This window comes from Gordonia hydrophobica NBRC 16057, assembly GCF_001592365.1.
Taxonomy (GTDB): domain Bacteria; phylum Actinomycetota; class Actinomycetes; order Mycobacteriales; family Mycobacteriaceae; genus Gordonia; species Gordonia hydrophobica.
Map to the genome: position 1 here is coordinate 57,672 of NZ_BCWU01000005.1, position 57,671 is coordinate 115,342.

51 protein-coding genes, 1 tRNA gene and 1 pseudogene (2 of these 53 cut by a window edge) are annotated in these 57,671 nt (G+C 68.1%); 29 read left to right on the forward strand and 24 right to left on the reverse strand.

What is annotated here, in order from left to right:
• The 3 genes from GH2_RS09950 to GH2_RS09960 all read left to right on the forward strand — a co-directional run.
• Positions 1-655: the 3' portion of a DUF3027 domain-containing protein gene (locus GH2_RS09950; protein ID WP_066166790.1), read on the forward strand. 161 nt of this gene lie to the left of the window's left edge; the window shows 655 of its 816 coding nt (coding positions 162-816); its start codon lies beyond the left edge, outside the window; the stop codon is at positions 653-655.
• Positions 636-3,365 (forward strand): sacsin N-terminal ATP-binding-like domain-containing protein, encoded by a 2,730-nt coding sequence (locus GH2_RS09955; RefSeq protein ID WP_066166793.1) that lies wholly within the window; start codon positions 636-638, stop codon positions 3,363-3,365. The genes GH2_RS09950 and GH2_RS09955 overlap by 20 nt, the downstream gene beginning before the upstream one ends.
• A 63-nt stretch (positions 3,366-3,428) precedes the next feature.
• A complete protein-coding gene (locus tag GH2_RS09960; RefSeq protein ID WP_066166795.1) occupies positions 3,429-4,064 on the forward strand; it encodes a phosphatase PAP2 family protein in 636 nt (211 codons plus the stop codon).
• Here the strand turns inward: GH2_RS09960 and GH2_RS09965 are convergent.
• Complete coding sequence (locus tag GH2_RS09965; protein WP_066166798.1) at positions 4,040-4,294, reverse strand: DUF2530 domain-containing protein; 255 nt, start codon at positions 4,292-4,294, stop codon at positions 4,040-4,042. The genes GH2_RS09960 and GH2_RS09965 overlap by 25 nt on opposite strands.
• Before the next feature lie 99 nt (positions 4,295-4,393).
• Here GH2_RS09965 and GH2_RS09970 point away from each other — a divergent pair, with 99 nt between their 5' ends.
• Positions 4,394-5,908, forward strand: coding sequence for an NCS2 family permease (locus tag GH2_RS09970; RefSeq protein WP_066167332.1), 1,515 nt, complete (start codon positions 4,394-4,396; stop codon positions 5,906-5,908).
• A gap of 178 nt (positions 5,909-6,086) precedes the next feature.
• Here GH2_RS09970 and GH2_RS09975 read toward each other — a convergent pair whose 3' ends face one another.
• Positions 6,087-7,328, reverse strand: coding sequence for a GNAT family N-acetyltransferase (locus GH2_RS09975; RefSeq protein WP_244885354.1), 1,242 nt, complete (start codon positions 7,326-7,328; stop codon positions 6,087-6,089).
• Positions 7,329-7,402: 74 nt separating this feature from the next.
• Here GH2_RS09975 and GH2_RS09980 point away from each other — a divergent pair, with 74 nt between their 5' ends.
• Positions 7,403-8,269 (forward strand): TrmH family RNA methyltransferase, encoded by an 867-nt coding sequence (locus tag GH2_RS09980; protein WP_066166801.1) that lies wholly within the window; start codon positions 7,403-7,405, stop codon positions 8,267-8,269.
• A gap of 1 nt (position 8,270) precedes the next feature.
• Here GH2_RS09980 and GH2_RS09985 read toward each other — a convergent pair whose 3' ends face one another.
• The 4 genes from GH2_RS09985 to yczE form a co-directional block, all read right to left on the reverse strand.
• Positions 8,271-9,155: a DUF6928 family protein gene (locus tag GH2_RS09985; protein WP_066166803.1), complete on the reverse strand. Its 885-nt coding sequence runs from the start codon at positions 9,153-9,155 to the stop codon at positions 8,271-8,273.
• A gap of 17 nt (positions 9,156-9,172) precedes the next feature.
• The gene (gene sepH / locus GH2_RS09990; protein WP_066166806.1) at positions 9,173-10,171 is read right to left on the reverse strand and encodes a septation protein SepH; all 999 of its coding nucleotides are present in this window, start codon (positions 10,169-10,171) and stop codon (positions 9,173-9,175) included.
• Between the two features lie 195 nt (positions 10,172-10,366).
• Entirely contained in the window at positions 10,367-11,500 is a 1,134-nt protein-coding gene (gene serC, locus GH2_RS09995) for a phosphoserine transaminase (protein WP_066166809.1), read from the reverse strand.
• 21 nt (positions 11,501-11,521) lie between these two features.
• Positions 11,522-12,157, reverse strand: coding sequence for a membrane protein YczE (gene yczE, locus GH2_RS21595; RefSeq protein WP_066166811.1), 636 nt, complete (start codon positions 12,155-12,157; stop codon positions 11,522-11,524).
• Positions 12,158-12,217: 60 nt separating this feature from the next.
• Between yczE and yczR the strand changes: the two genes are divergently transcribed.
• The 3 genes from yczR to GH2_RS10015 all read left to right on the forward strand — a co-directional run bounded on the left by yczR (position 12,218) and on the right by GH2_RS10015 (position 15,748).
• Positions 12,218-13,681, forward strand: a complete 1,464-nt coding sequence (gene yczR / locus GH2_RS10005; protein WP_066166813.1) for a MocR-like transcription factor YczR — start codon at positions 12,218-12,220, stop codon at positions 13,679-13,681.
• Positions 13,682-13,749: 68 nt separating this feature from the next.
• On the forward strand, positions 13,750-14,463 hold the full coding sequence (pdxH, locus tag GH2_RS10010; protein WP_066166816.1) for a pyridoxamine 5'-phosphate oxidase: 714 nt from the start codon (positions 13,750-13,752) through the stop codon (positions 14,461-14,463).
• A 7-nt stretch (positions 14,464-14,470) separates the two neighbouring features.
• Positions 14,471-15,748 (forward strand): MFS transporter, encoded by a 1,278-nt coding sequence (locus tag GH2_RS10015; protein WP_066166819.1) that lies wholly within the window; start codon positions 14,471-14,473, stop codon positions 15,746-15,748.
• A gap of 62 nt (positions 15,749-15,810) precedes the next feature.
• On the opposite strand, the gene GH2_RS10020 is transcribed toward GH2_RS10015, so the two are convergent.
• The 4 genes from GH2_RS10020 to GH2_RS10035 form a co-directional block, all read right to left on the reverse strand.
• On the reverse strand, positions 15,811-16,845 hold the full coding sequence (locus tag GH2_RS10020) for a YihY/virulence factor BrkB family protein (RefSeq protein WP_066166822.1): 1,035 nt from the start codon (positions 16,843-16,845) through the stop codon (positions 15,811-15,813).
• A 106-nt stretch (positions 16,846-16,951) separates the two neighbouring features.
• Positions 16,952-17,989, reverse strand: coding sequence for an oxygenase MpaB family protein (locus GH2_RS10025; RefSeq protein WP_066166825.1), 1,038 nt, complete (start codon positions 17,987-17,989; stop codon positions 16,952-16,954).
• 109 nt (positions 17,990-18,098) lie between these two features.
• The gene (locus GH2_RS10030; RefSeq protein ID WP_066166829.1) at positions 18,099-18,968 is read right to left on the reverse strand and encodes a 5-oxoprolinase subunit C family protein; all 870 of its coding nucleotides are present in this window, start codon (positions 18,966-18,968) and stop codon (positions 18,099-18,101) included.
• A complete protein-coding gene (locus GH2_RS10035; RefSeq protein ID WP_066166832.1) occupies positions 18,965-19,669 on the reverse strand; it encodes a 5-oxoprolinase subunit B family protein in 705 nt (234 codons plus the stop codon). The genes GH2_RS10030 and GH2_RS10035 overlap by 4 nt, the downstream gene beginning before the upstream one ends.
• A gap of 145 nt (positions 19,670-19,814) precedes the next feature.
• On the opposite strand from GH2_RS10035, the gene GH2_RS10040 reads away from it, so the two are divergent.
• The 4 genes from GH2_RS10040 to GH2_RS10055 all read left to right on the forward strand — a co-directional run bounded on the left by GH2_RS10040 (position 19,815) and on the right by GH2_RS10055 (position 23,407).
• The gene (locus tag GH2_RS10040; protein ID WP_084247421.1) at positions 19,815-21,125 is read left to right on the forward strand and encodes a citrate synthase; all 1,311 of its coding nucleotides are present in this window, start codon (positions 19,815-19,817) and stop codon (positions 21,123-21,125) included.
• A 1-nt stretch (position 21,126) separates the two neighbouring features.
• On the forward strand, positions 21,127-21,483 hold the full coding sequence (locus tag GH2_RS10045; protein WP_066166835.1) for an FKBP-type peptidyl-prolyl cis-trans isomerase: 357 nt from the start codon (positions 21,127-21,129) through the stop codon (positions 21,481-21,483).
• Positions 21,484-21,577: 94 nt separating this feature from the next.
• On the forward strand, positions 21,578-22,561 hold the full coding sequence (locus GH2_RS10050; protein WP_066167339.1) for an acrylyl-CoA reductase family protein: 984 nt from the start codon (positions 21,578-21,580) through the stop codon (positions 22,559-22,561).
• A gap of 114 nt (positions 22,562-22,675) precedes the next feature.
• Positions 22,676-23,407: an enoyl-CoA hydratase gene (locus GH2_RS10055; protein ID WP_066166840.1), complete on the forward strand. Its 732-nt coding sequence runs from the start codon at positions 22,676-22,678 to the stop codon at positions 23,405-23,407.
• 31 nt (positions 23,408-23,438) lie between these two features.
• Here the strand turns inward: GH2_RS10055 and GH2_RS10060 are convergent, their stop codons facing one another.
• Positions 23,439-24,755: a D-arabinono-1,4-lactone oxidase gene (locus tag GH2_RS10060; RefSeq protein ID WP_066166842.1), complete on the reverse strand. Its 1,317-nt coding sequence runs from the start codon at positions 24,753-24,755 to the stop codon at positions 23,439-23,441.
• Complete coding sequence (locus tag GH2_RS10065) at positions 24,752-25,996, reverse strand: alanine racemase (protein ID WP_066166845.1); 1,245 nt, start codon at positions 25,994-25,996, stop codon at positions 24,752-24,754. The genes GH2_RS10060 and GH2_RS10065 overlap by 4 nt, the downstream gene beginning before the upstream one ends.
• Positions 25,997-26,137: 141 nt before the next feature.
• Between GH2_RS10065 and GH2_RS10070 the strand changes: the two genes are divergently transcribed.
• The 3 genes from GH2_RS10070 (at position 26,138) to GH2_RS10080 (ending at position 30,061) form a co-directional block, all read left to right on the forward strand.
• Positions 26,138-27,235, forward strand: coding sequence for an MBL fold metallo-hydrolase (locus GH2_RS10070; protein WP_244885355.1), 1,098 nt, complete (start codon positions 26,138-26,140; stop codon positions 27,233-27,235).
• Positions 27,232-29,748 carry an HAD-IC family P-type ATPase gene (locus GH2_RS10075; protein ID WP_066167341.1) on the forward strand — a complete coding sequence of 839 codons (2,517 nt, stop codon included), beginning with the start codon at positions 27,232-27,234 and terminating at the stop codon, positions 29,746-29,748. The genes GH2_RS10070 and GH2_RS10075 overlap by 4 nt, the downstream gene beginning before the upstream one ends.
• A 100-nt stretch (positions 29,749-29,848) precedes the next feature.
• Complete coding sequence (locus GH2_RS10080) at positions 29,849-30,061, forward strand: antitoxin (RefSeq protein WP_066166848.1); 213 nt, start codon at positions 29,849-29,851, stop codon at positions 30,059-30,061.
• A gap of 27 nt (positions 30,062-30,088) precedes the next feature.
• Here the strand turns inward: GH2_RS10080 and GH2_RS10085 are convergent, their stop codons facing one another.
• A complete protein-coding gene (locus GH2_RS10085; protein ID WP_084247422.1) occupies positions 30,089-30,724 on the reverse strand; it encodes a DNA-3-methyladenine glycosylase in 636 nt (211 codons plus the stop codon).
• Between GH2_RS10085 and GH2_RS10090 the strand changes: the two genes are divergently transcribed.
• Entirely contained in the window at positions 30,702-31,139 is a 438-nt protein-coding gene (locus GH2_RS10090) for a type II toxin-antitoxin system Rv0910 family toxin (protein ID WP_066166851.1), read from the forward strand. The genes GH2_RS10085 and GH2_RS10090 overlap by 23 nt on opposite strands.
• Here the strand turns inward: GH2_RS10090 and GH2_RS10095 are convergent.
• The 4 genes from GH2_RS10095 to GH2_RS10110 form a co-directional block, all read right to left on the reverse strand.
• Positions 31,120-34,410 carry a hypothetical protein gene (locus tag GH2_RS10095; protein ID WP_066166854.1) on the reverse strand — a complete coding sequence of 1,097 codons (3,291 nt, stop codon included), beginning with the start codon at positions 34,408-34,410 and terminating at the stop codon, positions 31,120-31,122. The genes GH2_RS10090 and GH2_RS10095 overlap by 20 nt on opposite strands.
• Complete coding sequence (locus GH2_RS10100) at positions 34,403-35,755, reverse strand: SWIM zinc finger family protein (protein ID WP_066166859.1); 1,353 nt, start codon at positions 35,753-35,755, stop codon at positions 34,403-34,405. Before GH2_RS10100 ends, GH2_RS10095 begins: the two co-directional genes overlap by 8 nt.
• A 51-nt stretch (positions 35,756-35,806) precedes the next feature.
• On the reverse strand, positions 35,807-36,406 hold the full coding sequence (locus GH2_RS10105) for a sunset domain-containing protein (protein WP_174545337.1): 600 nt from the start codon (positions 36,404-36,406) through the stop codon (positions 35,807-35,809).
• Between the two features lie 132 nt (positions 36,407-36,538).
• Positions 36,539-36,611 (reverse strand) — tRNA-Arg (locus GH2_RS10110).
• 290 nt (positions 36,612-36,901) lie between these two features.
• On the opposite strand from GH2_RS10110, the gene GH2_RS21600 reads away from it, so the two are divergent.
• From GH2_RS21600 to GH2_RS21605, 5 genes and pseudogenes are all read left to right on the forward strand, one after another.
• Positions 36,902-37,072 carry a hypothetical protein gene (locus GH2_RS21600; RefSeq protein WP_157086057.1) on the forward strand — a complete coding sequence of 57 codons (171 nt, stop codon included), beginning with the start codon at positions 36,902-36,904 and terminating at the stop codon, positions 37,070-37,072.
• A 230-nt stretch (positions 37,073-37,302) separates the two neighbouring features.
• On the forward strand, positions 37,303-37,917 hold the full coding sequence (locus GH2_RS10115) for a hypothetical protein (RefSeq protein ID WP_066166862.1): 615 nt from the start codon (positions 37,303-37,305) through the stop codon (positions 37,915-37,917).
• A complete protein-coding gene (locus tag GH2_RS10120) occupies positions 37,914-38,948 on the forward strand; it encodes a helix-turn-helix domain-containing protein (protein WP_066166865.1) in 1,035 nt (344 codons plus the stop codon). The genes GH2_RS10115 and GH2_RS10120 overlap by 4 nt, the downstream gene beginning before the upstream one ends.
• Positions 38,949-39,139: 191 nt before the next feature.
• A pseudogene (locus GH2_RS22280) lies at positions 39,140-39,304 on the forward strand (hypothetical protein); the annotation flags it as partial.
• A gap of 58 nt (positions 39,305-39,362) precedes the next feature.
• Positions 39,363-39,743 (forward strand): DUF6037 family protein, encoded by a 381-nt coding sequence (locus tag GH2_RS21605; protein ID WP_157086058.1) that lies wholly within the window; start codon positions 39,363-39,365, stop codon positions 39,741-39,743.
• A 725-nt stretch (positions 39,744-40,468) separates the two neighbouring features.
• Here GH2_RS21605 and GH2_RS10125 read toward each other — a convergent pair.
• Positions 40,469-40,996 carry a hypothetical protein gene (locus GH2_RS10125; protein ID WP_066166869.1) on the reverse strand — a complete coding sequence of 176 codons (528 nt, stop codon included), beginning with the start codon at positions 40,994-40,996 and terminating at the stop codon, positions 40,469-40,471.
• Positions 40,993-41,628, reverse strand: a complete 636-nt coding sequence (locus GH2_RS10130; RefSeq protein WP_157086059.1) for a hypothetical protein — start codon at positions 41,626-41,628, stop codon at positions 40,993-40,995. The genes GH2_RS10125 and GH2_RS10130 overlap by 4 nt, the downstream gene beginning before the upstream one ends.
• 173 nt (positions 41,629-41,801) lie before the next feature.
• On the opposite strand from GH2_RS10130, the gene GH2_RS10135 reads away from it, so the two are divergent.
• Positions 41,802-42,626 carry an SDR family oxidoreductase gene (locus tag GH2_RS10135; RefSeq protein WP_066166876.1) on the forward strand — a complete coding sequence of 275 codons (825 nt, stop codon included), beginning with the start codon at positions 41,802-41,804 and terminating at the stop codon, positions 42,624-42,626.
• Between the two features lie 64 nt (positions 42,627-42,690).
• Here GH2_RS10135 and GH2_RS10140 read toward each other — a convergent pair whose 3' ends face one another.
• Positions 42,691-43,440 (reverse strand): 3'(2'),5'-bisphosphate nucleotidase CysQ, encoded by a 750-nt coding sequence (locus GH2_RS10140; protein WP_066166879.1) that lies wholly within the window; start codon positions 43,438-43,440, stop codon positions 42,691-42,693.
• A gap of 110 nt (positions 43,441-43,550) precedes the next feature.
• Here GH2_RS10140 and GH2_RS10145 point away from each other — a divergent pair, with 110 nt between their 5' ends.
• On the forward strand, positions 43,551-44,435 hold the full coding sequence (locus tag GH2_RS10145; protein ID WP_066166882.1) for an Fpg/Nei family DNA glycosylase: 885 nt from the start codon (positions 43,551-43,553) through the stop codon (positions 44,433-44,435).
• A 4-nt stretch (positions 44,436-44,439) separates the two neighbouring features.
• Here the strand turns inward: GH2_RS10145 and GH2_RS10150 are convergent, their stop codons facing one another.
• On the reverse strand, positions 44,440-45,648 hold the full coding sequence (locus GH2_RS10150) for a glycoside hydrolase family 183 protein (protein ID WP_066166885.1): 1,209 nt from the start codon (positions 45,646-45,648) through the stop codon (positions 44,440-44,442).
• An 84-nt stretch (positions 45,649-45,732) separates the two neighbouring features.
• Entirely contained in the window at positions 45,733-46,788 is a 1,056-nt protein-coding gene (locus GH2_RS10155) for a glycoside hydrolase family 183 protein (RefSeq protein WP_239588758.1), read from the reverse strand.
• 116 nt (positions 46,789-46,904) lie between these two features.
• Here GH2_RS10155 and GH2_RS10160 point away from each other — a divergent pair, with 116 nt between their 5' ends.
• Together GH2_RS10160 and pgi are read left to right on the forward strand one after the other, a co-directional pair.
• Complete coding sequence (locus GH2_RS10160; protein ID WP_066166888.1) at positions 46,905-47,645, forward strand: SDR family oxidoreductase; 741 nt, start codon at positions 46,905-46,907, stop codon at positions 47,643-47,645.
• A 56-nt stretch (positions 47,646-47,701) separates the two neighbouring features.
• Positions 47,702-49,396, forward strand: coding sequence for a glucose-6-phosphate isomerase (gene pgi / locus GH2_RS10165; protein ID WP_157086060.1), 1,695 nt, complete (start codon positions 47,702-47,704; stop codon positions 49,394-49,396).
• A 4-nt stretch (positions 49,397-49,400) separates the two neighbouring features.
• Here pgi and GH2_RS10170 read toward each other — a convergent pair whose 3' ends face one another.
• On the reverse strand, positions 49,401-49,700 hold the full coding sequence (locus tag GH2_RS10170) for a chorismate mutase (protein ID WP_066167352.1): 300 nt from the start codon (positions 49,698-49,700) through the stop codon (positions 49,401-49,403).
• A 203-nt stretch (positions 49,701-49,903) separates the two neighbouring features.
• On the opposite strand from GH2_RS10170, the gene GH2_RS10175 reads away from it, so the two are divergent.
• The gene (locus GH2_RS10175) at positions 49,904-51,733 is read left to right on the forward strand and encodes a hypothetical protein (RefSeq protein ID WP_066166891.1); all 1,830 of its coding nucleotides are present in this window, start codon (positions 49,904-49,906) and stop codon (positions 51,731-51,733) included.
• A 105-nt stretch (positions 51,734-51,838) separates the two neighbouring features.
• The gene (locus GH2_RS10180) at positions 51,839-54,352 is read left to right on the forward strand and encodes a UvrD-helicase domain-containing protein (RefSeq protein WP_066166894.1); all 2,514 of its coding nucleotides are present in this window, start codon (positions 51,839-51,841) and stop codon (positions 54,350-54,352) included.
• 90 nt (positions 54,353-54,442) lie between these two features.
• Here GH2_RS10180 and GH2_RS10185 read toward each other — a convergent pair whose 3' ends face one another.
• A complete protein-coding gene (locus GH2_RS10185) occupies positions 54,443-55,468 on the reverse strand; it encodes a M23 family metallopeptidase (protein WP_066167355.1) in 1,026 nt (341 codons plus the stop codon).
• Positions 55,469-55,769: 301 nt separating this feature from the next.
• Between GH2_RS10185 and sucC the strand changes: the two genes are divergently transcribed.
• Entirely contained in the window at positions 55,770-56,933 is a 1,164-nt protein-coding gene (sucC, locus tag GH2_RS10190; RefSeq protein ID WP_066166897.1) for an ADP-forming succinate--CoA ligase subunit beta, read from the forward strand.
• A 16-nt stretch (positions 56,934-56,949) separates the two neighbouring features.
• Positions 56,950-57,671: the 5' portion of a succinate--CoA ligase subunit alpha gene (sucD, locus tag GH2_RS10195; RefSeq protein WP_066166898.1), read on the forward strand. 181 nt of this gene lie beyond the right edge of the window; the window shows 722 of its 903 coding nt (coding positions 1-722); the start codon lies at positions 56,950-56,952; its stop codon lies beyond the right edge, outside the window.

The window sequence follows — 57,671 nt, forward strand, 5'->3', positions numbered from 1 at the left end:
GGTCCCGGGGTACCGGGGCTGGCAGTGGTGCGTCGTGGTCGCGGGGGCGCCGGACGCGACGGGACTGACCGTCAGCGAGGCCGTTCTGCTGCCCGGCGACGACGCCCTGCTGGCGCCCGAGTGGGTGCCGTGGGTCGACCGCGTCGCCCCCGGCGACCTCGGTCCCGGCGACATGTTGGCCGCCCCGGAAGACGATCCGCGCCTGGTTCCCGGGCAGATCGACACCCTCGACGTCGATCCCGTCGACCGCGACCAGGTGGGACAGGTGGCCGGTGAGATCGGTCTCGGGCGCAAGCGTCTCCTCTCCTTCGACGGCCGCGCCGACGCGGCACAACGCTGGTACGACGGCGAGTTCGGTCCGGCCTCGGCCATGGCGCGCAGCGCGCGACACTCGTGCGGCACCTGCGGCTTCTATCTGCCGATCGTCGGCGCGCTGCACGGCGCGTTCGGCGTCTGTGCCAACGAGTTGGCCGCGGACGGTCGTGCCGTCTCCGCCGACTACGGGTGCGGTGCGCACTCCGATGTCCGTCCGGTCACCGGCGGCGGAAGCCCGGCGTACGACGCGTACGACGACGGCGCCATCGAGGTCGTGACGACCGCGAAGTCCGCAGGCGCCGCCGAGTCGTCGGCCGCCGATGCCGCAACGCAGGCCTGACCCGGCGGATCGGTTCGGGACCGCAGAACTGCGCGAGGCCACCCTCAGCGGGTGGGCCGCGTCCCCGACACGTCTCGCCGAGGATGCCGCAGCAGAAGCCGAGCTCCTCGAGATCGGTTACCGCGACCGCCTGTTCACCGAACTGTGCGCGAATGCCGCCGACGCGGCGAACGCCGCGGGCAGCGCAGGCACCGTCGCGATCCATGCCGACGGCGCCACCGTTCGCGTCGCCAACACCGGCGCGCCGCTGACGGCGGACGGTGTGCGATCGCTCACCGCGCTGCGGGTGTCGCCCAAACGCGCCGACGTGGACCACGGCACCGTCGGCCGGTTCGGGATGGGCTTTCGAGCGACGTCGGCCGCCGCACGGGTGGTGATCGCCTCGCGCAGCGGGTCCATCGAGTTCGACGCCGCACGGTCGCGAGACGCGGTGGCCGAACGACTGCCGGGCGTCGATGCGTCGGCGGTTCCGTCGCAGCGTCTGGCCTGGCCGTCCGCGGCGGTCCCGCCGCCGGGCTTCGACACCGAGGTGAGCCTCGACCTGGATGCCGAGCGGGCCGACGCGCTGGTCGCCGACGCGGCAGCACAAGCGCCCGACCTCCTCCTGGAACTGGAGTCGCTGGAGCGCATCGATGTCGACGGCCGCGTGTTCGCCCGTCACAGCGACGGCGATCAGGTGATCGTGACGCTCGACGGCGTCGAACACCGCCGGTGGTTGCAGGCGCGGTCGCCGGACACTCGCTGGCTGGTCCCGGTGCAGGATCATCGCGTGCGTCCGCTGGACCGCGATGCACTGCGCAGCCCGACCGCCACCGGCATCGAGACCACGCTGCCCGCTCGATTGATCGCGCACCTGCCGTTGACTCCCGACCGCCGCGACCTCCACCCGTCCGCCGATGTCGCCGCGGCCGCCGCCGGTTACGCCGACTTGGTGGCGCTGGTGCCCGACGAGCAGAAGCACCTCGTGATCCCGCCGCCGGCGTTCACCGCCGGACGGGTCGACGCCGTGCTGCGGGAGGCGATCCGCGAACGTCTCGCCGACGCGAGATGGGTGCGGTCGGCCGCAGGGGCGTGGCGCGCGCCCACCCGCGCCTGGGTGTTCAGCGGGCTCACCGATCGGCTCGCCGCAGCCTTGGGCGACATCCTGGAACCACTGGCGCATCCCGATGTCAGCGACCGCGGCACCGCCGTGCTGCTGGTCGGACTCGGTGCTCGCGAGCTCGGTCTGGCCGACGTCGCTGAACTGCTCGCCGGCGTCGACAAGCCGCCGACCTGGTGGGCGGAGCTCTACGCGGCCCTGGCCGACGTCGTCGTCGACGGCCGCGACGCGGAGGAGCTCGGCGCGCTGCCGGTGCCCCGCGGCGACGGCCGCATGCACGTCGGCGCGCGCGGGCTGTTCATGATCGACGGGCTCGACGCCGTCGCCGATCCGCCGTCTCCGACGTGGGTCCCGACGCTGGCCCCGAGCGCCTACGACCCGTTGCTCGAACGGCTCGGTCTCAGACGCATCTCGCCGAGCGAGGTGCTGGACCATCCGGGGCTGCTCGGTGAACTCGACGTCGCGGACGACCACCGCGAACTCGCCGACACGGTGCTGCGACTTCTCGCCCTGCCGGATGCGGGACCGGCACCCGGTGCGCTCGGCGTCCTGGAACTGCGCGGTGCCGACGGCGACGACTGGCCCGCCGACGAACTGCTGCTGCCCGACAGTCCGCTCGCCGCCGTTCTCGTCGACGACTCGCCCTTCGGGACCGTCGCGGACCAGGTGGTCGACCGGTACGGCCGCGATGCGCTCCGCCTGCTCGGGGTCGGCTGGGGATTCTCCGTCGTGCACGATCCCGAGCCGGTCGCCCCCGACCACGACCTGCCCGACGAGGACCTCTGGTGGGACGAGCACGAGGTGCCGCCGGATCAGCTGTCGGCCGTCCGCGATCTCGACCTCGTCGACCCGGACGCCTGGCCGAACGCCCTGGAACTCCTGGCGGCGGACGACGCCACCGCGCCGCTCCTGGCTCACGGATACACCCGGTGGTGGCTGCGACGCTTCGCCGAGATCGACGGGAGTCCGCTCCGCAGGCTGCGCGCGGTGGACGATGAGGCTCTGCGCGGACTCTTCGATCCGGTCGAGGTGCCTGACGCCGCGGTGGGACTGCTGGCCGGGCACGAGCCCGACGACGCCGACGACGTCCACGCGTGGCTGACCACGCTGGCCGACGAGGAGCGCGACATCGCCGCCGGTGTCGCCGCACGGGCTCATGCGGCGCTGATCGCGGTGGTCGCCACCGGCCGGGTCGTGGTCGCCGACGTGCCGCAGCCGGAGCGGGTGCGGACGATCTCCGGCGGTGTGACGACCGATCCGATCGTCGTCGACGCGCCGTGGTGGACGACGGTGGTGCCCGCCGACCGGGCGGTGCTGCCGGGGCTGCCGCCGACTCCGCGCGCCGCGGCGCAGTTGGCCGAGTTGCTCGACGCGACGACGGCGTCCGACCGCTACGACGCCCTGCCCGACCCCGACGGCCGGCCCGCGGACCCGGACGCGGCCGAATCCGTCGCACTGCTCGCCGCCGCGGGCCTGGAGGCGCCCCGCGAGCTCCGTCTGCACGACGACCTGCACGTGACACTGACCGACGGCGCCTCCTCGACGCGGCATCGGGTGCCGTGGTGGATCACCGACGACGGCACCGTGCACCTGAGCCGAGACCGCCGCTGACGGTACGGTGTGGTCAGGCGGCGAACGCGCCGCGCGGCAGGACATTCGGGCGGAAGGGCGGCAGTGCGGCAGTTCCACATCGACGACCAGATCACCGAGTGGGTCGTCGACTCACGGCACGAGCCGCTGACGTCGATGATGCACATGGTGACCGTGTTCGGCGACACACTGACGCTGACGCTCGTCTGCATCGGCGTGTTCGTGATCGCGTGGCTGGCGAATCGCATCGACCTCGCGGCGATGATCGTCGTCGGCAGTCTCAGCGGATATGTGCTGATGCGGATACTGAAACTGGTGTTCTCCCGGGACCGACCGCCGATCGACGACCGACTGATCGACGTCGGCGGGTCGTCGTTCCCGTCGGGGCACGCCATGTTGGGCACCATCGTCTTCGGCTTGACCGCGGTCGTCGTCTTCCGGGTGTATCCGCGGGTCCGGGAGCGCGCAGCGGCGCTGTTGTGGCTCCCGATTCTGGTGCTCCTGATCGGCGTCAGTCGGGTCTACCTCGGCGTGCACTGGGCGTCAGATGTGCTGTTCGGGTGGGTCTTCGGCGTCGTCTGGCTGGGCGTGTGCCTGTTCGGCCACACGCAGATCGTTCGCCGCCCCGCGCTGCTGCGGATGGGGACGAAGCATGTGACCACGCCGGGCCGACCAAGCGCCGCGCAGCGCGGCGATCAGGGGACGTCGAGCCCCTCCTGAGCGCCGCGCGAGCCGCGTCGGACGGCCGCCTTCTGCACCAGGACGATGGTGGTGCCGAGAACCCCGACGCCCAGTCCGACCAGACAGATGGTGAGGGCGCGGTCGGAGCCGACGCCGGCGATCCAGACCACGAGCGTGGCGACGGCCCAGATCAGCATTCCGACGACGATGACGGGCTCGGGCGCCCGAAGTTTCGAGGGAAGCTCGGGGATCTGGGGCGCGTCAGGCATGCGTACAGGGTAGCTTTCGCTAGGGTGACGCATCGCAGTCGGCGGTGGCGCGCAACAATTGTTCTCGACTTCTGACGTGCGACAGTGAAGGACCTGCCGATGACCGACCCGGTCGACAACGATCCGCAGCAGGCGAACCGCCCCGCCGAGGCCGACGGCCGAGCCGGCGCGACGGGAACCACGACTCTGCTCGACAAATACTTCAAGCTCAAAGAGCGGGGCACCAGCGTGGCGCGCGAGGTGCGCGGCGGGCTGGTCACGTTCTTCACGATGGCGTACATCGTCGTCCTGACGCCGATCATCATCGGCGGCGTGCCCGGCGAGCCGATGAACGCCGACAAGTTCGGCGATGTGCTGCCGATGCTGCAGGTCTCCGCGGTGGTTGCGCTCGTCGCGGGCGTGATGTCGATCGTCTTCGGCATGGTCGCCAACTATCCGTTCGGCATCGCCGCAGGCCTGGGCATCAGCAGCCTCCTCGCGGTGACGATCGCCCCGCAGATGTCGTGGCCGCAGGCGATGGGTCTGGTCATCGTCAACGGCATCATCATCGTGCTGCTCGGTCTCACCGGTGTGCGCACGGCCGTGTTCAACGCGGTGCCGCCCGAGCTCAAGTCCGCGATCGCCGCGGGCATCGGCGCGTTCATCGCGTTCATCGGATTGATCAACGCCGGGTTCGTCACCAAGCCCGGGGCCGCGGGCGCCCCGCCGGTGCAACTCGGCGACGACGGCTCCATCGCGACCGTCCCCACCCTGATCTTCGTGATCGGCGTCCTGCTGATGGGCGTTCTCGTGGTGAAGAAGGTGCCGGGCGGACTGCTGCTCGGGATCGTCGTCATGACGATCGTGTCGATCATCGTCGAGAGCATCATGCATCTCGGGAAGGCGTCCGACGGCAACGGCGGCTGGGCCATGAACATCCCGAAACTGCCTGACGGCGTCGGCGGCCTGCCCGACCTGAGCCTGGTCGGCAAGGTCGACGTGTTCGGTGCGTTCACCGCTGACGGTGTCGGCGTGCTCATCGCCTGCATCTTCGTCTTCACCCTGCTGCTGTCGAACTTCTTCGACGCGATGGGCACCATGACCGGCCTCGGCAAGGAGGGCGGTCTGACCGACTCCGAGGGCAACCTGCCGGGCATCGGGCGGGCGCTGGTCGTCGAAGGTACGGGCGCCATCGTGGGCGGCGGCGCGTCGGCGTCGTCGAACACGGTGCTCGTCGAGTCGTCCGCAGGCATCGCCGAAGGCGCACGGACCGGTCTGGCGAACGTCGTCACCGGCGTCCTGTTCCTGGTCGCCATGTTCTTCACCCCGCTGTACAGCGTGGTGCCGATGGAGGCCGTCTCGCCCGCACTGGTGATCGTGGGTGCGCTGATGATGGGGCAGGTCCGCGACATCGACTTCAGCAAGTTCGAGTTCGCGCTTCCCGCGTTCCTCACCATCGTCGCGATGCCGTTCACGTACTCGATCGCGAACGGCATCGGGGTCGGCTTCATCAGTTGGGCCGTGATGGCACTGGCGCGCGGCGACCGCAAGAGCATGCACCCGCTGCTGTTCATCGTCGCCGCACTGTTCCTGCTCTACTTCGCGAGAGGCCCGATCTCGAACCTCGTGGGGTGAGATGCTGCTGGGTGCTAGCGCACCTCACGAGGTCTCGATTCGCCGCGTGCTCGCTACGCTCGCAGGCGGCACTCGACCAGCGTAAGGGGGTGACGGTCCTCGGTCGGCGTAAGGGGGAGGCGGCCTTCGGTCGGCGTAAAGGGGAAGCGGCACTCGACCAGCGTAAAGGGGCGCTCGGCTAGAAGAAGGTCCCCGAGAACGGGGCTTCCGTGACTGCGAACATCGCGCTCAACTGAGTGATCGCCTCGTCGGCGCCGTCGATGCGACCGGCGGCGGCCATCTGAGAGACGGTGATGCCGCCGAGGTAGAGGCTGGACAGCGTGGCCACGTCGAGCGCGAGATCGGCATCGTCGTCGGTGCGCGCGACGGTGGCGGAACCGTCGTCGCCAGTGGTGAGGCGGTAGCGGCCTGCGCGGTCGCCGAAATCATCGGAGACGTCCAGGACCAGGTCGCCGGCGGCGCCATACGTCCGGAGTTGCAGCGCCTCGACGACGTCGAGAATCGACACCCACAGTTCGTCGGAACGACCGTGCACTTCGACGGCGCGCGCGTTGCGCAGCTTGAGCGGCAACGGGTCGTCGACGGGGATCGACGCCTTCACCGCTGACACCAGGTCGAGGCCGGTGAGGACCCGCCACAGATCGGTGTGCGCCTGCGGGGTCACGGCGACGAAATCGCCCACGAGAGCGGTCTTGTCGCGAGCGTCGATCCGGTAGGCGGCGTAACCGTCGGCGTGCAGCAGGTAGTGCAGGCCGCTGGTCTGGGAGTTCCGACGGAAGCTGCGGTCGGCCATGATCGACGGCCACCAGGTGTCGGGGCGAGTGATGGCGCCGGTGCGGCTCCGCGCCCAGCGGGCGTGGATGGCGGGCACGTACTTGGTGATCTGATCCTGGTTGGCGTACCGGACCCGGGAGTCGGCGGGCGCCGGGGTCCGGAACTCAGCGGCCGACGGCGTCACCTGGATCTCGTGCGCGAAGGCGGCGGGGCCGAAGCCGAAACGCTCGTAGATGCCGCCCTCGGATGCGGTGAGCGTGGCGAGCGGGAGCTCGTGTTCGCGCCAGGTGCGGTACTGCTCGGTGAGCATGCGGCGGAGGAGGCCGCGCCTGCGATGCGTCGCCGAGACCGACACCCACGACAGTCCCGCGGTGGTGGCGATGCCACCGCCGGGAACGGTGACGGGGACCGGGAAGTAGAGGGAGACGGCGACGATCGGCCGACCCTCGGACGCGGTGTCGCGAATGACGACGGTGTCGCCTTCGCCCGCGCGATTACGGAATTCGATCATCTCGTCGCCGGGCAGCGGCTTCGGCAGCGCGAAGGCGCGGGCGTCGATGGCGAGGATCTCGGGCCAGTCGGTGCCGCGTGGTCGCTCGAGGGCGAGCGGGTCGGTGGATTCGGGCTCACTGATCGGAGTGCTCACCCGTTCAGTGTGCCAAAACGCATCGGGCGCGATGCAGTGCCTACCGACCGACGACGATGTGACACCGTGAACAGGTGAACCCCACCGACGCAGACCAGGACCTCGACGTCGCCGTGTCCGTCGTCGACATCACCGACCCCGCGGATCCGCGCGTCGCTGATTTCCGCGACCTGAGCAGCGTGGATCGTCGGCCCGACGTCGCGGTCCGGGCCGACGGCGGCGTCGGCAGAGGCTTGGTGATCGCCGAAGGAGTCTTCGTGACGCAACGAATGATCGCCTCGCGGTTCACCCCGCACGCGTTCTTCGGGGTGAACCGGCGGATGCACGAGTTGGCGGTCGACCTGGCGAATCCGTCGCTGGCGGGTGTCCCGTTCTATCGCGCCAGTGCCGAGGTGATGGCGGAGACGATCGGCTTCCATCTCAACCGCGGTGTGCTGGCCGCCGCGCACCGGCCCGCCGAGTCGACGATCGCTGAGGTGCTCGACGGTGCCCGGACGGTGGTGGTGTTGGAGGGGGTCAACGATCACGAGAACATCGGCAGCATCTTCCGCAACGCCGCGGGGCTCGGGGTGGACGCGGTCATCTTCGGCGCGGGGTGTGCCGACCCGCTCTACCGTCGCTGTGTGCGCGTCTCGATGGGGCACGCGTTGCTCGTGCCGTTCGCGAAGTCGGCGGATTGGCCCGGCGATCTGGATCTGCTTCGCGCGCATGGTTTCACGACGGTCGCGATGACGCCGGGGGCGGGGAGCGTGCAGCTCGCGGAGGCCGTCGGGGCCGCGAAGGTGGCGTTTCTGGTGGGCGCCGAGGGGCCCGGGTTGACCGAGGCCACGATGCAGCGCTGCGATGTCCGCGCGCGGATCCCGATGACGCGAGGCACGGATTCGCTCAATGTGGCGACCGCCGCCGCGGTCGCATTCTACGAGCGCATCTCGCGCGGCTGAGTCACAGACGTCCGCGGAAGCCGAAGTACCGGGAGATCGGACCGGGCGTGCGGGCGTGCTTCTCGTCGGCGTCGAGAGCGGTCGCAGGGACAGCGACCTTCTCGATGGGCTCGGTCACGAACGTCTCGGTGCGATCCTCCGGCGCTGCGCCTGGGCTCTCGCCGGCGGCCTCGACACCGGGATCTGCAGTCCCGGGATCGGCGTCGCCGGGATGTGCGGCGGCATTCGCGCTCAGCGCCACCGACGACTCGATGTACTGGTCGCGGCCGTCGTCGGGACCCACGCGGTAGACGGTCACCGGGATCGACGCGGGGTCGAGCATCGGCTCGGCGTCGCGGAAGCCGAAACCGAGCCACGCGTGATGAGCGGCGTCGGCGAGCAGACCGGGATGGAACGGGAGGGCCAGCGGATCGTCGGTCTCGGCCTGCGGGTGCTCGCCCGCCCAGAACGGTCCCTCGAACGGATGGGGGAGCCCGGCGTCGACCTTGATCGACGACGACGTCCCGGCGAACGCGCGTTGGATGTCGCCGTGTTCCCAGCGGGCGAAGCAACCGAGGTCGGTGTCCTGGTCGATCGATACCAGAGCCCAGGTGTGGCCGACGCCGAGGTCGGCGAGATACGACGTCAGCTCACTCGGCTCAGCGGTCCGCAGGCTGGCGCCCGCGAGCACGGCGACCGACCCGAAATGGGCCGCGAACACCCGGTTGTCGACACCGTTCACGGCGGCGGCGAGGTCGGACGTGCCGATCGGGGTGATCTCGGTTTCCGCGAAGGCCTTGTCCATGAAATCGGTGGTCTGCGCCGGATCGATGTAGACGCCTGAGCGCAACTCCGCTGCCGGGTCATCGCAGTCGATGAACCACAGGACAGAAATGTTCGGCAGCACCGAGCCTCCAAGTCGTTTCATTCGTTCGGGTGACTTCGGACGCCGAGCAGCACATCCTCCCACGCCGGGACGGTCGGCGTCGCACGCTTTCCGCGGTGCCGCGGCGTGGTCTGTTCGCGAGTCTCGGGCTCGGTGGGCGCGACGGCGGAGTCGTCGTCGTAGCGGAGGTCGAGCACCTCGCTCAACCCCTGCCTGCGACGCTGCTGCCCCGTCAGATCGTCGGCGTTGACGGTCACGTACTCGTGTCCGTCCTCACCGACCTCGCGGGTCGGTGGCTCGGGGACCGGCTCGGGCGTCGGTGCGACGACCGATGGTCGGCGATAGGTGCGGGCCAGGTCCGGTTCGGTGAGTTCGACGGCGAGGTCGTCCATTGGATCGGTGGTGCCACCGTGTGATCCCGGGGAGAACCTCCAGTGCGCGTAGACGTCGGAGTCGGCGTCGGGCGACACCTGGACCACCCATTGGCCGGACTCGGCACGCCAGGCGTCCCACTGAGCGTTCTGGGGCGTCCCGCCGCGCAGGACCAGACACTCGGCGACGAGTTCGCCGAGGGTTCCGGCTGAGGGACCGTCGATCCCCATCGGATGCGATGCCCGGGCCAGTTCGGCGGCTCGGCTGCGCTCCAGAATGACCGGATGCGCGAATCGGTTGATCTTGTCCTCGGGAACACCGGTGGCGGCGGAGAGCTCTGCGACCGACGATCCTGCGCGGACCCGAGCCTGGATCTCGCGAGGGGTCAGATTGCGGGCGGGCGGCGCCTCCACCTCCGCAGCGGCGTCGTCCGTGGACTCCTCGGCCGGGTTCGCATCGTCCTCGTCGGCGGTGTCGCGAGCGTCGGCCTCTCCGACGACGGGACTCAGCGCGGCCGGATCATCGGGGTCGATCGGCTCGGGCGGGTGCACCAGCGTCCGGAGCATGGTGTCGATCGGAATCAGGAACTCATCGCCGGACTCCAGGTCCATGACGATGATGTGGGTGCCGTCCGCGTCGGAGCGATCGGCATGCAGCTCGCGCATCGACTCCTCCTCCGGTCACCAGGTACGCGGACATTGGAGTCAACACTAACGAATCCGCGGGCGTGAACGGTGGGTCGACACGCGGCGAATAGCACGCCAGGCGGGGGTGACATGCCGTACACATGCGCTTTGTCCGCAAACGACGCCGCTGCCCGCCGGTAGAGACCGGCGGGCAGCGGCACTGTGTTCAGAAGGTCAGAGGCGTTCGACGACGTAGTCGATGCACTGCGTCAGCTTGCTGATGTCCTCCGGATCGATCGCCGGGAACATGCCGATGCGGAGTTGATTGCGTCCGAGCTTGCGGTACGGCTCGGTATCGACCACGCCGTTCGCGCGCAGGGTCTTGGCGACGATCGCGGCGTCGACCGAGTCGGCGAAGTCGATGGTGCCGACCACCTGGCTGCGGTGCGCCTCGTCGGCGAACGGCGATGCGAACTCGCTGGCCTGCGCCCAGCTGTACAGTCGCGAGCTCGAGTCGGCGGTCCGGCCGGTGCAGAAGTCCAGTCCACCGTTCGAGTTCATCCACTCGATCTGATTCGCGAGCAGCAGCAGCGACGCCAGTGCCGGGGTGTTGTAGGTCTGGTTCTTGGCGCTGTTGTCGACGACCGTCGGCAGCGACAGGAACTCGGGGCACCAGCGGCCCGACTCCTTGATCTCGGCGATGCGTGCCAGCGCCGCGGGGCTGACGATCGCGACCCAGAGACCGCCGTCGGCGGCGAAGCTCTTCTGCGGTGCGAAGTAGTAGACGTCGGTCTGAGCGATGTCGACGGGCAGACCGCCTGCGCCCGAGGTGGCGTCGATCGCGATGAGTGCGTCGCCGGCCGCGGCGGGGCGGAGCACGGGCACGGCCACACCGGTCGAGGTCTCGTTCTGCGCCCAGCCGATCAGGTCGACGCCGTCGACGTCGGCGGCGGTCAGCGCGGCGGGGTCGGGTGCGGTGCCCGGATCGGTCGAGATGACCTTGGGGTCCTGCAGGAACGGGGCCTTCTTGGAGACGGTGGCGAACTTCGACGAGAACTCGCCGTAGGTCAGGTTCAGGGCGCGCTCGCGGATGAGGCCGAACGATGCGGCATCCCAGAAGGCGGTGGTGCCGCCGTTGGAGATGAGCACCTCGTAGCCGTCCGGCAGGGAGAACAGCTGCGACAGTCCCGAGCGGATGTCGCCGACGACGTTCTTGACGGGAGCCTGACGATGGCTGGTGCCGAAGACCGATGCGCCGGTGTCGACCAGCGACTGCAACTGCTCGGGGCGGACCTTGGACGGGCCGCAGCCGAATCGGCCGTCGGAGGGAAGGAGGTCGGCGGGCAGCGTGATCGCAGTATCGGTCATGGGTCCGATTCTAAATCAGTCCTAGTGGTTCGACTCGGCGACCCGGTTCGCGGGCGCCGCGGCGCGGACGTCGCCTGCGACGGCGCGGTCGACGTGCATCACGCGGGCGAACCACTGGATCAGCGGGCCGACGCCGAACGCGTACAGGACGGTTCCGATGCCGAACGTGCCGCCCAGGATGAAACCGATCGCGACGACCGTGATCTCGAGGACCGTGCGGACCACGCGGACCGACCAGCCGGTGCGGGCGACGACGCCGGTCATCAGCCCGTCGCGCGGGCCGGGGCCCAGGCGTGCGCCGATGTACAGCGCGGTGGCGAAGGCGTTGAGCACGATGCCGCCCACCATCATCGGGACGGCGATCAGCAGCGCCGGACGGTCGGGCAGGTAGGGGCTGACGGCGTCGAAGGCCAGGCCGATGACGATCACGTTCGCGACGGTCCCGACACCGGGGCGCTGCCGGATCGGCAGCCACGCCAGCAGAACGACGGTGCCGACGATGATCGACACCGTGCCCACCGACAGTCCCAGGTGATCGGCGATGCCCTGATGCAGCACGTCCCACGGAATGTTGCCGAGTCCCGCGTGCAGGATCATCGACATCGAGGCGCCGTAGAGGACGAGGCCGGCGAACAGGGCGAGGAGACGCTTGAGCATGTCTCCACTCTGACGGTGACTGGCCGTGAAATCTATATCCAGTTGTGAAAGACTGGCCTCATGGTGACCCCGACCGGCATGATCAGCGCCACAACACTGGCCCGACATCTCGGTGCCTGGCGCCCCGCGGGCCCTCAGCCCGCGTACCAGGCCCTGGCCGACGCCCTGCGGGTGCTGGTGCTCGACGGCCGGGTTCCGGTCGGCACCGGTCTGCCCAGCGAGCGCACGCTCGCCGTGGCCCTCGATGTCTCGCGCACCACGGTGGCCGGCGCCTACGCCGCGCTCCGCGAGAGCGGGCATCTGCTGTCGCGGCAGGGCGCGCGGAGCGTCCTTCGGCTCCCCGTCCAGGTGCCCGCCGAACCGGTCGATCTCGGTGCCGAGGGCGACATGATCAAGCTGAACATCGCCGCGCCCGCCGCGCCGGTCCAGATCGTGCACGACGGGTACCGTCACGCACTCGAGTGCGCGCCCGGCTATCTGACCGGTTCCGGGCTGTATCCGAACGGGTTGCGTGCGCTGACCGAGACCATCGCCGATCGGTACACCGAACGCGGACTGCCGACGACGGCAGACCAGATTCTGGTGACCTCAGGCGCCCAGCACGCCCTGCGACTGGTCCTCGACACCCGGGTCTCGCCGGGCGACAGCGTTCTGGTGGAGCAGCCGACCCATCACGGCACCATCCTCGCGCTGGCCCGGCATCGTGCCCGCGCGGTGACGATCGGGCTGCATCCCACGCACGGCTGGGATCTGGACCAACTCGAGTCGACGGTGCGGCTGCAGCGGCCCGCCCTGATCTTCGTGATCCCGGACTTCCACAACCCCACCGGGCTGCTCCTGGACGAAGCCGGGCGCATCCGCCTCGGCGAGATCTCCGCCCGCTACCGCGTTCCGGTCGTGGTCGACGAGACGATGGTCGAACTCGGGCTCGATGTGGCCGCGCCGCCACCGGTCGCGGCGTTCGCGCCGCGCGGTGCGGAGATCGTCACCCTCGGGTCCGCGAGCAAGACGGTGTGGCCGGGCCTGCGCGTCGGCTGGATCCGCGTGGACGGCCGCCCCGACACCTACGCGCTGGCTCGCTACGAATCCGATCTGGGCGGTGCCGTCTTCGAACAGTTCGCAGCCCAGTACGCCTTGAGCCACCTCGACGACTTCCTGCCCGCCCGCCGTACCGAACTCCGCGCGCAGCGGGCCGCCGCGCTCCGGGCCATCGACGAACACCTGCCGGGCGCGGTGCCGATCCGCGGCGTCGGCGGGCTGTGCCTGTGGGTGTCGCTGCCGCAGCCGGTGGCGACCGCGACCGCCGCCGCGGCGAGTGAGCTCGGCGTGCGGCTGATCCCGGGCGGGTCGTTCGGCCCGCACGGCGGATTCGACGGCCATCTTCGAATCCCGTACACGCTCGAGCCGGAGACGCTCACGCTCGGCGTCGAACTCGTCGGACGGGCGTATCGACGGGCGGTCGGACAAGCGCCCGGTGCGTCGGCCGTCGGCGAGCCGGGACTGCCGGATCGGCTCGTGGTGTGAGGGACCGGCGCGGAGGCCGCCTGGATGAACTCCCGCCTGGAAGGAACCCCGGAGTGGAGAGCCGTAGTATGCAGTCCGTGAAAAAGCTGGTAGACCTGCCCAGTATGCGAGTGGCATACGGGGCCGGAGATGGAGACGACGCGGCGGGAGCGGACGGTGTCGCGGCCAATCTCGATCCGTCGTGGCTCACCGGTGATCCGCCGTGGCTCGGCCTGTTCGAGGCGTGGCTGGCCGAGGCCGTCGTCGCCCGTATCCCCGAGCCCAACGCCATGGTGCTCGGGACGGTCGACGCCGACGGTCGGCCCGGCACCCGCACCGTTCTGTGCAAAGGCGCCGACGCCCGCGGCATCGTCTTCTTCACCGGCTACCGCTCGCAGAAGGGTGAGGCGCTGGCGTCGAACCCGTACGCGTCGGCCACTTTTCCGTGGATCGCGCTGGAGCGCCAGGTCCACGTCCGAGGCCGCGTCGTGAAGGTCACGCCCGAGGCCACGCAGGCGTACTGGCAGGCACGTCCACGCGGATCGCAGCTGTCGGCGTACACCTCGGCGCAGTCGCAGCCGATCGCTTCACGCGCCGACCTGGAACGTGCCGCGCAGGAGACGGCGCAACGGTTCGGCGGCTTCGACGCCGGCGTCCCGGTCCCGGTCCCCGAGGACTGGGGCGGTTACTTGATCGAGCCCGAGGTGGTGGAGTTCTGGCAGGGACGCGCCAACCGGCTGCACAACCGTGCGCGTGCGGTCCGCACCGCCGACGGTTGGACGTTGGACCGACTGCAGCCCTGACGCCACTGTGTCCCGAAGAATCCTGGCCGACACCAGGCCGCTGCAGAACGTCTACTTCCGGCGGTTGTGGACCGCCAACATCGTCACGGTCATCGGCGCCCAGCTGACCATCGTCGCGGTGCCCGCACAGCTCTACGCGATCACCGGAAGCTCCGCCTATGTGGGACTGTCCGGGATCTTCGGGCTGGTGCCGCTCGTGGTGTTCGGCCTGTGGGGCGGCGCGCTCGCCGACACCTTCGACCGTCGCCGCATCCTGATGGTCACCACGGTCGGTCTGATCGTGACCTCGGTCGCGTTCTGGCTGCAAGCCGCGTCGGGCGCCGAGAACGTCTGGCTTCTCCTGGTCATCTTCGCGATCCAACAGGCGTTCTTCGCCGTCAACCAGCCCACTCGAACCGCGGTGCTGCCGCGGATCCTGCCGTTGGAACGGTTGCCTGCGGCCAACTCGCTCAACATGACGGTGATGCAGGCGGGCGCCATCGCCGGTCCGCTGGTCGGCGGCGCGCTGATCCCGGTCCTGGGATTCTCTCTGCTGTACCTGGTCGACGCGATCTGCCTGTTCGCGACCCTGTGGGCGGTCGTCACGCTGCCTCCGCTGCCGCCCGAACACGAGGAGGGACGGGAGCGTCCGACTGCCGGATTCCGCTCGGTGATCGACGGTCTGGTCTATCTCAAGGGACACCCGGTGCTCCTCATGTCGTTCGTCGTGGATCTGATCGCCATGATCTTCGGCATGCCGCGGGCGCTCTTCCCGCAGATGGCGCACGAGAGCTTCGGCGGCCCCACCGACGGCGGCGTCGCCTTCGCGATCCTGTTCATCGCGATCCCGCTCGGTGCGGTGGTCGGCGGTGTGCTGTCCGGTTGGGTGTCGCGGGTGGAACGGCAGGGGCGGGCAGTGGTGGTCTGCATCGTGATCTGGGGCGCGTCGATCGCGGTGGCGGGCGGCGTCCTCGTCTTCGCTCACGGCACCATGCTGCCGATCCTGCCGATCGTCGTGCTCGCCCTGATGGTCGGCGGCGCGGCCGACATGGCGTCGGCCGCCTTCCGGCAGACCATGCTGCAGTCGGCGGCCAACGACGATGTCCGCGGTCGCCTCCAGGGCGTGTTCATCGTGGTGGTCGCCGGCGGCCCGCGCATCGCGGACGTGACGCACGGAGCCACCGCGGCGGTGGCAGGCACCGCCGTCACCGTGGCGGGCGGCGGCATCGCCGTGGTGATCCTCACCGTGGTCGCCGCGCTGGCCGTCCCGGTCTTCTGGCGCTATCGCGCCACCGTCGAGAGATAACCGTCGAGAGATAACCGTCGAGGCGTCGTCGAGAAGGAACTCGCCGCGCCCGGCGTCGGCGGTCAGTCGTTCGTCGGGCGTTCGGGGAGCGGATACGTGGGGACGGTCGGTGAGTCGTCGTCGAGCGGCTGATCCAACGGATTGTCGAGCGGGTTGTGGAAGCGGACGTCGATCGTTTGAAACCCCTTGAGCTGCTGCATCTGGGCGTAGCGGGTGTAGGCGGCGACGTCGCCCGACAACAACCGCACCCCGTCGGTGAACTCGGTCAGCACGGCCCGCGGATACAGGCGGTCGACGCGCACGGCGTCGATCTCCAGACAGACCACGATGAGCACGGCGGCCAGGTAGAGAAAGGCGATGAGACCGAGGACCACCGCGAACACTCCGGTCACATCACGACTGCGGGCGACCACTCGGGTGATGTAGAAGCTGCCGAACAGCTGCAACGCCTGCCAGCCGAGCGCGGCGAGCACCGCGCCCGGCAGCACGTCGAGGATCCGTACGGGCCGCGCGGTGCCGTGGCGGAACAGGACGACGAACACCACGGTGCCGAGCGCGATGCCCACGTAGGGGGAGAGCGTCTGCCAGCCGTCACCGAGGCGGGCGGAGATGATGTTGATCCCGACGAGGACGATCAATGCGAGGCCGATCGAGACCAGGAGCGCGGCGCCGCGGAGCCGGACCTTGATGGGATTGGGCCGCGAGTTCCGCGGTACGCCCCAGATCGTGTTCATCGCGTTCTGCGTCGCCACCGACACCCCGAGGGCTCCGTACGCCGCACCGACCAGGCCGACGACCACGGTGGTGGTACCGCCGGTCAGGCCCTCGGGGTCGTGGAGCTGCGTGCCGATGACCGGGATCTGCTCGAAGGCGGTGTCCAGGATCTGGTTCTTGAGGTCCTGATTGCTCTGGAGCAACCAGCCGAGGATCGTGGTGAACAGCAGCATCAGGGGAAACAGCGAGACGAAGGCGTAGTACGCGATCAGAGCGGCCAGGTAGGCGCCCTGATCGTCCACGTACTTGTAGATCACGGCGAGCGGGAACCCGACCTTCGGATGGCGGCGCTGGAAGTCGTCGAAGGAGGAGACGAACGACACCGAAGCACCCCCTGGTCGACTCGAAGCGCAGGGCGGTGATCGGCGGGCCCCACGTCCGGCAATGACACTACGTGGTGTCGGAATCTCTGACCGTGCAGGAACGTGATCAGCCTTGCGCGTCGTTACTCTGCCAGGGCAGGTTGGCCCGGCGCTGTGCGGTCACGGGGCAGTAGTGAATCGGGTTGTCGCGTTCGGCGGCCGACGGCAGGTTTCGCGTCGGGGTCTCCAGCAGCGGCGCGTCGGCCGGGACGCGGCCTGCGACGCGGTCGAAGGCGTCGCGCGGACGCGGGTGGAGCCGATAGCGGGCCGGCAGCAGGTTCATCGTCGCGTTCACCGCGGTGCCGAACAACTCGAACCGCCGCTGGTCTCGGTCGGTCCACGACAGCTCCATCATCTCGCGGACCGGTTCGTCGTACAGCCCGGTGGTGAGCCAGGTGTAGAACCGTCCGACGACGCCGACCTGCTTGCGCCACAACCAGTTCGGCATCCAGCCTCGCATCCACGGAGGCGGTGGGAGCGTAGTGATGTCGAGGACGGTGCGGACGGCCGCGTGGTCGCGCAACACGTGTCGGCACATGTGGTCCCAGTACTGGAGGAACTCCTCGTACGTGTCCGGGCAGGGGCGCATGCTGACGCCGTACTGGGCGTACCAGGCGCGGGACTCCGCGAACAGTGCGCGTTTGTCCGCTTCGGTGATCGGTGGCCCGAACGCCTCGGCGCAGCGGATGTTGCCGTACCAGAAGGTCGCGTGCGCCCAATAGAAGACGTCCGGGTCGAGCGCGTGGTACCGCTCGCCGTTCTCCATGGTGCCCTTGATCGTCAGGTGGTAGTCGCGAACTTCGCGTCCGGTGGCGGGCGTCTGATCGAACACGACGCCGCTGATGGGGTAGAGCGACCGCATCAGTCGCTCCCAGCGTTCGCCGAAGAAGTCCGAGTGGTCCCACACGCCTGCGGCCAGCTTGGGGTGCATGTTCTGCATAGATCCGGACCACAGACCCATCAGCATGCCGCGCCAGCCGCCGAAGTAGCGCCACGTCACCGAGTCAGGCCCGGGAGCAGGGATCGACTCCGCGGACCGCGCGCCCGAGAAACGGTCGTCATCGTCGAGTGTGGTGGATCGCGGGGAGGGGTCTACCTGCGTCATGAGACGAACGTATGTAAGTCGTCTCACGAAGTCAATAATGAGCACAGTCAATGATGAGCACAGTCAATGATGAGCACCGCTGATGATGAGCACCGCCAGCGATGAGCACTCAGCGCAGAAGGACGCGGACCACGTCGCCCGCGGTCAACTGCGCTGCCCGGCAGACGGACTCCGGAGTGAGGACCGCGACCACGGGATATCCGCCGGTGACCGGATGATCGGCGAGGAAGACGACCGGTTGTCCGCTCGGCGGAATCTGCACACCACCGAGGGGGACGCCCTCGCTGCGGAGCTCGGGGAGGTCGGCGCGGTGGCGAGGCAGCGGCGATGCGTCGACGCGATCCAGGCGCAGGCCGACACGGTTGCTCGCCGCCGTCACCGTCCAGTGTCCGACGGTCAGTGCGCCGACGTCGACCAGACGGTCGTCCCGCGGTCCAGGATCGGCGATCAGGTCGACGATGTCGGCGGAGCTTCCGACCGGCGCCAAGACGGTCGCGGGCCAGGCGGACTCCTGTGCGCCGATCGGCACCACGTCGTCGGTCCGCAGCGCGGCGGGGCCGAGCCCGGACAGGGTGTCCGTGGCGCGCGAACCGAGTTCGGGCATCACATCCAAGCCGCCGCGGACCGCGAGGTAGTTCCGGCAGCCGCGGTTCGGCGCCAGCAGCTCCACCAGGTCGCCGTCGCGTACCGCCGCCGCGGCGTGACTGCCGACATCGGTGCCGCCGACGCGAACCCGCACAGCGGGTCCGGTCACGGCGATCAGCATCCGGCCGACGGCGCGAGCGCGGAACCCGCCGAGCGTCACTTCGATCGCCGCCGCGCTCTCCGGATTGCCGACGAGTCGATTGGCCAGGGTGAACGACGCCAGATCGGCGGCACCGGAACGGGGGACGCCCAGGTGCGCGTACCCCGGGCGGCCGAGATCTTGGACTGTCGCGAGCGGCCCCGTTGCGACGACGATGAGCGACGCTGCGGTCATCGGACGTCCTCCCCGTGGAAGCGGACCGTCATCCCAGCGGTGAGCAGTGCGGGAGGCGTTGCGGAGCTGTCCCACATCGTCGCCGTCGTGTGCCCGAGCAGGTACCACCCGCCGGGGCTGCTCCGCGGATACACCGCGCTGTAGCCCGCGGCGACCGCGACCGACCCGGTCGGAACGGCAGGCCGGGACTGGGTGCGCCGCGTGATCCGCTGAAATATCTCACAGTCGTCGGGGTTGCTCGACGGGTCGGGGATCAGGTAACCGAACCCCGGAGCGAAGCCCATGAACTGCACGCGCCAGAGGACCGATTGATGCGCGTCGATCAGCCGGTCCGGCGTGATGTGGAGCGCGTGTGCCGCCTCGGTCAGGTCGGCGCCGTCGTACACCACCGCGATGTCCAGCTCGGCACGGGTCGAACCGTCCCCGCCTGGCGCACTATGGACGGATGTCGTTGTCTCGCGGGGGAACTCGCGTCGTGCCTCGTGCACGATCCGGTACACGGCGAGCTGATCCAGTCCGGTGCCCGGGAGTGCTTCGATGAGAATCGTCTCGGCCGAGAGCACGACGTCGCACCGCGGCAGACGGCCGTCGTCGACGGCTGTTCGCAGTGCACGCGCGCACAGCGCCGCCTCAGTCTCGGGAGATGCTCCGGTGCTGAAATCCAGGAGGACGGCGTCGCTTCCCGCAGGTAGCTCTCGCATTCCATCAACCTACCGACATGTGAGTAAGCTGAGCACGCGACAGGAGTCGCCGACGCCGAGTTGGGACCCTCATGAGGCGTCATGGTCGAACCACGACTAGGTTGTTACGCAGCAACTGCTCACGCGCGAGTTATAAGGGGTTTGTGTGTCCGTTGACAATGACGTGACCGAACAGACGACAGGAAAGTTCACCTACCCGGGTGGCGAGATCGACCTGCCGATCCTGAAGGCTGCTGAGGGAAGCGACTCAGTTGCGCTGGGCTCTTTCCTCGCGACGACCGGGTTGACCACCTTCGACGGAGGCTTCGTCAACACCGCTTCCACCAAGTCGGCGATCACCTACATCGATGGCGACGAGGGCATCCTGCGGTACCGCGGATACCCGATTGATCAGTTGGCGGAGAATTCGACCTTCATCGAGGTCAGCTACTTGTTGATCTACGGGGAGCTGCCGACGCCGGCTCAGCTCGATGACTTCGCGAACCGCATTCAGCGCCACACGCTGCTGCACGAGGACCTCAAGCGGTTCTTCGACGGCTTCCCGCGCAATGCGCACCCGATGCCGGTGGTCTCGAGCGCCGTCAACGCGCTGAGCGCCTACTACCAGGACTCGCTCGATCCCAAGGATCCCGAGCAGGTGGAGCTGGCCACCATTCGCCTTCTCGCGAAGCTGCCGACCATCGCGGCCTACGCGTACAAGAAGTCGCAGGGGCAGCCGTTCCTGTACCCGGACAACTCGCTGACCCTGGTCGAGAACTTCCTGCGCATGACGTTCGGCTTCCCGGCCGAGCCCTACGAGGTGAACCCCGAGGTCGCCAAGGCCCTCGACATGCTGTTCATCCTGCACGCGGACCACGAGCAGAACTGCTCCACCTCCACCGTGCGTCTCGTCGGCTCGTCGCAGGCCAACCTGTTCACCTCCATCTCGGGCGGAATCAACGCGCTCTGGGGCCCGCTGCACGGCGGTGCCAACCAGGCCGTGCTGGAGATGCTCGACGAGATCCGCGCTTCCGGCGGCGACACCAAGGCCTTCATGACCAAGGTGAAGAACAAGGAAGACGGTGTGAAGCTCATGGGCTTCGGTCACCGCGTCTACAAGAACTACGATCCGCGCGCCGCGATCGTGAAGAAGACCGCCGACCAGATCCTGGCGTCGCTGGGTGTGGAGGACGAACTCCTCGACATCGCGAAGGGGCTGGAAGAGGTCGCGCTGCACGACGACTACTTCGTCGAGCGCAAGCTGTACCCGAACGTCGACTTCTACACCGGCGTCATCTACCGCGCCATGGGCTTCCCGACCCGCATGTTCACCGTGCTGTTCGCCCTGGGACGTCTGCCCGGCTGGATCGCGCACTGGCGCGAGATGCACGCCGACCCGACCACCAAGATCGGCCGCCCGCGTCAGCTGTACACCGGCTACACCGAGCGTCCGTACACCCAGATGGGGGATCGCTGACATGAGCAAGCCCGAAGTCGACTTCCCGGAGGGCCCCGCACCGTCGTCCCTGGAGATCACCGATCTGGTGATCGGTGACGGTGCCCAGGCGCAGCACGGCGGCACGGTCGACGTGCACTACGTCGGTGTCGAGTTCGAGTCCGGCGAGGAGTTCGACTCCTCCTGGGACCGCGGTCAGTCCGCGCGCTTCCCGCTCGACGCGCTGATCCCCGGCTGGCAGGAGGGCATTCCCGGCATGAAGGTGGGCGGTCGTCGTCGCCTGGTGGTACCGCCGGAGCAGGCCTACGGTCCGGCAGGCGCCGGCCACCGACTCTCGGGCAAGACGCTGATCTTCATCATCGACCTGCTCGGCGTCTGATCGCTTCAACCTCGCTCATGACAACACCCGCGTCCCTCCGGTGGCGCGGGTGTTGTTCTATCCGTACCCGCCTCACCGACAGGAGCAGTTCCCGATGACATTCACCGCGATGGTCGCTCGCGAGACCGACGGAGCCGTCACGCTCACCCGCGAAGACGTCGAGGACAGCTTTCTGCCCGACGGCGACGTGCTGATCCGCGTCGAGTACTCCAGCATCAACTACAAAGACGCACTCGCGGTGACACCGCGCGGCGGGGTGGTGCGGAACTATCCGATCATCCCCGGCATCGACATCGCCGGAGTGGTGGAGCGGTCCACCTCCGAAGAGTTCGCCGCCGGCGACGCGGTGGTCGCCCACGGTCACGACATCGGCACGGCTCGCCACGGCGGCTACGCGGAGTTCGCCCGGGTGCCGAGCGACCAGATCGTCAAACTCGAGACGTTGACCACCAGGGAGGCCGCGGCCATCGGCACCGCCGGGTTCACCGCGGCGATGAGCGTCCAGGCCATTCTGAACGGCGACTACCGCCCGTCCGACGGGCCCGTCCTCGTCACCGGGGCCAGCGGCGGCGTCGGCACCGTCAGCATCGATCTGCTGGACAAGTACGGTTTCGAGGTGGTCGCCTCCAGCGGCAAGCCGGACGCGTCCGATCTGCTCACCGAGCTCGGTGCGGCCTCGGTGATCGGTAGGCTGCCCGCCGATCCGGAGGCCACCATCCGGCCGCTCGACAAGCAGCAGTGGTCGGCCGCGGTGGACTGCGTCGGCGGCCGGACTCTCGCCTCCGTGCTGTCGAGCGTGAACTACGGCGGCATGGTGGCGGCCAGCGGACTGACCGGCGGCGCAGGTCTCGACACCACGGTCATGCCGTTCATCCTGCGCGGCGTCACTCTCGCAGGCATCGACTCCGTGCAGAAGGACATCACCTTCCGCCGGGCGCTCTGGCGCCGCCTGGAGACCGACCTGCGCCCGCGCCACCTGGACCGCCTGATCGACGAGATCGGCCTCGACGACCTTCCCGACGCATTGCAGACGATCCTCGCCGGTGGGGCGACAGGACGCGGAGTCGTCAAGATCTAGAAAATATGGTGCGTGCATGCTGCCCAGTGCCGCATGCGCGCACCAAATTTCTGCGACCCGCCCGGATCGGACCCCGAACCGGCGCGGGAGAGTTGATCCCGATAGCATGCCCGCATGATTGTGAGCACCGCCGCCGGATCTGTCACGACCATCGAACTCGCCCGCGAGGCGAAGAGGAATGCGCTCAACGAGGAGATGGTAGACGGCCTCTCCAAGGCATTCGCGAAGGCGGTGAGGGACGGTGCTCGCGCCATCGTCCTGACCGGTCGCGGCAAGGTGTTCAGCGCGGGCGCCGACCTCTCCGGGCCCGTGTACGACGAGGGCTTTCTCGACCAGTTGGTCACGCTGATGAAGCAGATCGAGCAGACACCGGTCCCGGTCATCGCTGCGCTCAACGGGGCCGCGCTCGGCGCCGGGCTGCAGTTGGCGATGGCCGCCGACTTGCGCGTCATGGTGCCGACCGCGCTGGCGGGGATTCCGGCGGCGAAGATCGGCGTGGCCGTCGACGAGTGGACCATCCGCAGACTCACCTCCCTCGTGGGTGCGGGCACGGCGCGCGGCATGCTGATCGGCTGCGATCCGCTGACCGCGGAGAAGGCTGAAGCGCTGGGGTTCGCGAATCGGGTCGGCGATCTCGCTGTCGCCCAGCAGTGGGCCGCGGAGATCGCGCTGCTTGCGCCGCTCACCCTGCAGCACTACAAACTGGTGTTCACCGGCGACGGCGCCCGCGACGAGGCGCCCGCCGATCGCACCGCAGCCATGCGCGCCGCCTGGCTGAGCGACGACGTCCAGGAGGCCCGCGCCGCCCGCGTTGAGAAGCGCACCCCGGTGTTCACCGGGCAGTAGACCGCGGCCCGCGGCGGTTTCGACGCGGTGGTCAGTCGCCCAACGTGGTCCGCAGGTAGGGATTGTCGAAGGTGCGCTCCGGGTCGAAGCGGTCGCGGACGGCGAGGAAGTCGTCGAACCGCGGGTATGCCCGCCGGAGATAGTCGGCGTCACGCGTGTGCATCTTGCCCCAGTGCGGGCGACCGTCGTGCGCGGTCATGATGTCCTCGACGTCGCGGAAGTACCCCTGTGCGTCGGCAACCGCGTCGCGGTGGTAACGGTGCACAGCGATGTACCCCGTCGCACGACCGCTTGCGGTCGACAGCAGCAGATCGTCGGCGGCTGCGGCGCGGACCTCGACGGGGAAGCTCACTCGGTGGCGGCGCCGGTCGATGACGCTGCGGAGTTCGTGCAGCGCGTCGGGGACGGCGTCGAGGGGGAGCGCGTACTCCATCTCGCGGAAGCGGACGTCGCGGTTCGAGACGAAGACCTTGTCTGACCGGTCGGCGTACGTCCGCGCCGACAGTGCTCGCCCGGACACCTGATTGATCGTCGGGACCAGGCGCGGCTGCGCGGCGGCCAGGCCGCACAGCAGGCGGAACAGGCTGTTAGAGAGGAGTTCATCGTCCACGTAGCGGCGGACGGCGCCCGGCCCGCTCGCCGGCGTCGACGCGGGCAACCGGGTGTTGGTCTTGGTGAGCGTGCACGAGGTGTGCGGGAACCAGTAGAACTCGTAGTGGTCGACGGTCGCGACCCTGTCGAGGAAGCCGTCGATCGTCGCGTCGGCGTCGCCGGGCTCTTCAACCGCCTCGATCGCGAATGCGTCGACGAGTTCCAGGGTGATGTCGGTGAGAATGCCGAGTGCGCCGAGTCCGAGAGCTGCGGCCTTGAGGTCGGGATCGTTCTCGCCGATCGTGCGGACCTGCCCGGTGCCGTCGACCAGGGTGACACCGCGGATCTGGGTGGAGAGTCCGCCGAACGCCCCGCCGGTGCCGTGGGTGCCGGTCGACGTGGCGCCCGCGATGGTCTGCTGGTCGATGTCGCCGAGGTTGGCCATCGCCAGTCCCAGGGGTTCCAGCAGCGCTGGAATCTGATGCAGACGGGTGCCGGCGCCGAGCGTCACGCGCTTGCGAGCGGCGTCCACATCGCTGATCCCGTGGAGGCCCGACAGATCGACTTGGACGTTCGGAGCGACCGCGATCTCGGAGAAGCTGTGACCGGCGCCGACCGGTTTCACGGCGTCGCCGCGGTCGGCGGCCGCACGCACGTCGGCGGCCAGTTCGTCGGTGCTCTGCGGCGTGCTGAGGCGGTGCGGGGTGCATGAGGCGGTACCTCCCCAATTGGTCCACCCGGCTGAGGATCGGCTCATAGGAAGCACTTTCGTTCGCCGCGATAGGTGGGGACCACGTCGACGACGTCCGCGGTCCCGCGAGCGTCTCGTCGGATCAGGGCGACGCGATCGGCGCGCTCGGCGACCTCGCCGGACTTAGTGTGACGGAACCAGACGCGGTCGCCGACGCGCAGGGTGCGTGCGGCCGGTCCGACGAGCGGTGTCTGGACCTCTCCCGCGGCCTCGGTGGCGATGTACTCGAGTCCTTCGGGCCACACCGGTCTGGGCAGTCGATCCGTTGCGGGCGGGCCGGACGCGATCCATCCGCCGCCGGCGCAGGTGACGATCTCCTCGCTCGGCCGGCGCACCACGTCGAGCCCGAACGACATGGCCGGGGCAGGCCGGAAGCGTCGGTAGTTGTCGAAGAGGTGACCCCCGAACAGGCCGGAACCCGCGGCGATGTCGGTGACCGCCGCGTCCTTGGCCGTCTCCTCCAGCGACCCGGTGCCGCCGGCGTTGACGAACTCGAGATCGGCGATCTCGCGCAGTGCAGAGATCACCTTCCCGCGCCGCCGTCGGATCTCGGTCATCGACACGGCCTGAATCGCGCTCACCGCGGTGTTCGTCACGAACTTGCCGTCGACGTGATTCGCGAGTCCGGCTACCTGCGCCTCGTACGACATCACGCCGACGAGGGCGAACCCGCTGCGGCCGACGATCGTGCGTGCCAGCGCCGTCGCCTGTGCCACCGAGTGGATAGGGGAACGGTGGACGCCCAGGTGGACGCGTCCGCCTGCCGCTCGGAGTGACGCGTCCAGGTCGATGGCGACGCGGATCGTCGGCCGCTGCGAGGGCGGGGCGACGGCGTCGACCAGGTCGAGCTGTGCCGGATCGTCGACGAGCAGAGTGACGCGGCGGCAGGCGAGGTCGTCGGCGCACAGTGCGGCGAGCGCCTCCCGCTTGGCGGTCGGGTAGCCGAGAAGCACATCGGTGACACCGGATTCCGTGGCGAGCCAGTGGGCTTCGGTGACGTCGAAGGCGAGGACTCCCGCATACCCGGGGCGGTCGAGGACCCGCTCGATCATCGATCGCACGCGCAGCGATTTCGAGGCCACGCGGATGGGGACGCCGGCGGCGCGCCGACGCAGGTCGGCGATGTTGGCGTCCAGGAGATCGAGGTCGAGTGCCAGGACCGGCGAATCCAGGCCTGCGCGGCGCACGGCGTCGTCGAGCGCCGCCCAGTCGGGCGTCGCGGTTCCGCTCGCGGGGGTGTCTGGCACGTGCGCTCCGTTCTCCTCGAATCCGAGTTGATCAAAGAACCCGAGTTGATCAAACGATCAACTTCTGTCGAAGACAGCATAGAACATGATCGGGTGCAAATGTGGCTCGGGACACTGCGCTCGGATGACTACCCTGGTCGCGTGACCAGAAAAACCTCCGTCCTGCAGCTCCCGCGGCCCGCGCCCCTGTTCGCGATGGGCGCCTCCGCCGAGGCGATCGCGGAGACCACGGCACAGTCACCGCATCTGGTCGACGGAGCCTTCGCCAACCTCGATCCGGCAGGTGACGCCGAGGCGCCCGGTTTCGACACCGCGGTGGACATGCTTCGCCGACCGGGGAAGCCGACCGGGGTGATCCCGGTGCTGCGCCCGGAGTTCGACGCCGTCGCGGCGGGGCTCGCCGTCACCTGGCTCGGCCATGCGAGCGCCGTCGTCGAGCTCGACGGCGTCCGCATCGTCACCGACCCTGTGCTGTCCGCGCGCTGCTCGCCGTCTCAGCTGGTGGGCCCCAAGCGGATGCACCGTGCGCCCCTGACCGCGCGCGAACTGCCGTCGCTCGACGTGGTCCTCATCAGCCACGACCACTACGACCACCTCGACACCCCGACCATCGTCGCCATCGCCGACGCTCAGCCCGACGCGCTGTTCGTGGTGCCGATCGGCGTCGGCGCGCACCTGCGCTCGTGGGGGGTCGATCGGTCTCGCATCCGGGAGGCCGACTGGTACGGCGACGTCGCGCTCACCGTGCGGGGGACCGTCGTCACGTTCCACGCGGTCCCGGCGCGACATTTCTCCGGGCGGGGACTCGCCCGGAATCTGACGCAGTGGGTCAGCTGGGCGGTGGTGGGACCGCATCATCGCGTCTTCTTCTCCGGCGACACCGGCTACACCGAGTCGTATGCGCAGACCGGCGCCGATCTCGGACCCTTCGACGTCACGCTCATCGCCGTCGGTGCGTACGACCCGGCCTGGCCCGACATCCACCTGAACCCGGAGGAGGGCGTCGCCGTGCATCGGATGCTCAGCGGCGGCGAGCGCGGTGCGCTGATGGTGCCGATCCATTGGGGTACTTTCAATCTGGCGCGCCACGCGTGGGCGGATCCGGTGCGCCGACTGACCGTCGAGGCGGAGCGGGCCGGAGTCGAGATCTGCGTTCCTCGTCCGGGGGCGACGCTGCTGCCCGACAGTCGGACCGGCACCGCCTTCTTCGATTCGACCTGGTGGGAGCGAACCGCATGACGACCACGACGACCGACCGCGATCCCGGCCTCACCGCTGCGGACGTCGCCGAGCGCACCGCCGCCGGACAGGCGAACGTGACGCCCGACAAGTCCGGTCGCTCGGTGACCGACATCGTCAAGGCGAACGTCTTCACCCGCATCAACGCGATCCTCGGCGTCCTGTTCGCGATCGTCGCATCCACCGGCTCGTTCATCAACGGCCTGTTCGGACTCCTGATCATCGCCAACAGCGGCATCGGCATCATCCAGGAGGTCCGCGCCAAGAAGACGCTGGACCGACTCGCGATCGTCGGTCAGACCCGGCCGGTGGTCCGGCGCGACGGCGTCGCGGCCGAGATCCCCGCCGCCGAGGTGGTGCTCGGCGACATCATCGAGCTCGGCCCCGGCGACCAGGTGATCGTCGACGGCGAGACCATCGAGTCCGAGTCCCTGGACATGGACGAGTCGCTGCTGACCGGTGAGGCCGACGCCGTCGACAAGGCGCTCGGCGACGAGATCATGTCAGGCAGCTTCGTCGTCGCGGGCTCGGGTGCGTACCGCGCCACCAAGGTCGGCGCGGACTCCTACGCCAATAAACTCGCCGCCGAGGCGTCGAAGTTCACGCTCGTCTCGTCGGAGCTGCGATCGGGCATCGACCAGATCCTCAAGGTCATCACCTGGCTGTTGATCCCCGCGGGGATCCTCACCATCGTCAACCAGCTGTTCATCAGCCAGAACGGGCTGCGAACCGCGCTGCTCGGCATGGTCGCCGCGCTGGTGCCGATGGTTCCCGAGGGGCTGGTGCTGATGACGTCGATCGCGTTCGCGGTCGGCGTGGTCCGCCTCGGACAGCGGCAGTGCCTGGTCAACGAGCTGCCCGCCATCGAAGGTCTCGCGCGCGTCGACGTGGTCTGCACCGACAAGACCGGCACGCTCACCGAGAACGGCATGCGGTTGTCGCAGGTGCGGATCGTCGCACCGGACTCGGAGGGGGCGGCGCAGCAGGCGCGCGTCGAGGCCGCGCTCGCGTCCCTGGCTGCGCATGATCCGCGGCCCAACGCCAGCGTGCAGGCCATCGCCGAAGCCTTCCCCGACGCACCGGACTGGTCGACGTCGGCGATCCTCCCGTTCAGCTCGGCCAACAAGTTCTCCGGCATGTCGCTGCGCGACGCCGACGGCACGCCGCGAGGCAACTGGCTCATCGGCGCTCCGGACGTCCTGCTGGATCCGGCCACCGAGACCGCACAGCTCGCCTCCGACCTCGGTTCCACCGGGTTGCGAGTCCTGCTGCTCGCTACCACCGACGTCGCCGTCGACACCGAGCCGACCGGCGACTCCGCCGTCCCGGGCGAGTTGGCCCCCACCGCGCTCGTGGTGCTGGAGCAGCGCGTCCGCCCCGACGCCCGCGACACCATCGAGTACTTCGAGTCGCAGCATGTCGCCGTCAAGATCATCTCGGGCGACAACGCCCGTTCGGTCGGCGCGGTCGGCGAGTCGCTCGGTCTCGGCGACCCCGACACCGCCGTCGACGCGCGGAAGCTGCCGACCGACGACGGGGAACTCGCCGAGGTGATCGCCGACGCCGACGCCTTCGGCCGGGTCCGCCCGGACCAGAAACGCGCCATGGTCAAGGCGTTGCAGTCCAAGGAGCACACGGTCGCGATGACCGGCGACGGCGTCAACGACGTGCTCGCGCTCAAGGACGCCGACATCGGTGTCGCGATGGGGTCGGGCTCGTCCGCCGCTCGCTCCGTGGCACAGATCGTCCTGCTGGACAACAAGTTCGCGACCCTCCCGTACGTGGTCGGCGAAGGTCGGCGCGTCATCGGGAACATCGAGCGCGTCTCGAACCTGTTCCTCACCAAGACCGTGTACGCGGTGCTGCTGGCGCTGCTCATCGGGGCCTCGGGGCTGCTCGCGAAAGCCTTCGACTGGGCGTCGATCAGCTATCCGTTCGAGCCGATCCATGTGACGATCTCGGCCTGGTTCACCATCGGCATCCCCGCCTTCATCCTGTCGTTGGCGCCGAACAACGAGCGCGCCAAGACCGGATTCGTGCGGCGTGTCCTGACGCAGGCGGTACCCAACGGCATCATCGTCGGCCTGGCGACGTTCGTGTGCTTCATCGTCGTGAACCGCGACTACTCGGCCGCGCTCGGCAGCTACGTCGCGAACGTCGCCACCGATCCGCACAGTGGGATCGCAGCGGTCGCGAACGCCACGCAGACGGTCGGCGCCGTGCAGACGCAGGCGGCCACGGCCGCCTTGGCGACGATGATCGCGATCGCCGTCTACGTGCTCGTCGTGGTGGCGCGGCCGTACAACTGGTGGAAGATCGTGCTGCTGGTGGTCTCGGTGCTCGCATACGTGCTGATCTTCACCGTGCCGTTCAGTCAGCGACTGTTCCACCTGGACTCCTCGAACGGACACATGATGGGCATCGCCGCGATCTGCGCGGTGGTCGGCATCATCGCCGTCGAGACGTCGACCCAGCTGTTGAATCGATACCTGGCACGACGATCCGCACGGTGACCGTCGCGGCTTCGCGAGCGACTCGGGACTTCGGTGGCATCATTCGCGAATCGGCCTGGCCTTCCCATCGGTGACGAGCAAATAGCAGTATTCTGCTTCCATGGATCTCAAGGGAATCGTTGACAAGGCCAAGCAGGCGCTGCGCTCCAACCCGGACCTCATCGAGAAGGGTGGCGACGCGATCGACAAGGCGACCGGCAACAAGTACGCCTCACAGGTCGACAAGGCGCAGGACGCGGCACGCAAGGCCGTCGGTGCGCAGAAGGCTGAGAAGAAGGACGACGACCAGCAGCAGGGCGATCAGCAGAAGTAGGTGGTGAGCCGTGCCCGCGGGCACGGCTCACGCCTTGGGGTGGCGCCGGTACGCCGAGACCGACGGTTCGCCGTCGATCCAGAACCGCCACGGGCGGTCGGCGGCCAGGCGCACCCCGACCCGGGGGCCGGCGACGATCCGATCGGCGGCCACGCCGCCCGCGCCCGGTGCCAAGTGCACACCCTCGTCGGTGAGGAGATCGGCCGCGAGGTCGGTCTTGGTGATGCCGAGGGCTCGTGCCAGATTCCCGGGGCCGCGTGCGAGCAGGTGATCGGCCACGCCGCCGCGTCGCGTTCGGGCGGTCTCGATCCCGTCGACGACGACTCCCGCGCGCAGCAAGACCGCTGAGCCCTGCCCTTCCGGGCTGGTCACGATGTTGGCGCAGTGATGAGTATGAATCTGATAGACGTACAGCCGGTTCGGTGGGCCGTACATGATCGCCGATCTCGCGGTGCGCTTGAAGGCGTGCGACGCGGGGTCGTCCGGCCCGTTGTAGGCCTCCACCTCGGTGATCAGCAGCGCGGCGTCGTGCCCCACCAGTCGTCGTCCCAGGAGTGCACGGGCGTCGGCCAGAACCGGAGGGTGTTCGTCGTAGCCTGCATCTGTCTGTGACGAACGGTTCCGGTTAGTGTCTATAGCCATGGCGAAGACCAGTGACTCCATTCATGTCGGGCTCCCTCCGGAGGATACCTTCGAGCGCGCGGCCGACCTGTCCCGCTACGACGAGTGGCTTGTGCTGCACGACGGCTGGCGCAGTCCGCTGCCCGCCTCCGACGAGTTGCAGAAGGGCACCACGATCTCGTCGGTGATCAAGGCGAAGGGCACGCGGGTCCGCTTCGCGTGGGAGATCGAGAAGCTGGACCGTCCGCGCGAGGTGGTGCTCAAGGGCAGCGGCAAGGGTGGAGTCAAGGCGAAGATCACGCTGCTCGTCGAGCCCGACGGCGACGGTTCCAAGGTCACCTTTCTGATCGATCTCGGCGGTCTCCCGCTGATGGGCCCGGTCGGCAAGGCGGCGGCGCTGGCGGTCAAGGGCGACATCGGTCGCTCGCTCGAGAAGTTCACCGCGCTGTTCGGCTGAGCTCCGCCAGCTGTCGCGCCTTGGTCAGGGCGGCCGACGTGCCGGGACGGGCCGCGATGTCGGCGATCCCGGGCCAGGTGGCGGCGGACTCCGGCGCGAGTCGTCGATCGACGGCCTCGGCAAGGTAGGGGCGGCACTGGAGCGCGACGTCGAGCACCCGGTTCAGCCAGCGCGGCACCGCGTCGAGTGTCGCGGCATACGCGATCGACTCGGTGAGCAGGGGCCACAGCGCGGGCATCGTCGTCGGTTCCAACTCCAGGATGCGGACGAGACGGGCCGGACTCACCGCGTCGCAGCGGATCAGTTGGCGAGTGACGAGCGCGACCGTGTCGGCGCTCGCGACGCCTCGGTCGATCAGTCGGGGCAGTTCGTAACGACCGGCGTCGTTCTCGTCGCACAACGCTGCGATCGGCTTCGCCAGCAGAGACGTGGGCAGTCGGGAACTGTGCCGACTGCGCGGCGGTGCGTCGACGTCACCGACCCCGTCGCGGCGGCGTTCGACGGCGATGCGCTTGTTCGTCGCATCCCAGTGGAGCCACGCGGGCATGGGCTCGGGATCGTCACTCGCGGAATCGAACGCAGCACTGTACTCGACGCCCTGGTCCTGCCCCTCGTGCTCGAGCGCGTAGATCCACGTGCCCGCGAGATCGAATGCACGGCCCGGCAGTTCCGGATACGTGAGGGTGACGACCATGGCGCGCGTCTTCGCGGCGGGATCGCGCCAGCGAGCAGTGATGGTCGCACCATCGTCGATGGTGGGTGCGCCGCCGATCCTCTCGTTCCAGATCTCACGGAACGGGCGGTCGGTGAGTGCGGCGACGGTCTTGATCGCCGGCTGTCGTGTGGGCGCAGCGGAAATCGTGCCGCCGAGGCCGACGACCAGGGAACGCGCGTCGGTGACCGCGATCGACGAGCCGGAGCGGGCGGCGACGGCGCGCAGCCCCGGCACGGCGAGAGAATCCTTCGGTGCAGCGCCGGCGGCGACGGCCCGTTCCACGGACGGCAGCAGACGGCTCGCGAGGGCGACGATGTCCGCGGTGCCCGCGGGAATGCGGGGTGCGTGCGCGGCGTCGGCGAGGATCTCGTCGACGATCGGCCAGACGAAGGCGAGAGCCCCGGCCTGCGCGAGGTGGTCCAGCAGTCGGGCGATCATCGGGCGGCTCGGCGCGTAGGCGCCGCCGAACAGGCCGATCGGTCCCGGGCGGAGGAGGCCACGCTCGAAGGCTGCGGCGAGACCAGTGAGGTAACCGGGGGAATCGCGGATGCTCGATTCGTCGACGGTCAGCAGTTCGCGGATGGACGTCGGGGAGAGCGGGACGCTGCGGCGGACCCGCTGTGCGACGTCGACCGTGCTGCTCACGTAGCCGTCGTGGTGGTCGATCCAGGTGGGGAAGGTCGTGAGGTTCTGATCGCCGTACCAGGTGCGGGCGATCTCGACGTCGAACGTCGTGAGCCATCGCGTCTTCGTCAGACTGCCGGGCGTGGTGAGTCCGCGGCGGTTCTCCGGATCGGGCGCCGGTTCGCGGAGCGGCTCGCGCAGTGCCGCCGCGGCGAGTTTTCCAGCGTGCGTGGGGCCGCGGCGGTACCGGTCGACCGTCACGTCGACGGCGTCGATCGCAGCGAGCGTTATGGCGTCGAGCAGCGCGGTGTCGGTGCGCGTGAGGGCGAGCAGCAGATCACTCTCGGCGACCGCACGGCCCGCGGCCTCGTACGCGCGCAGGCCGGCGAGCAGGTCCGCCGGATGGATGCGCAGATCCACCCACGACGGGGTGGAGAGCAGGACCGGGATCTCCCCGAGGCGGGCGAACAGCGACCGTTCGCGTGCCGACCCCAGCGACGTCGCAGCGTCGTCCCGGCAGGAGGGGTCGCCGCAGTCGCAGGGGGCAGCGACGTGCCGCAGGCCGGCGCCGACCGAGTCGTCGACCCCGCTCAGCACGCTGCGGACGCCGTCGAGGTCGGTGTGCGAGAGAGCCGCGGTGAGGGCCAGGAACCGTTCGACGGTCACGTCGACCGTGGCATCGTCGCGGCGTGCGTACAGTTCGCGAGCGGTGTCGACCAGGGCGTCGAGGGTGACGGGCCCGGCGTCGAACCGCGGCACCTCCCACACCGCGGGCGTCGGAATCCAGTCGATGAGCTCGACGCGCGCCGACACCGGTGACGCCACGCTCACCGCCCACGCCTGCGTCAGCTTCGTCAGCGCAGTGGCGAGTCCGCGGACGTCGGCGACGGTCTCGACGGCGGCGAGGACCTCGTCGGTCACCGCATCGGACGGTCGTGGGCGGGCGGTCAGTGCGGTGATGATCGCCTTGCGGGTCTTGGTGGGCGTCGCCGACAGTGCCGTCGTGACGATGTCGGGCAGGATGTCGTCGTCGCAGGTCGCGATCAGCATCGGCGCGATGGTCGCGGTGACCGGGGAGACGCCCGCGGCGAGGACCGGGACGAGTTGCTCGGTGCGGCCGACGAACTCGCTGTCGTCGACCTGTAGATCGACCGTCAGGAACTCCAACCAGCCGGACTTGTCTCCGGGACGCTGAGCGGTGTCGAGGCCGTCGAAGGCGAGGTCGATCGCATCGTCGCGATCGAGCAGACCGCGCGCGACGCCTGCCGCGAGGACGGCGCGGAACGGGCCGGTCAGCGCGACGCCCGCGTGCGCCGCGGCGATCGCGTGCGCGGAGAATCGGCGGGTGAGGGCATCGGCGTCGGGCACACGGATATGAGTCCAGATCTCGCTGTGCGAGTCGCACAGCACGGCGTCGGAGAACACCGCCCAGTCCTTCAGATACTCCACGCTGTCGGGCACCGGGATGTCCGCCAGGTCGGCGGCGCGGATCGCGATGGAGCCGTAGGCGGTCGGGCCGTGCGTGGAGCCGCGCCGAGAGCTCACGCACGCGGCGGTGACGAACTGCGCGGTGAACGCCGGTCCGCGGTCGGCGATCAGTCGCGCGGCGATCACCGGATCCACCTCCCAAGACAGGACGGCCAGTGCGCGGCGGGCGTCGACGCCGATCGCGATCGCGAAGAGAGCGAGACGGCCGGGGTCGGTGTCTCCGAGGTTCCATTGCCAGCTCCACGAGCCGCGCGCGTGTTCACCGAACGAACCCCACTCACCCTTGCCCAGACCCGCGCGGGCCTCGCGGCGCTGCTCCGGGGTGCCGATGTCGGCGGCGGCGAGGCGCTCGAGCGGGAGGTCGTGCCAGCCGAGATCGTGGTAGATGTCGATCGCGCGCTGCCGTGCGGGCGGGAGGGTTCCAGTCGGGGATGCGTCAGTCATCGTGGCCTTCGGTGGTGACGCCGCCCCGCGAGAGGTAGACGGCGAGGACGTGTTTGCAAGGGCCGCGTCCGGTGCCGTGCCGGAGGTACCAGGGACACGTGCAGCGGCTGTCGTCGATGCCGTCGTCGGGGCCCAGTTGCACCCGATACTGGCTGCCGGAGGCGCCGCCGACCAGGTACGCGTCGTCGCGCGCGGTGATGGACCCCGACCGGGCGATCGTACGGGCGCCGACGAGACGCGGATTGTCCTTGTCGACGCGCGACGGGTCGTGGGGGAGTTCGCGGTGGAACCAGCTCTCGTCGTGCGCGTCCCATCCGACGCGTCCGGAGACGGCGAGGACGGCGAGCGCGTCCGTCACGCGCCGGGCGGTCAGTCCGCTGTCGGCGGCGAGTCTCGGGATGTCGATGCGCGGCTCGAAGCTCAGGAGCGCGCAGACCAGGTCGGCGTCGTCGAGCACCTCCGGTCGGGCCAGCGATCCCAGCAGGCTGCCTTCGCCGGAGAAACCGCGCCACGCTTGTTCGGTGAGCCCGAGGGTGAGTCGGGCGCCGGGGAGGTCGACCTCGAACACCGACGGCGCCTCGCCGGAGCCGAGCGCGTAGGCGGTGAGCCCGTTCGCGTGGATCAGGAGGCGTTTCAATGCGGACAGCCGCTGCAGTCCGTCGACGTAGACGCCGCCCGCTGTCGGGCGCGATGACAGGCGCGCCCCGGTACGGTCGGGCACCAGCCAGCCGGTGCGACCGGCCGAGGTGGCGTGCGGCAGGGTGCCGAGGAAGGCACGGGTCTGTCGACGATCCAGGGTGAACGCGGCCGTCGCCGGGCGATGCATGTGCGCGACGTTCCCGAGCGCCCGCACCCAGCGGTCGGGCATCTGCACCGGGTGCTCGGATTCGGTGCGATCGAGCGTCGAGACCGTGAGTCCGTCGTCTCCGACGTTCATGTGCAGCAGCTCGGTGCGGCGGATCTTCGTCAACGCGGACCGCATGGCCGGGTTGATGTCGACATTGGTGGTGCCGAAACCGATGTCGCCGCCGTCGAGCCCGGATCCTAGGAGATCGAGGCGGGCGTAGACGCCGTTGCATGCGGAGAAGCACTCGGCGCGGAGACGGTCGCCCTGTGCGCTGAGGACGGGGTCGCGCAGACTTGTGGGCGTGTACTGGAAGTAGCGGGTCGCCGTGACGTCGGCCAAGACCAGCAGTCCTTGCGCGAGGGTGGCCGGGTGGACGGCGAACCCGTGGAAGAAGCTGGGTGAGGCGGTGACCCCGGTCGGCGTGAGGGCCGGTGCCAGTGCGAGTCCCAGGCCGCCGTCGGGAGCGACTCGCGATTCGGCGAGGAAGGTTCGTGTCACGAGCTCATCGTAGGTTCGCGGCGTGACACGATCGCGCCATCAGTCGACCGTTCAGCCGACGGCCGTGAATCCTGCGGACTCAGCCGTCGGTGCGGTCGCGAACCAGAGGTCGGGCTTGACGGCCGCGTAGTCGGCATCGGTCGGGCGATGGTATCGGCCGCTCTCGACGACGGCCTTGATCTCGTAGCCGTCGGGGGCGCGCATCCCGTCCTCGAGCAGCGGACGCGAGGCGCCGATCGGCAGCGGGACCGCACCGCCTTCGGAGGGAACCCGTGCACCGGGGCGTACCGGACGCGCGGCGGCCTCGGCGAGTGCCTCCGCGTGGGCGATCGCCTCGGCGGCGCTGGACGCCCGCCCGGACGCGAGAGCGGCCAATCGCGCGGAGCGCTCAGAACTCACGGCCGGGAATCCCGGTCCGGTCGCCGGCGTGTAGGTGGTGAAGTCGTACTCGCCGCGACCACGCACCGTCGCGAGGATCAGGACGGCCACCGGCAGCAGCAACAGCAGCATCCACCACCACGCGGAGACGCCGCCGGAGGACCCCTCGGCGACGATGTCGATGTCGCCGGCGTGTGCGATCCCGGGCGCGGACAGAACCGCCGCGATCCCGGCGGTGAGTCCGAACATGAGGGCGCGTCGTCGCGTCGTCATCACTGGCGAGTCCTCCTGGCTGAATCGCGCGGGCGAGTGGTTCGCCCAAAACTCTAGCCACCCGGTGCGACGCCGTGCGCAGGACCGCCCCAAACGGTGCTCGACGGCGCGGCGGCGCCGTTCAATTCACTGTGCTCCCGGCAGGATTCGAACCTGCGACACCCGCTTTAGGAGAGCGGTGCTCTATCCCCTGAGCTACGAGAGCTGGGACTGGCTGGGGTTGGGCGGACGATCGTGATCGGTCGCCGGGCCAGTCGTGTCGGCGGTGTGGATGGGGATCGAGTCGCCGACGGGGAAAGTGTACGTGAGGTGGTGTACGCAACGGGCAACACCTCGCGTCCCGTGGGCCGCGAGGTCAGGTGGTGTCGGCGGTTGGCCTGGTGTGATGCCTCCGTAAGTGGGTGGTGTGTGTCGCTATGCGGCGGTTGGTGGGTCTGTTGCGGTGGATCGTTCGCGTTGCCAGAGCATGCGTGCATAGGCGTTGCGGGCCAGGGTGTGCCCGAGCATGACATGGGCGTCGACCAGATTCGCATCCCCATCACCTCCGGACCTCGTGGCGGCCGCGCCGTCACGCGCACCTACCGCACCGGATCGGGTCTGATGGTCACCGCAGCCGGACACCGGCCCAGCGCCTCGGCCGTTCAGTACTACGCCATCGTGCCGTGACTCGTAGAGGTGGCACGTGCGATCGACCGGCGGTTGGCGGCTGTACGAGCCTGAAGAACTGCGCGAAGGGACCTTGCCTCCATGGGGAGCGATCCGCTAGCTATCCATGGACTATCGTAGGACCGTCGCGGCACGTCACACACTGTGTGTTCGCTGGGGTGGTTGCGATCCCGGTCCATAGATTCTTCCGTGAACCCACTGGTCAAACATCATCTGGTATATTTTCCGGTATGAAATCCGCGTATGAATCTGAGGCGGTTCTCGCTGACCTCGGCAGCAAGGTTGTTGACGGTATTGCCGTTGCGGTTCGCGACACCCGGACGGACTTCACGACCTACCGCGAGCAGCATCCGACGTGGGTAGCTGAGCACTCCGAAAGGGGCTTGGCCAATTGGATTCACGACCGCCTTTGGGCGCACCTGCAACGGCAGCTGGAGCACCTCGACGATTGTTTCTTCGACAACGACGAACCCGAACGACACTTCCGTGTCGGCACGCGCTACCACTTCCGTGCTAAGCGACACAGTGAGGACGGCGCAGTCGCGACCTATCCGACGCAAGGCGCACTGGAGTTCATGGAGCAAGAACTCTTTATCGATGGAATGGAAGAGGTTCGACTTCTCGGCGGCTACACCTGGGACCGCGAGGAGCGCGCGATCCTCCAGCCCGTGATCACCCTTCGAGACTCGCGCGACAACGTGATTTGGCTGGAAGCCCTCATCGAACCAACAAGTGGCGTCGCGGCAACACCGCTGACGCCGGTCGATCCCACACTGCCAACCCTGCCTGATGTCGTCACCAACGAAGACGACAATGGCATCGGTGGGGCAGCTGGCCGACAATGAGTCGCCTCGGCGGCCTGATCGAGACTCTCCGGATTGCACGGGGATGGACACAGACCGAGCTGGCAGCTCGGTCCGGAGTCCGACAGGTGACGATCTCTCGCTACGAGCATGGCCTACGCGAGCCTGACGACGCTGCCCTCCGCTCGCTTGCGGCGGCCTTCAAAGTGTCCAAGGAGTTCCTTGAACACGGTCAGCGACGTAAAGCTGCACTGGCCGTAGACGTGCATATGCGTCGACGGGCGACTGCCAAGGCTGGCGTGTGGCGTCAATACGAGGCACGCCTCAATGAGTATCGACTGCACGCCAGTCGACTCTTCGAGGAAGTGTCCTTGCAAGCCGAACAGATTGTCCCGCATTTCGACGGTGAAGACCCTGAAGCGGCGGCCCGAATGGTGCGTATGCAGTGGCGCTTGCCGGTTGGACCAGTTCGATCTCTAGTCGCGTGGCTCGAAGCAGCCGGATGCCTAGTCATCACTGAGGACTTCGGAACATCTCGCCTAGACGGGCTCTCCCAGTGGATCGACGACCATCCTGTCATGCTGATCAATTCCGCTATGCCGACTGACCGTCAACGGTGGACCCTCGCGCACGAGCTTGGTCACCTCGTACTGCACAACGAGTATGTTGACGGCGACGTCGAGGCTGACGCGGACGCATTCGCCGCAGCGTTTCTTATGCCGACGGAGATGATCCGTACGAGCCTCACTAAACCGACGCTCGGACGACTGATTGACTTGAAGCAAGAGTGGGGAGTATCGATCGCAGCGCTTATTCAACGTGCTCGCTCGCTGGGAACGATCACCGATGCCGAGCGAACGCGTTTGTTCAAGATGCTCAGTGCGAAGGGCTACCGGATTGACGAGCCCGGCTCCGACCGGATACCACCGGAGGTTCCCAGACTTCGTGAGCATCTACGACTTGCCCTCGAATCGCGGGGACACGGCGATAAAGACATTGCTGCGATCGTTGGGTATGCCTCCGCGAGGGATAACACTCTCTTGCCTGCGCCCAAGCGACTCCGCGCTGTATAGGCGGGCACAGCTCCTCAACGCACACGACTCCTGTGCTGGTCTGCCGGACTGGTGTCGCGAGAGTGCGGTAACGGCTTGTACTGGGGGTCGGCCGCTCGCTCCTACCGCCGCTGTTGTCATACGGTCGTGGTAGGGGTGGCAACATGACTCCGACGATGGCATTGCCTGCCCTTGCTGACTTCCACCGATCGATGCTTGCTTGCGGTGCGCGGAGGGCGCACTTCACCATCCAGAGTAAGGGCAGGGCGATTGGCGTCGACTTCTACACTGACTCCAAGCCGTTTGAGCTGGTTTTCTCGTACAAGTTGTTCAACCCGGTGCTGATTGAGGTGCGTCCAGGCTACCGGGTGCCAATCATCCTTGACGATCAGTACTTCCCGATGCGGGACCTTCTCGGCATCGAGTCAGGTGGCGATGGACCGTGGAAGCCGAAGGACTTTCTTTGCAAAGCTCAATGGACTGATTCCGGAGCGCTACGTCGAAGACTCACACGAGTGTCGGCCGGAGCATGCTGCCCGCTACCCTCGCCTCGACATTGAGGACGCGGACAAGACCATGTACTGGTATCACAAGGACTGGGTCCAGATGGGCGTCACCGGCGAACGGCTCCAGTCCCTGCCGTCACCGGCGAATCTCGCGAAGACCGAACGCCTGCTCGGTGTCGGGATGGCGGACTTCTGCCGTCGACGGCACATCAGTATCTGTTGGACTGCGCGTAAAGGTGACGAATCGGCGCATCGCGTCGCTGACATTGAACAAAGCCTCGGATTTCGAAGGCCAGCAGCAGGAGTGTGAACCGGTGCGCTGGGGCGTGGTGGGCCGAACCAGTAATCGCAGGGTGTCGCCACCAGGTCATCTGACGCCAAATGAGACCTCCCGCAGCACGATGGTGGTGGGAAACCCGGATGCAATCCTGTCGCCATGACACAAATAGACACCCTCTTGGGCTCAATCCTGGCAGTACTCGCAATCGCAATGTGGACCGGCGGCGTCCTGGCATTTGCGATTGCTTCCGTCCTCATCATTCGGTCCAGCGGTTCACCGCGCCCCAGACTTGTCGCCTGTGCCTGCTTCGGCGTCGCACTCTGTCTGGTCGCATCGCTGGTTCTGCTGCCGAAAGCGGTCGGATTGGTTGGTGTCTGAGGAGGCAGGGACACTGGGCCAGCGACAGGCTGCGATCGTGCCGATGTTGCTACCAGCGTCGATTTGCAGTGCCCCTCCGGCGGAGGGGCGGGCGAGTTACGTTACGAATTGGCTCGATCCGGGTTACGACGGCCAGCGTCGCGATCCCCGGACCTCAACCGACGTGAACTTCATCCAGTCCCACGAGAGCTGGGACTGGCTGGGGTTGGGCGGACGATCGTGATCGGTCGCCGGGCCAGTCGTGTCGGCGGTGTGGATGGGGATCGAGTCGCCGACGGAGAAAGTGTACGTGAGGCGGTGTCCGCACCGGGCAACACCTCGCGTCCCGCTCAGTGCACGTGCGCTCGGTCATGACCGACGTTCTCGTTGCTGTCAGTTCAGGAGTATTCGACGGTCTGCACGTTGACGGTGACTTCGGTGTCCCCGTCGGTGAAGACGAGGAAGATGTTCGGCGGCAGCTGATCGAACTGCATACGTGGTGCGTAGCCATGGTTGCTGAAGTCCCAAGCGATGGTCTGCCTGCCGGCAGTCATCGCCTTGTCCGGGTCGATGACGAGGTCGTCGTCGGTCAGCGGCTCCACGACGTGCAGTTGTGCGTGCAGTCCTCTCGTCGGCTCGCCGTCGAGAGTGATCTGTGCTTCGACGCGGGCCTGGTCCTGGCCGTCGCCGGCCTTGGTGATGGTCGCAAGCTCGTCGACCACGATCCGAGTTCCCGCCAGGTCGAACCGCTCGTCACGCTGACAGGTGACCGGCGTGGCGCTCATCTCGCAGTCCGTCACCCGGTCCGAGAAGAGACTGCAGCCGGTGACGCCCAGGACGGTCGACACGAGCAGGAAGACGACGCTGAGGAAGCGCCCCTTCATCGCCGCCCACGCCGTGACGAAGGTGCCGGACCCATCGGTCATGGGTGCGTCCTTTCTGCCTCGTCGCTCCACCCTTCGAAGTGTGCGTCGGTGAGGTCGTCGGGGTCGAGAGTGTTGTGACGAAAGCGGATCGAACGGCCGAGCCAGGCGTCCTCGGAGACCCTCGCGTCAGCGCCCCAATAGATGTGCCGTCGAATCGCGTGCCCGTCACCGATCTCGGCCGCCACGACGAGCGTGTACCGGTCCTCTGCACTGCCGTTGTCATCTCTGCCCTCTCGGGACGTGATCTCGTCGACGACGCCCGCGGAATGGTATCCGTCCGCGAAGATCGCTCTGCGGAGGCGGCTGCCGGCGATGGCCTTCAACAGGCCGCCGATCCCGGCCACGCCAACGATGGCAATGGCGCCGAAGAAGATCTCATAATGGTCGATCCTAGCGATCCAGAACCAGATGAGGAGACCGATGGCGACCGGGATCGCGATCAGGTAGAGACATAATCCACCGGCGAGAAGGACGGTGCCGATGTTCATGAGCTTCGCTGACCGCCGGATCTTCGTCCGTGTATCGGTGGTGCGGGCCAGAGCCTGCCATTGTGCGAGCTGATGTGCACCGATCCAGTGGGGCCGCGTGTCTCCCTCACCGCCCCACACGTCGCCGGGAGGTACTTCCGTCATGATTCACCTCTCAGCGAGATGTTGCCGCACCTGAACTTTTGACTGCCGACCGCGATGTCTACTGCTATCGGTCCATATCGTTCCATGGCAGGCCGAGGCCACGGTCATCGCGGGAGCAGTCGTCGCGATCGCCATCGGCCGGGATGAACGCGGGTGTCGACTACCGTAGGTGCATGACCAAATCGATCACCGGACAGCGGACTGTACTGGTCACCGGGGCAAGCAGTGGAATCGGCGAAGCCGTGGCGCGGCAGTTCGTGGCTCTCGGCCACAAGGTGTACGGCACCAGCCGCAACCCCGACACCGTGAAGAACCCGATCCCGGGCGTCACGTATGTGCGCCTCGACAACGCCGACTACGCCTCGGCGAAAGCCTGCGCGGAGGCGGTCGGCGACCTCGACATCCTCATCAACAATGCGGGTGAGAGCGCGGCAGGCGCGTTCGAGGACACACCGATGGACGCCGTCGAGCACCTGTTCCAGGTGAACGTCTTCGGTCCGGTCGCACTGACCAAGGCGGTCCTGCCGCGCATGCGCCACCGACGGGCCGGCACCATCGTCATGGTCGGGTCCATGCTCTCGAGCTTCCCGGTCGCGTTCCGCACCAATTACGCAGCCACCAAGTCGGCGCTGAAAGGCTACGCGATGGCCCTGCGGCGCGAGGTGGCACCGTACGGCGTCCGCGTGACGACGGTGGAACCCGGCACCATCGCCACCGGAATCGGCGATCGTCGCACCATTCACATCAAGCCCGACTCGGTGTACCGCGAAGAATACGAGACCCTCGCCGCGGCCACCCGCAAGAACGAGGCCAAGGGGATCTCGGCGACCGACATGGCCAAGACCGTCGTCGAGGCCGCACTGGCAGAGAACCCGAAGCCGCTGTACGCCCGCGGCAACCGCGCGCCCGTCGTTTTCACGCTGCGCAGGCTGGTTCCGCGGCAGGTGGTTCTGGACCTGACGGCCCGAATTCACGGTTTGAAGAAGATCACTCGCTGACGGCGGGATTGTGTCGTCGCATTGGTCGCTACGACCGATACGACGACACAATTCTCTTCCGTGATCACCACGGGGACGCGACGGCGTCGAGGATTGCCCCGGCGATCTCCTGGCGACAGATGATGAAGTCCGGCATGTACGCGTGCGGGGTGTTGTAGACGATCGGGCTGCCGTCGAGGCGCGAACAGTGCAGACCCGCCGCGAGGGCGACGCCGACCGGCGCGCAGTTGTCCCACTCGTACTGTCCGCCGGAATGCACATACGCGTCGGCATCGCCGCGCACCACCGCCATCGCCTTGGCGCCCGCCGATCCGATGCGGACCGTGTCGAGGCCGAGGCGGTCGGCCACCGCGGCCGAATGATACGAGTGGCCGAAGCGAGAGACCGCGAGGCGATGCGTCAACGGACCGTCGACCACCGGGACCTCGTCGCTGCGGAAGATCTCCCGGTGTGCCGGCAACGAGACCGCGGCGATGTCCGGCGCCCCGTTGATCGTGAGCGCGACGTGGACCGCCCAGTCCGCGGTGCCCATCGCGAACTCGCTGGTCCCGTCGAGCGGATCGATGATCCAGACCCGCTCGGCGGTCGCGCGATCACCGACGTCCTCGGCCTCCTCGGAGAGCACGGCGTCGTGTGGGCGGTGGCGTCGCAGGACCGTGGAGATCCAGGCCTGCGCCATTGCATCGCCGACATCGCCGACCAGATGACCGGTGAGCAGTTCGCGGTGCCGGATGCCGACGAGGATCTGCCCGGCTCCCTCTGCGATGGCTGCGGCCAGGTCGGCATCGGACATCGCAGCAGAAGAATGGGCCATCCCTCAACTTCATCACATCGCCGACCCGCGACGTCGTCGACCCGACCGTCGCGGCGCAGCACCTCACCGACTGCCCACACGAACGCCCTCGACTGGAGGACACTGAGGACATGCCGGAACTCCCCGAAGTCACCGCCATCGCCACGTTCCTCGACTCACGCGCGGCGGGCCTGCCCATCCGGCGGGTCGACGTCGCCTCCCTCGCCGTGCTCAAGACCGCCGACCCCGCCTATACCGCGCTCGCCGGGCGGACCGTGTCGGCGGTGGACCGGATCGGCAAATACCTGATCATCCGCACCGTCCCCGGGGCCGACGGCGGCGACCCGGAGATGGACCTCGTCATCCATCTCTCCCGCGCCGGGTGGGTGCGGTGGAGTGATGCGCTGTCACAGACTCCACCCAAGCCCGGCGGAAAAGGACCGATCGCTCTGCGCGTGCACTGCGGACTGCCGGGCGAAGGGTTCGACGTCACCGAGGCGGGCACGCAGAAGCGGCTCGCCGCGTGGATCGTTCGCGACACCGACGACGTCGAGCGCATCGCCACTCTCGGTCCCGACGTGCTGAGCCTGAGCCGCGACCGGCTCGCCGAGATCCTCGCGGGCAGCGCCGCGCGCGTCAAGAACCTGCTGACCGATCAACGCGTGATCGCGGGCGTCGGCAACGCGTACTCCGACGAGATCCTCCACGTGGCGCGGTTGTCGCCGTTCGCGACGTCGAAGAATCTCAGTGGCGAGCAGATCACCGCGCTGTACGACGCGACCCGATCGGTGTTGCTCGACGCGGTGACCCGACTGGAGGGGCAGGAGGTGGCGCGCCTCAAATCGGAGAAGCGGACCGGCCTGCGCGTACACGCGCGGACCGGTCTGCCGTGCCCGGTGTGCGGCGACGTGGTCCGCGAGGTGTCGTTCGCCGACCGCTCGTTCCAGTACTGTCCGACCTGTCAGACCGGCGGCAAGATCCTCGCCGACCGCCGAATGTCGCGGCTGCTCAAGTAGCCGGTCAGCGACGGATGGTGGTGCGGACCAGCAGCACGTTGTAGTCCTCCCACCGACTGGCGTTGAAGTACAGCTCCGGGCCGGTGCCGCGCAGTGCGGGCGAGTCGGGGAGCATCATCGGCGCGTACAACTCCAAGCTCGCCGGCGCGACCCGACGTGCCGGGCTCCACGGACCCTGCGGGTGCGCCGCGGTCCGCAGCAGCACGCCGCGCGGGCTGTCGAGCATCACGTAACGGTTCAGGTACGGGCTCCACGAGACCGACAGCTCGGTGACCGGGCCGCGCACGATCGCGCGGGCCGCATCGGGGTTCCCGACCCAGGCACGGCCGTTCCAGTACTGGTACCGGCTGCGGTTCAGGATGTCGCCGGGACGGAATCGCGCGACGTACGCGGCCCCGAAACGACCGTTCGGAGTGCCGTACTGGTAGACCCACCCGCTCTCGGCGCCACCGCCCTTGGCGTAGGCGCTCTGCTGGAACTTGGCGTCACCCGCCTGGAACGACGGCCAGTCGGCGGGCACCGGAATGGTGATGCCCGCGTTCACGCGGATTGTGTTCGGCGGCGTGTACCAGCTGTGGCCGTTGTTGTTCGAGACCGCGATCGCCGAGTAGTTGGTGTACCAGCGGCTCGGCGGGCCCCACGCGCGGACGGACATGTAATTGACGTACTGCTTGCCGCCGAGCGAGATGCCCGCGGTCGGAATGGCGGTCTTCTCGACGCCGTCGACGCCGATGGCGTTGAACATCTCGCGCGCGTAGCCCCGCCCGCTGAGACTCAGCCCATCGGCCAGGTTGCGGTCGTTCGACCGCAACAGGACATTGTTGCGCCACTGCTGATCAGGTGTCAGGCAGTTGCCGAAGGTGTCGCCGAATGCCATCAGTGTCTGCCCGCGCCCGTTGTCCCAGGCGACGCCGACGTCGGTCCCGGAGATGCCGAAGCGGCCGAAGGTGTGGTTGCGGCTCTTGGGCCCGGTGACCCACCCGATGGTCTTGGTGCCGCCGTGGTCGTACGCGGGCATCTGTTTCTGCGGACCGATCGGAGAACCGCCGCGGGGGAACAGTTTGTTGATGATCGGGATCGGCACGCCCGTGCCGCTGTTGCTGCACGATCTGGCGTCGGCGACTCCCGGTGCGCCCGGGACTGCGCTGATGAGGCCTGCCGACACCACGGTAGCGGCGAGGAGGGAGGTCAGTCGTCGAACAGTCAGATGCATGGGCTCTCGATCCGGTATCTCGGGGGCGCGTCCTTACCTTGGTATCAGGTCACACTCAGTAAAGAGAAGTGACCTGGCCGATCGTTATCTCAGCGTGGTTCGCATCAGGACGACGTTGTAGTCGTTCCAGAGGCTGCCGTGGAAGTACAGTTCGCGGCCGGTTCCGAGGAGTGCGGGCGACTGCGGGAGCATCATCGGGGCGTAGATGCCGTACGTCGGACGGACCAGCGTGGTCGGCGAGCTCCACGGTCCTTCGGGATGATCGGCGGTCCGCATCTGCAGGCCGAGCGGGGGACTCTGCAGCATCACGTACTTCCGCAACCGTTCGCTCCAGGCGACCGACAGTTCGCTGACCGGGGCTCCGACGACCCAGGCGTGCGACGCCGTCGCCAGCGCATCGATCGACGTGGCCCAGTCCGTGCCCGTCCAATACTGGTACCGGTCGAGGTCGAGGACGTCGGCCGGGCGGAAGCGGGCGAGATAGGCGGCGCCGGAGCGGCCGTTGGGGGTGCCGAACTGATAGATCCAGCCGTCGTCGTCGCCGTGGCCCTTCACATACGCGGCCTGCTGGAACTTGGCGTTGTTCGCGTTGATCGTCGGGGCATCGCCCGGTGTCGGGATGGTGGCGCCGACGTTGATGCGCAGGGTGCCGGGGTCGGTGACCCAGGTCTGACCGTTGTCGTCGGAGACGGCGATCGCCGAAAAATTGGTGTCCCACTGACCCGGGGCGCCCCATTTCCGCACCGACATGTAGTTCAGGTACTGCTTGCCGCCGATTTCGACGCCGGTGGTCGGAATGGTGGTGACCTCCACGCTGTCCCAGCCGATGGCGCCGATCATCTGGCGTGCGAGGCGCGGCTGGTCGGCGGCCACCGAGGCGCCCGACGTGATGTCGCCCGGCACGCCGTCGGCGATGCTGAGGCCGTCGGACAGATCGGTGTCGTCGGTCCGGAGCAGCACGTTGTGGCGCCACTGGTGGCCGGCGTCGGCACAGTTGCCGAAGGTGTCGCCGAACGCCATGAGGGTTTGCCCGGTGCCGTTGTCCCACGCGGCGCCGATGTCGGTCCCGGAGATCCCGAAGCGGGTCAGGGTGCTGTTGGTCTCCCAGGGAGTGATGTCGCATTCGCCGACGATGCGCATGTGGCAGAAGTGACTCAAATTATAAAAGGAAATCATGATCGCTGGGGCGTGACCAGCGTTCTGCGGTCACGATTGAATTTCGACCCGATACTGACTCGTCGGTAAGATGCTGGACCATGACGCGCGAGAAGATCATCATCACGGGAGCGAGCTCCGGGCTCGGCGAAGGCATGGCGCGGGAGTTCGCCCGCCGCGGACGCAGTCTCGGCCTCGCGGCCCGACGGATCGAGCGACTGGAGTCGCTCGCCGCAGAATTGACTCCGCAGGCTCGGCGCGTCGCCGTCGCCCAGCTCGACGTCACCGATGTGGATGCCGTACCGGTCGCCTTCGCCGAACTCGCCGACGAGCTCGGAGGAGTGGACCGAGTGATCGTCAACGCCGGACTCGGCAAGGGCGCGCCCATCGGGACCGGGAAGGCAGCAGCCAACATTGAGACCGTCCAGACGAACCTCGTCGGCGCGCTCGCCCAGATCGAGGCGGCGATGGCGATCTTCCGCGAGCAGAACCACGGACACCTGGTGCTGGTCAGCTCGATGAGCGCGGTGCGCGGGTTGCCGAAGGCGCAGGCGGCGTACTCGGCGTCGAAGGCGGGCCTGTCGGCGCTGGGCCAGGGACTGCAGGCGGAGTTGACGGGCAGCCCGATCAAGGTCACCGTGCTGCTCCCCGGCTACATCGAGACCGACATCAACAAGGGCGTTCGCACCTCGCTGCTGACCGATACCGCCACCGGTGTGGCCGCGATGATCGCGGCGATCGAAGCCGAGCCGACCCGCGCGGCTGTCCCGTCGTGGCCGTGGACGCCCATCTCGTGGGCCCTGCGTCATCTGCCGGACGCGGTCACCGCACGTCTGATCTGAGGCCGGTTGACCGCAGACATCGGCGGAACCTGATCGGACCGCATACTGTTGGGCGCATGACGACCAATATGCGGGGGTTGTTCGACGGGGGCGCCGACTTCGACATCAGTTCCACCGTGTCGTGGCACGCGCTGGTGACTCATCAGCAACACGTGTACAGCCTTCACCTGCGGGAACTGTTCGTCATGGAACCTGACCGCGGTCGTGAACTCACCGTGCAGGCCGGCGATCTGCGTATCGACTTCTCCAAGAATCTCATCACCGGCGAGACCATCGAACTGCTGGCCGCGCTGGCGCGCGAGGCAGGTGTCGAGGAGAAGCGCGACGCCATGTTCGCGGGGGCGCACGTGAACACCTCGGAAGACCGAGCGGTGCTGCACACGGCCCTGCGTCTTCCGCGCGACGCGGAGCTGGTGGTCGACGGTCAAGACGTGGTCGCCGACGTGCACGCGGTGCTCGACGCGATGGGCGATTTCACCGACCGCGTCCGCTCCGGCGAGTGGACGGGCCACACCGGCAAAGCGATCACCGACGTCGTGAACATCGGAATCGGCGGCAGCGACCTGGGGCCGGTCATGGCGTACGAGGCGCTGCGGCACTACCGCCACCCGGGACTCACCGGGCACTTCGTCTCCAACAGCGACCCGGCAGATCTGGTCGCGGTGCTCGCCGGGCTCGATGCGGAGACCACCCTGTTCGTGGTGTCGTCGAAGACCTTCACCACCCTGGAGACCATCACCAACGCCACCGCAGCCAAGGCCTGGCTGCTCGCGGAGCTCGGTGTCGGCGAGGGGGATCCGGCGGTCGAGAAGCACTTCGTCGCGGTGAGCACCAACGCCGACGAAGTGGCGGCCTTCGGCATCGACACCGACAACATGTTCGGATTCTGGAACTGGGTGGGTGGCCGCTACTCGATCGACTCCGCCATCGGGCTGTCGTTGATGATCGCGATCGGTCGGGAGCGCTTCGGCGAGTTCCTCGCCGGTTTCCACGCCGTCGACGAGCACTTCCGCACCGCGCCGCTCGAGGCGAACGGTCCCGCGCTGTTGGCCTTGATCGGCCTGTGGTACTCGAACTTCTGGGACGCGCAGTCGCAAGCGGTGATGCCGTACTCCAACGACATGGAGCGCTTTCCGGCCTATCTGCAGCAGTTGACGATGGAGTCGAACGGCAAGTCGGTGACCGCAGGCGGCCAGCACGTCACCACGCCGACCGGATCCGTCTACTGGGGTGAGCCCGGCACCAATGGACAGCACGCCTTCTTCCAACTGCTGCACCAGGGAACGTGGCTGATCCCCGCCGACTTCATCGGTTTCGCCAACCCCGTCGACGATCGACTGACCGCCGACGGGCGGTCGTTCCACGACATCTTGATGGCCAACTTCTTCGCCCAGACCGAGGTGTTGGCGTTCGGGAAGACCGCTGACGACATCGCCGACGAAGGCGTGCCGCCGACACTGGTCCCCCACAAGGTGATGCCCGGCAACCGGCCGTCGACGTCGATCCTGGCACCTCAGTTGACGCCGTCGGTCCTCGGCCAACTGATTGCGCTCTACGAGCACCAGACCTTCGTCAAGGGCATGGTGTGGGGGATCAATCCCTTCGACCAGTGGGGCGTGGAGCTCGGGAAGCAGCAGGCCAACGCGCTGATGGGCGTGATCGGCGACGACGCCGTGCCCGCGCCGCTGCCCGATTCGTCGACCGACGCCATGGTGCGCTGGTACCGCGAGCAGCGCGGCCGGAAGGCCTGAGGCCCTAGCGACCCAGCGGGCCGCGGCCCAGGCGCAGAAGCAGCATGGCGAGCGTGTGGCCCTCCTTGCCGAGCGGTTCGAAGCGATCGAGGACCTTCATCTCTCGGCTGTGGACCAGGCGGGGGCCGCCGGTGGCCATGCGGTGGGCGCCGATCTTCTTCGAGACGGCGCTCCGGCGCTGGATGGCGGCGAGGATGACGGCATCCATGCGATCGATCTCGATGCGGAGTTCGTCGATGTCGTCGGGGAGCGCGGCAACGTCGGAGCTCAGGTTCAACGCATCGAGGTCGAGCGCGTACGGCACCGCGGTGCTCGCCGCGTCGGGCGCTGCTGCGGCCGCATCGGTCGCTCCGTCGTCGGTTGCCCTGCCGCCTTGCTGCTGATCATCCTGGTCACTCACGGTTTCTGATTTTGCCACGTGCGACCGGTGTGTCCGACAGCGCGTAGGGTGTGCCCGCGAGGAGACCAGCGGTCATCCGCGCAGGCGACGCAGAGGAGAATGACGGAATGATCACCGCCAGACGGGCCGGCGCCGTCGCCGTGGCACTGATTGCGGCGCAACTCGTCGTGCGCGCAGTGCTGGTGGCGTGGGGTGACTTCTACTGGGACGACCTGGTGCTGATCGGTCGCGCGTCGTCGCACTCGATCGTCAGTTGGGACTACCTCGCGCACAGTCATGACGGCCACTTCATGCCGGGCGCGTTCCTCGTCGCGGGGGTCAGCACGCTGATCGCGCCGGTCCAGTGGTGGCTTCCCGCAGCGACGTTGGTGGTGTTGCAGGCGATCGCGTCGTTCTCCGTGTGGCGGATGATCCGGGTGATCGCGCCGCGGCAACTCGGCTGGGGTCTCGCCGCACTCGCGTTCTACCTGCTGACCCCGATGACGGTGGCGGCATTCGTGTGGTGGGCTGCGGGTCTGAACACGCTGCCGATGCAGGCGGCGATGGCGATCGTGGTGGCCAACGCCGTGATCCTGGTCCGCGACCGCCCCGACGAACGGCGCACGCGACGCCTGCTGATCGGCGCCGTGGTCGCGTTCGTGGTCGCTCTGCTCTTCTTCGAGAAGTCGCTGTTCATCGTGCCGGTCGCCTTCGTCGCGGCTCTACTCGTGGTGCGTGGCGGCACGCATCCGGCGCCGGAGGGCGACGTCGACTACCGCCGGTCGCCGCTCACCCAGACCTTTGTCCGGGCACGCACTCTGTGGCTGATCCTCGGCGGCATCTTCGTCGCATGGACCGTGCTGTTTCTCGCGACGTCGACGGCCACCGCCGGCTCGCATTCGATCGGGCAGACCTTCCATTTGGTGTGGCGGACGGTCAACAACGCGATCGTCCCGTCGTTCGTGGGCGGTCCGTGGTCGTGGAGTCGCTGGACGCCGTCGCCGCCGATGGGCTTCCCGTCGGTGTGGATGATCGTCGTCGGGTGGCTGCTGCTGGTAGCGGTGGTGCTGGTCACGGTGAAGGTCAAGCGCGGCGCCGTCGCCATCTGGGTGTGTGCGCTCGGCTATGCGGTCGGCGCACAGATCCCGGTGATGTGGAATCGGTCGAGTGAGAACACCGCACTGGAACTCGCGCAGACCATGCGGTACCTGCCGGACGCGGCGCTGGTCCTCACCATTGCGTTCGCGCTGCTGGCGGCAGCTCCGCGCGACGTCGGAGCGCACTCCGCGGACATCACGGCACGCGCGCGGCCGGTGGCGGCGGTCGGCATGGTCGGCGGTGTCCTCGTCGCCGTGTCGGCGTTGGTCGCGACCATGGCGTACGGGCAGTCGTGGCGCGACGACCCGACCGGCGACTACCTCGCCAACGCCCGTGCGTCACTGGCGCAGATGGACGGCAAGACGATGTTCGACCAGCCGGTCCCGCTCGAGGTCCTGCTGCCGGTCGCGTACCCGAACAACATGATCAGCCGGGTCTTCGGCGGACTCCGGAAGCGCCCCGACTTCGGGAACGTGACCGATGATCTCCAGGTCCTGGATCCGGAGGGCAGGCTCGCCCGCGGCGCCGTGATCGGACTGCGCACCTTCTCGCCGAGTCGCGGGAGCTGCGCTCGACCGCGGATCGACGGACCCACCGAGCTGCCGCTGAGTGGCCCGCTGATGGACTGGAAGTTCACCGTCGGTTTCAGCTACTGCGCCGACCGCGACGGCGTCGTCGAACTCCGGTTGGAGGGCGGAAGCCCCGTCGAGGCGCCGGTCCGCGCCGGTCTGCATGCGTTGTACGTTCAGCTCGAGGGCCACGGCACCGACCTCCGGATCCGGCCCGTCACGCCGGGGCTGCGCCTGCACACCGGGGACGGCAGGGTCGGCGAGCCCGCGGTCGCCGCGCTCGTGCCGTAGTCGATTGATCACCGCTCCGCCGGGGGAGGCGGCTGTGGCGTGAGATCGGTCCGAGCCACCAGCGGCCACGGACCTGTCAGACCTCGCGGGTAGCCTGGACAGGCCATGAACACTTCACTTGCCGCCTTCGACGAGACCACGCTCAGCGACCGGGGACGCGAGCTCCTCGACGGACTCAACCCGCAGCAACGGGAGGCCGTGCTGCACGCGGGGTCGCCGCTGCTGATCGTCGCCGGCGCAGGATCGGGTAAGACGGCTGTGCTGACCCGACGCATCGCGTTCCTGCTCGCCGAACGCGATGTGACACCCGGCCAGATCTTGGCGATCACCTTCACCAACAAGGCGGCGGCGGAGATGCGGGAACGCGTCATCGACCTCGTCGGACCGCGCGCGGCGTACATGTGGGTGTCGACCTTCCACTCGACGTGCGTGCGGATTCTGCGTGCGCAATCGGGTCTGCTCGGCAACCGCAACTCCAACTTCTCGATCTACGACGCCGACGACTCGCGTCGGCTGCTCGGCATGGTGGTTCGCGATCTCGACCTCGATCCGAAGAAATTCAGTCCGCGCGGCGTCGGAACGCAGATCTCGAACTTCAAGAACGAGCTCAAAGATCCCGAGGACGCCGCCGCCGACGCCGCGGCCGAAGGCAACACCGACCTCGCGGCGGGCACCATCGCCCAGATCTACGGCGAATATCAGCGACGCCTCGCGGCCGCGAACGCCTTCGACTTCGACGACCTCATCGGCGAGACAGTGTCCCTGCTGCAGCGGCATCCGAACGTCGCGGAGTACTACCGACGTCGATTCCGCCACGTCCTCATCGACGAGTATCAGGACACCAACCACGCCCAGTACGTGCTGGTCCGCGAACTCGTCGGCGACCGCGTCACCGAGGCGGGACTGGAGCCGTCGGAGCTGTGCGTGGTCGGCGACGCCGACCAGTCGATCTACGCCTTCCGCGGTGCGACGATCCGCAACATCGAAGAGTTCGAGCGCGACTACCCCGACGCCGCCACCATCCTGCTGGAGCAGAACTATCGCTCCACACAGACCATCTTGTCGGCCGCGAACGCCGTCATCTCACGCAATGCCAACCGTCGCGAGAAGAAGCTGTGGACCGACTCCGGCGACGGCGATCTGATCGTCGGCTACGTGGCGGACTCCGACCGTGACGAAGCCGCCTTCATCGCCAAACAGATCGAGGAACTCGTCGACTACTCGATCGGCGGGTCGTCGAGCCACACCTACGCCGATGTCGCCGTGTTCTACCGCACCAACACCGGATCGCGGTCGTTGGAAGAGGTCTTCGTCCGCCACGGCATCCCGTACAAGGTGGTCGGCGGCACCAAGTTCTACGAGCGCAAAGAAGTCCGCGACATCGTCGCCTACCTGCGTGTGGTCGCCAACCCGGACGACTCGGTCAGCCTGCGCCGTATCCTCAACACGCCACGCCGCGGGATCGGTGACCGCGCCGAGGCCTGCGTCGCCGTGCACTCGGAGAACTTGGGCATCAGCTTCTACCAGGCGCTCGTCGATGCCACCGAGAACCGGGTCGCACTTCTCAACACCCGCGCGGTCAAGCAGATCACCGGCTTCGTCGATCTCATCGAAGGGCTGCGCAGCGACTTCCTGATGGCGTTCGGCGCCGTCGGGGGAGACGCGGTCGACGCCGCCGTGGCCGATGCGACGACCGAGGGCGCCGATGTCGGTGATCTCGTCGACGCCATCGTCGATCGCAGTGGATACCGTGCCGAACTCGAAGCGTCCAACGACCCCCAGGACGCGGCGCGGATGGACAATCTCAACGAGCTGATCGCCGTCGCCCGGGACTTCAGCGCCGAAGCAGCGCAGGGCGATGACAGTGCGGACGAGGACGGCGACGCGGCTGACGACTCCGATGCCGGCGAGATCATCGGCGATGGCGAGCCGGAGCCCGGTTCGCTCGCGGCCTTCCTGGAGAAGGTGGCCCTGGTCGCCGACGCCGATCAGGTGCCGGACGAGGGGGAGGGCGTCGTCACGATGATGACCCTGCACACCGCCAAGGGGCTCGAATTCCCCGTCGTCTTCGTGACCGGTTGGGAGGACGGGCACTTCCCGCACATGCGCGCCCTCGGCGATCCGGCCGAGCTCAGCGAAGAACGTCGCCTCGCCTACGTCGGGATCACCCGTGCCCGGGAGAAGCTGTATCTCACACGCGCGATGTCGCGGGCGTCGTGGGGGCAGCCCGTCTCCAACCCCGAGTCGCGGTTCTTGCAAGAGGTCCCGCAGCACCTCATCGACTGGCAGCGGACCGAGCCCAAGCGCGGTATGCGCGACCTTGGTGCGCGCGGCGGCAGCTTCGGTTTCGGCTCCGCGCGCGGCGGGTCGTCGTTCGGCGGTTCGGACTCCGGTTTCGGGGCGGGGTCGCGCGGGCGCTCGTCCGACCCCACGCGCGGTCGCAACAAGAACGTGCACTATGACATCGGCGATCGCATGAACCATCCGCAGTACGGAATGGGGAAGGCTGTTGCCAAGGAGGGCAGCGGCGTCACCGAACGCATCACGTTCGATTTCGGCGGCAACGTCGGACGAGTCACGCTGATGACCGTCGGCGGCCTGCCGGGCGAGAAGCTGTAGCGCTCAGGGAGGCGAGTGTCGCGTGCGATCCGCGCGCCTACGCGGCACTCGAGACCATCGTCAGTGCCGCGGGAGTAGTCTGCGGGGTGGCTAGCCTTCTAGCGCGGAGAGCTTCACGCCGTGCTTCGCCAGCCAGGGCGCCGGGTCGACCTTCATCATCTGGCCGCCCTTCGGGATCCAGACCTCGAAGTGGACGTGGGGGCCGGTCGAGAAGCCCTCGTTGCCGACCAGGGCGATGGTGTCGCCCGCGGTGACCTTCTGGCCGACCTTCACCAGCACGCCGGACGACGACATGTGGCCGTACATCGACATCGTGCCGTCGGCCGCCTCTATCACGACCCAGTTGCCGTAGCCGGACGCCGTGCCTGCTTTCTTGACCACACCGTCGGTGACCGCGTGAATCGGCGTGCCGAGTGGTGCGGCGAGGTCCAGCCCGCCGTGGAACGAGCCCCAGCGGGGCGCGAACGCCGACGTCAGGTGGTAGCCGCCGAGCGGAATCGGGCTCACGAACAGCGGCTTGCGCTTGGCTGCCTCGGCGGCGGCGACGGCCTTCTGGTGAGCGGTGCCAACTGCGAGCTGGGAATCGTAGTCGGACATGTCGGACGTCGACGTGGAACCGACGACACGAGGAGCGTCGGGCGTGGTGACACTGGCGGCCGGAACCACGGCAGCGTCAGCCGGCGCCGGAGCGGGGCTGGCGGAGATCGGGCTCGGCTGACCGTCGCCCGCCGATCCGGTGACCGCCATGGCGGTGGCGCCTGCGGCGATCGCGAAGAGCGCGGTTCGAGCGCGGAGGGCTGCGGGCGGCGCTTGCAGACGATGCTTCGGCTTGCTGCGCTCGGGAGCGGGGGTCTCTACCGGCGTGTCGTCGCCGTCGAGGGGCTCGTCGACAGGCAGCATGAGTTCGGTGGTGCTGATGTTGTCGGTGCTCAGAGCGGGGATGTCGTCGCCCAGGCCGAGGCGCAGGCGGCGCGACGGGAGCGGGAAGTCGCGCGTCGCCGGAGTGTCTAGGGTCGCCGGAGTGTCTAGGGAAGCGGTGTCGAGAGATGCGAGTTCGTCTTGGCGGGCAGTCGTGCCGTCACGGTCGAGAAGGCTCCGTGTTGCCAAGTCGTTCACCTCACATCGCATCTCACGACGGCACCGTCTTCAGGTGTCCATGTCGTGACCTAGTCGTTACCAACCTCAATGACGGTAACGAACGCCGAGCGTGAAGTCTACCGGCCGGTGGCAGGGCGGCCTCATTTCGGCTGCTCAGCGGGCGGATTTTCGGTGCACACAGGGTTACTGGCGAGTAGGGCGTGATAATTCGCACAAGGTTGGGGGATGGGTGCCAGTGCGACCGGGCCGTGGCATTAGAGTCGCCTATGGCCCGCGTTACACCGAAGCGGGCGGAACATTACTTCAGATGGTGAGCTGAATGGATCTCTTCGAATACCAGGCGAAGGAACTGTTCGCCAAGCATGGGGTACCCACCTCACCCGGTCGGGTGACCGATACTGCCGCCGATGCGCGCGCGATTGCCGAGGAAATTGGCAAGCCCGTGATGGTCAAGGCGCAGGTCAAGGTCGGCGGCCGCGGTAAGGCGGGTGGCGTCAAGTACGCCGCAACCCCTGATGACGCACAGACGCACGCTGAAAACATCCTCGGGCTCGATATCAAGGGCCATATCGTCAAGAGGCTCCTCGTCGCTGAAGCCAGCGACATCGCTGAGGAGTACTACATCTCGTTCCTGCTGGACCGTGCGAACCGCACCTACCTGGCCATGTGCTCGGTCGAGGGCGGCATGGAGATCGAAGAGGTCGCGGCCACCAAGCCTGAGCGCCTGGCCAAGATCGCCGTCGACGCAGTCAAGGGCGTCGACCTCGCCTTCGCGCGCGAAATCGCTGAGAAGGGCCACCTGCCCGCCGAGGTGCTCGACGCCGCGGCCGTGACCATCCAGAAGCTGTGGGAGACCTTCATCGCTGAAGACGCTCTCCTGGTCGAGGTCAACCCGCTGGTTCGCACCCCCGACGATCAGATCCTGGCGCTCGACGGCAAGGTGACCCTGGACGGCAACGCGGACTTCCGTCAGGCCGGCCACGCCGAGTTCCAGGACAAGGACGCGACCGATCCCCTCGAGCTCAAGGCTCAGGAGAACGACCTCAACTACGTCAAGCTCGACGGACAGGTCGGCGTCATCGGCAACGGTGCGGGTCTGGTCATGTCGACCCTCGACGTCGTCGCCTACGCGGGCGAGAAGCACGGCGGCGTGAAGCCCGCCAACTTCCTGGACATCGGCGGCGGCGCCTCGGCCGACGTCATGGCCGCGGGCCTCGACGTCATCCTCGGCGACGAGCAGGTCAAGAGCGTCTTCGTGAACGTCTTCGGCGGCATCACCGCCTGTGACGCGGTCGCCAACGGCATCGTCGGCGCACTCGCCAAGCTGGGCGACGCAGCCAGCAAGCCGCTCGTGGTCCGTCTCGACGGCAACAAGGTCGACGAGGGTCGCAAGATTCTCGCTGAGGCCAACCATCCCCTGGTGACCGTGGCCGACACCATGGATGCCGGTGCCGACAAGGCCGCCGAGCTGGCGAACAAGTAGGAGACGAAGCAGACTCATGTCGATCTACCTGAATAAGAACAACAAGGTCATCGTCCAGGGCATCACCGGCGGCGAGGGCACCAAGCACACCGCGCTGATGCTCAAGGCCGGCACCAACGTCGTCGGCGGCGTGAACGCCCGCAAGGCAGGCACCACCGTGTCGCACGTCGACGCCGACGGCAACGCCGTCGAGCTGCCGGTGTTCGCGTCGGTCGCCGAGGCCATGGAGAAGACCGGAGCCGACACCTCGATCGCCTTCGTGCCCCCCGCCTTCTCGAAGGACGCGATCATCGAGGCCATCGACGCGGAGATTCCGCTGCTCGTGGTCATCACCGAGGGCATCCCCGTGCAGGACTCGGCGTACGCCTGGGCCTACAACGTCGAAAAGGGTGAGAAGACCCGCATCATCGGCCCGAACTGCCCCGGCATCATCACGCCGGGCGAGGCCCTGGTCGGCATCACCCCGAACAACATCACCGACAAGGGCCCGATCGGCCTCGTCTCGAAGTCGGGCACGCTGACCTACCAGATGATGTACGAGCTGCGCGATCTCGGCTTCTCGAGCGCCATCGGCATCGGCGGAGACCCGGTCATCGGGACCACCCACATCGACGCCATCGAGGCGTTCGAGAAGGACCCGGAGACCAAGCTCATCGTCATGATCGGCGAGATCGGCGGCGACGCCGAGGAGCGGGCCGCCGAGTACATCAAGGCCAACGTCACCAAGCCGGTCGTCGG

Bases quoted from the DNA above. Each gene is read 5' to 3' on its own strand.
- GH2_RS09955 (WP_066166793.1), top strand. From the start codon at position 636: ATGCCGCAACGCAGGCCTGACCCGGCGGATCGGTTCGGGACCGCAGAA.
- GH2_RS09965 (WP_066166798.1), bottom strand. From the start codon at position 4,294: ATGCCTGACGCGCCCCAGATCCCCGAGCTTCCCTCGAAACTTCGGGCG.
- GH2_RS09970 (WP_066167332.1), top strand. From the start codon at position 4,394: ATGACCGACCCGGTCGACAACGATCCGCAGCAGGCGAACCGCCCCGCC.
- sepH (WP_066166806.1), bottom strand. From the start codon at position 10,171: ATGCGCGAGCTGCATGCCGATCGCTCCGACGCGGACGGCACCCACATC.
- serC (WP_066166809.1), bottom strand. From the start codon at position 11,500: ATGACCGATACTGCGATCACGCTGCCCGCCGACCTCCTTCCCTCCGAC.
- yczE (WP_066166811.1), bottom strand. From the start codon at position 12,157: ATGCTCAAGCGTCTCCTCGCCCTGTTCGCCGGCCTCGTCCTCTACGGC.
- yczR (WP_066166813.1), top strand. From the start codon at position 12,218: ATGGTGACCCCGACCGGCATGATCAGCGCCACAACACTGGCCCGACAT.
- pdxH (WP_066166816.1), top strand. From the start codon at position 13,750: ATGCAGTCCGTGAAAAAGCTGGTAGACCTGCCCAGTATGCGAGTGGCA.
- GH2_RS10025 (WP_066166825.1), bottom strand. From the start codon at position 17,989: ATGACGCAGGTAGACCCCTCCCCGCGATCCACCACACTCGACGATGAC.
- GH2_RS10030 (WP_066166829.1), bottom strand. From the start codon at position 18,968: ATGACCGCAGCGTCGCTCATCGTCGTCGCAACGGGGCCGCTCGCGACA.
- GH2_RS10035 (WP_066166832.1), bottom strand. From the start codon at position 19,669: ATGCGAGAGCTACCTGCGGGAAGCGACGCCGTCCTCCTGGATTTCAGC.
- GH2_RS10045 (WP_066166835.1), top strand. From the start codon at position 21,127: ATGAGCAAGCCCGAAGTCGACTTCCCGGAGGGCCCCGCACCGTCGTCC.
- GH2_RS10050 (WP_066167339.1), top strand. From the start codon at position 21,578: ATGACATTCACCGCGATGGTCGCTCGCGAGACCGACGGAGCCGTCACG.
- GH2_RS10055 (WP_066166840.1), top strand. From the start codon at position 22,676: ATGATTGTGAGCACCGCCGCCGGATCTGTCACGACCATCGAACTCGCC.
- GH2_RS10060 (WP_066166842.1), bottom strand. From the start codon at position 24,755: ATGAGCCGATCCTCAGCCGGGTGGACCAATTGGGGAGGTACCGCCTCA.
- GH2_RS10075 (WP_066167341.1), top strand. From the start codon at position 27,232: ATGACGACCACGACGACCGACCGCGATCCCGGCCTCACCGCTGCGGAC.
- GH2_RS10080 (WP_066166848.1), top strand. From the start codon at position 29,849: ATGGATCTCAAGGGAATCGTTGACAAGGCCAAGCAGGCGCTGCGCTCC.
- GH2_RS10090 (WP_066166851.1), top strand. From the start codon at position 30,702: ATGGCGAAGACCAGTGACTCCATTCATGTCGGGCTCCCTCCGGAGGAT.
- GH2_RS10085 (WP_084247422.1), bottom strand. From the start codon at position 30,724: ATGGAGTCACTGGTCTTCGCCATGGCTATAGACACTAACCGGAACCGT.
- GH2_RS10095 (WP_066166854.1), bottom strand. From the start codon at position 34,410: ATGACTGACGCATCCCCGACTGGAACCCTCCCGCCCGCACGGCAGCGC.
- GH2_RS10105 (WP_174545337.1), bottom strand. From the start codon at position 36,406: ATGACGACGCGACGACGCGCCCTCATGTTCGGACTCACCGCCGGGATC.
- GH2_RS10115 (WP_066166862.1), top strand. From the start codon at position 37,303: ATGAAATCCGCGTATGAATCTGAGGCGGTTCTCGCTGACCTCGGCAGC.
- GH2_RS10120 (WP_066166865.1), top strand. From the start codon at position 37,914: ATGAGTCGCCTCGGCGGCCTGATCGAGACTCTCCGGATTGCACGGGGA.
- GH2_RS21605 (WP_157086058.1), top strand. From the start codon at position 39,363: ATGGACCGTGGAAGCCGAAGGACTTTCTTTGCAAAGCTCAATGGACTG.
- GH2_RS10125 (WP_066166869.1), bottom strand. From the start codon at position 40,996: ATGACCGATGGGTCCGGCACCTTCGTCACGGCGTGGGCGGCGATGAAG.
- GH2_RS10130 (WP_157086059.1), bottom strand. From the start codon at position 41,628: ATGACGGAAGTACCTCCCGGCGACGTGTGGGGCGGTGAGGGAGACACG.
- GH2_RS10135 (WP_066166876.1), top strand. From the start codon at position 41,802: ATGACCAAATCGATCACCGGACAGCGGACTGTACTGGTCACCGGGGCA.
- GH2_RS10140 (WP_066166879.1), bottom strand. From the start codon at position 43,440: ATGGCCCATTCTTCTGCTGCGATGTCCGATGCCGACCTGGCCGCAGCC.
- GH2_RS10145 (WP_066166882.1), top strand. From the start codon at position 43,551: ATGCCGGAACTCCCCGAAGTCACCGCCATCGCCACGTTCCTCGACTCA.
- GH2_RS10150 (WP_066166885.1), bottom strand. From the start codon at position 45,648: ATGCATCTGACTGTTCGACGACTGACCTCCCTCCTCGCCGCTACCGTG.
- GH2_RS10155 (WP_239588758.1), bottom strand. From the start codon at position 46,788: ATGCGCATCGTCGGCGAATGCGACATCACTCCCTGGGAGACCAACAGC.
- GH2_RS10160 (WP_066166888.1), top strand. From the start codon at position 46,905: ATGACGCGCGAGAAGATCATCATCACGGGAGCGAGCTCCGGGCTCGGC.
- pgi (WP_157086060.1), top strand. From the start codon at position 47,702: ATGACGACCAATATGCGGGGGTTGTTCGACGGGGGCGCCGACTTCGAC.
- GH2_RS10175 (WP_066166891.1), top strand. From the start codon at position 49,904: ATGATCACCGCCAGACGGGCCGGCGCCGTCGCCGTGGCACTGATTGCG.
- GH2_RS10180 (WP_066166894.1), top strand. From the start codon at position 51,839: ATGAACACTTCACTTGCCGCCTTCGACGAGACCACGCTCAGCGACCGG.
- sucC (WP_066166897.1), top strand. From the start codon at position 55,770: ATGGATCTCTTCGAATACCAGGCGAAGGAACTGTTCGCCAAGCATGGG.